Origin of the sequence: Aeromonas sp. YN13HZO-058, from assembly GCF_001921245.1 — a bacterium.
GTDB lineage: Bacteria > Pseudomonadota > Gammaproteobacteria > Enterobacterales > Aeromonadaceae > Aeromonas > Aeromonas allosaccharophila.
This window is the reverse complement of sequence record NZ_MQSY01000046.1, coordinates 1-42,325: the sequence shown is the minus strand read 5'-3', so window position 1 is coordinate 42,325 and position 42,325 is coordinate 1. Positions and strand designations below refer to the sequence as shown.

The 42,325-nt window shown below is 57.5% G+C and carries 35 protein-coding genes, 1 tRNA gene and 1 pseudogene; 31 read left to right on the top strand and 6 right to left on the bottom strand.

The window, feature by feature from the left end; all coding sequences use genetic code 11:
* Window positions 1-75: 75 nt before the first annotated feature.
* The 8 genes from BSP75_RS11865 to BSP75_RS21815 all read left to right on the top strand — a co-directional run bounded on the left by BSP75_RS11865 (window position 76) and on the right by BSP75_RS21815 (window position 7,314).
* Window positions 76-594, top strand: a complete 519-nt coding sequence (locus tag BSP75_RS11865; protein WP_083617145.1) for a DUF2252 family protein — start codon at window positions 76-78, stop codon at window positions 592-594.
* 409 nt (window positions 595-1,003) lie between these two features.
* Window positions 1,004-2,308, top strand: a complete 1,305-nt coding sequence (locus tag BSP75_RS11860; RefSeq protein WP_075113311.1) for a site-specific integrase — start codon at window positions 1,004-1,006, stop codon at window positions 2,306-2,308.
* Window positions 2,308-2,913 carry a hypothetical protein gene (locus BSP75_RS11855; RefSeq protein ID WP_075113310.1) on the top strand — a complete coding sequence of 202 codons (606 nt, stop codon included), beginning with the start codon at window positions 2,308-2,310 and terminating at the stop codon, window positions 2,911-2,913. Before BSP75_RS11860 ends, BSP75_RS11855 begins: the two co-directional genes overlap by 1 nt.
* A 119-nt stretch (window positions 2,914-3,032) precedes the next feature.
* Window positions 3,033-3,218, top strand: a complete 186-nt coding sequence (locus BSP75_RS22160; RefSeq protein ID WP_075113309.1) for an AlpA family phage regulatory protein — start codon at window positions 3,033-3,035, stop codon at window positions 3,216-3,218.
* Window positions 3,219-3,510: 292 nt separating this feature from the next.
* On the top strand, window positions 3,511-4,659 hold the full coding sequence (locus BSP75_RS11840; protein ID WP_075113308.1) for a hypothetical protein: 1,149 nt from the start codon (window positions 3,511-3,513) through the stop codon (window positions 4,657-4,659).
* Window positions 4,656-5,954: a virulence-associated E family protein gene (locus tag BSP75_RS11835; protein ID WP_253186630.1), complete on the top strand. Its 1,299-nt coding sequence runs from the start codon at window positions 4,656-4,658 to the stop codon at window positions 5,952-5,954. The genes BSP75_RS11840 and BSP75_RS11835 overlap by 4 nt, the downstream gene beginning before the upstream one ends.
* Window positions 5,955-6,577: 623 nt before the next feature.
* On the top strand, window positions 6,578-7,015 hold the full coding sequence (locus tag BSP75_RS11830) for a hypothetical protein (protein WP_075113307.1): 438 nt from the start codon (window positions 6,578-6,580) through the stop codon (window positions 7,013-7,015).
* 11 nt (window positions 7,016-7,026) lie between these two features.
* A complete protein-coding gene (locus BSP75_RS21815; RefSeq protein ID WP_075113306.1) occupies window positions 7,027-7,314 on the top strand; it encodes a hypothetical protein in 288 nt (95 codons plus the stop codon).
* A gap of 152 nt (window positions 7,315-7,466) precedes the next feature.
* Here BSP75_RS21815 and BSP75_RS11820 read toward each other — a convergent pair.
* Both BSP75_RS11820 and BSP75_RS11815 read right to left on the bottom strand, forming a co-directional pair.
* A tRNA-Thr gene (locus BSP75_RS11820) sits at window positions 7,467-7,542 on the bottom strand.
* 86 nt (window positions 7,543-7,628) lie between these two features.
* On the bottom strand, window positions 7,629-8,369 hold the full coding sequence (locus tag BSP75_RS11815; RefSeq protein WP_075113305.1) for a phosphatase: 741 nt from the start codon (window positions 8,367-8,369) through the stop codon (window positions 7,629-7,631).
* Window positions 8,370-8,840: 471 nt separating this feature from the next.
* On the opposite strand from BSP75_RS11815, the gene BSP75_RS11810 reads away from it, so the two are divergent.
* From BSP75_RS11810 to ruvC, 5 genes are all read left to right on the top strand, one after another.
* A complete protein-coding gene (locus BSP75_RS11810) occupies window positions 8,841-9,494 on the top strand; it encodes a TetR/AcrR family transcriptional regulator (protein WP_042020647.1) in 654 nt (217 codons plus the stop codon).
* Between the two features lie 48 nt (window positions 9,495-9,542).
* The gene (locus BSP75_RS11805; protein WP_075113304.1) at window positions 9,543-11,882 is read left to right on the top strand and encodes an acyl-CoA dehydrogenase; all 2,340 of its coding nucleotides are present in this window, start codon (window positions 9,543-9,545) and stop codon (window positions 11,880-11,882) included.
* A 167-nt stretch (window positions 11,883-12,049) separates the two neighbouring features.
* Window positions 12,050-15,112 carry an efflux RND transporter permease subunit gene (locus tag BSP75_RS11800; protein ID WP_075113303.1) on the top strand — a complete coding sequence of 1,021 codons (3,063 nt, stop codon included), beginning with the start codon at window positions 12,050-12,052 and terminating at the stop codon, window positions 15,110-15,112.
* A 15-nt stretch (window positions 15,113-15,127) separates the two neighbouring features.
* A complete protein-coding gene (locus tag BSP75_RS11795) occupies window positions 15,128-16,177 on the top strand; it encodes an efflux RND transporter periplasmic adaptor subunit (RefSeq protein WP_075113302.1) in 1,050 nt (349 codons plus the stop codon).
* Between the two features lie 115 nt (window positions 16,178-16,292).
* On the top strand, window positions 16,293-16,814 hold the full coding sequence (gene ruvC, locus BSP75_RS11790) for a crossover junction endodeoxyribonuclease RuvC (RefSeq protein ID WP_005334512.1): 522 nt from the start codon (window positions 16,293-16,295) through the stop codon (window positions 16,812-16,814).
* A gap of 146 nt (window positions 16,815-16,960) precedes the next feature.
* On the opposite strand, the gene BSP75_RS11785 is transcribed toward ruvC, so the two are convergent.
* Together BSP75_RS11785 and malX are read right to left on the bottom strand one after the other, a co-directional pair.
* Window positions 16,961-18,151 carry a MalY/PatB family protein gene (locus tag BSP75_RS11785; RefSeq protein ID WP_075113301.1) on the bottom strand — a complete coding sequence of 397 codons (1,191 nt, stop codon included), beginning with the start codon at window positions 18,149-18,151 and terminating at the stop codon, window positions 16,961-16,963.
* 87 nt (window positions 18,152-18,238) lie between these two features.
* On the bottom strand, window positions 18,239-19,810 hold the full coding sequence (gene malX, locus BSP75_RS11780) for a maltose/glucose-specific PTS transporter subunit IIBC (protein WP_075113300.1): 1,572 nt from the start codon (window positions 19,808-19,810) through the stop codon (window positions 18,239-18,241).
* Window positions 19,811-20,103: 293 nt separating this feature from the next.
* Here malX and BSP75_RS11775 point away from each other — a divergent pair, with 293 nt between their 5' ends.
* The 7 genes from BSP75_RS11775 to BSP75_RS11745 all read left to right on the top strand — a co-directional run bounded on the left by BSP75_RS11775 (window position 20,104) and on the right by BSP75_RS11745 (window position 25,799).
* Window positions 20,104-21,141 carry a Mal regulon transcriptional regulator MalI gene (locus BSP75_RS11775; RefSeq protein WP_075113299.1) on the top strand — a complete coding sequence of 346 codons (1,038 nt, stop codon included), beginning with the start codon at window positions 20,104-20,106 and terminating at the stop codon, window positions 21,139-21,141.
* A gap of 254 nt (window positions 21,142-21,395) precedes the next feature.
* Window positions 21,396-21,659 carry a hypothetical protein gene (locus BSP75_RS11770; RefSeq protein WP_042063671.1) on the top strand — a complete coding sequence of 88 codons (264 nt, stop codon included), beginning with the start codon at window positions 21,396-21,398 and terminating at the stop codon, window positions 21,657-21,659.
* A 319-nt stretch (window positions 21,660-21,978) separates the two neighbouring features.
* Window positions 21,979-22,695, top strand: coding sequence for an SIS domain-containing protein (locus BSP75_RS11765; RefSeq protein ID WP_075113298.1), 717 nt, complete (start codon window positions 21,979-21,981; stop codon window positions 22,693-22,695).
* A 128-nt stretch (window positions 22,696-22,823) separates the two neighbouring features.
* Complete coding sequence (locus BSP75_RS11760) at window positions 22,824-23,984, top strand: DUF2971 domain-containing protein (protein WP_075113297.1); 1,161 nt, start codon at window positions 22,824-22,826, stop codon at window positions 23,982-23,984.
* Window positions 23,985-24,136: 152 nt separating this feature from the next.
* A complete protein-coding gene (locus BSP75_RS21550) occupies window positions 24,137-24,661 on the top strand; it encodes a hypothetical protein (protein WP_148140699.1) in 525 nt (174 codons plus the stop codon).
* Window positions 24,662-24,710: 49 nt separating this feature from the next.
* Entirely contained in the window at window positions 24,711-25,502 is a 792-nt protein-coding gene (locus BSP75_RS11750) for a hypothetical protein (RefSeq protein ID WP_075113296.1), read from the top strand.
* Window positions 25,503-25,550: 48 nt separating this feature from the next.
* Entirely contained in the window at window positions 25,551-25,799 is a 249-nt protein-coding gene (locus BSP75_RS11745; RefSeq protein WP_075113295.1) for a hypothetical protein, read from the top strand.
* 65 nt (window positions 25,800-25,864) lie between these two features.
* Here the strand turns inward: BSP75_RS11745 and BSP75_RS11740 are convergent, their stop codons facing one another.
* On the bottom strand, window positions 25,865-27,889 hold the full coding sequence (locus tag BSP75_RS11740; protein WP_075113294.1) for a bifunctional 2',3'-cyclic-nucleotide 2'-phosphodiesterase/3'-nucleotidase: 2,025 nt from the start codon (window positions 27,887-27,889) through the stop codon (window positions 25,865-25,867).
* 757 nt (window positions 27,890-28,646) lie between these two features.
* Here BSP75_RS11740 and BSP75_RS11735 point away from each other — a divergent pair.
* On the top strand, window positions 28,647-30,554 hold the full coding sequence (locus tag BSP75_RS11735) for a fructose-specific PTS transporter subunit EIIC (protein ID WP_075113293.1): 1,908 nt from the start codon (window positions 28,647-28,649) through the stop codon (window positions 30,552-30,554).
* A gap of 104 nt (window positions 30,555-30,658) precedes the next feature.
* Here BSP75_RS11735 and BSP75_RS21270 read toward each other — a convergent pair.
* A pseudogene (locus tag BSP75_RS21270) lies at window positions 30,659-32,049 on the bottom strand (protein-tyrosine phosphatase family protein).
* A 197-nt stretch (window positions 32,050-32,246) separates the two neighbouring features.
* On the opposite strand from BSP75_RS21270, the gene BSP75_RS11720 reads away from it, so the two are divergent.
* From BSP75_RS11720 to BSP75_RS11675, 10 genes are all read left to right on the top strand, one after another.
* Entirely contained in the window at window positions 32,247-32,672 is a 426-nt protein-coding gene (locus BSP75_RS11720) for a CesT family type III secretion system chaperone (protein WP_082040814.1), read from the top strand.
* 430 nt (window positions 32,673-33,102) lie between these two features.
* Window positions 33,103-34,509 (top strand): hexose-6-phosphate:phosphate antiporter, encoded by a 1,407-nt coding sequence (gene uhpT / locus BSP75_RS11715; RefSeq protein ID WP_042656195.1) that lies wholly within the window; start codon window positions 33,103-33,105, stop codon window positions 34,507-34,509.
* A 217-nt stretch (window positions 34,510-34,726) separates the two neighbouring features.
* Window positions 34,727-35,032, top strand: coding sequence for a PTS fructose transporter subunit IIB (locus BSP75_RS11710; RefSeq protein ID WP_042656196.1), 306 nt, complete (start codon window positions 34,727-34,729; stop codon window positions 35,030-35,032).
* A complete protein-coding gene (locus BSP75_RS11705; protein WP_075113291.1) occupies window positions 35,032-35,799 on the top strand; it encodes a PTS sugar transporter subunit IIA in 768 nt (255 codons plus the stop codon). The genes BSP75_RS11710 and BSP75_RS11705 overlap by 1 nt, the downstream gene beginning before the upstream one ends.
* 147 nt (window positions 35,800-35,946) lie before the next feature.
* The gene (gene rluE / locus BSP75_RS11700; protein WP_075113290.1) at window positions 35,947-36,861 is read left to right on the top strand and encodes a 23S rRNA pseudouridine(2457) synthase RluE; all 915 of its coding nucleotides are present in this window, start codon (window positions 35,947-35,949) and stop codon (window positions 36,859-36,861) included.
* Window positions 36,861-37,352: an NUDIX hydrolase gene (locus BSP75_RS11695; protein ID WP_075113289.1), complete on the top strand. Its 492-nt coding sequence runs from the start codon at window positions 36,861-36,863 to the stop codon at window positions 37,350-37,352. The genes rluE and BSP75_RS11695 overlap by 1 nt, the downstream gene beginning before the upstream one ends.
* 157 nt (window positions 37,353-37,509) lie before the next feature.
* Complete coding sequence (mnmA, locus tag BSP75_RS11690; protein WP_043850388.1) at window positions 37,510-38,616, top strand: tRNA 2-thiouridine(34) synthase MnmA; 1,107 nt, start codon at window positions 37,510-37,512, stop codon at window positions 38,614-38,616.
* A 183-nt stretch (window positions 38,617-38,799) separates the two neighbouring features.
* The gene (hflD, locus tag BSP75_RS11685) at window positions 38,800-39,414 is read left to right on the top strand and encodes a high frequency lysogenization protein HflD (protein ID WP_005334622.1); all 615 of its coding nucleotides are present in this window, start codon (window positions 38,800-38,802) and stop codon (window positions 39,412-39,414) included.
* A gap of 130 nt (window positions 39,415-39,544) precedes the next feature.
* The gene (purB, locus tag BSP75_RS11680) at window positions 39,545-40,915 is read left to right on the top strand and encodes an adenylosuccinate lyase (RefSeq protein WP_075113288.1); all 1,371 of its coding nucleotides are present in this window, start codon (window positions 39,545-39,547) and stop codon (window positions 40,913-40,915) included.
* Between the two features lie 165 nt (window positions 40,916-41,080).
* Entirely contained in the window at window positions 41,081-42,211 is a 1,131-nt protein-coding gene (locus tag BSP75_RS11675) for a cupin domain-containing protein (RefSeq protein WP_075113287.1), read from the top strand.
* Window positions 42,212-42,325 lie beyond the last annotated feature (114 nt).

The window sequence follows — 42,325 nt, the reverse complement described above, 5'->3', positions numbered from 1 at the left end:
TGTTGGGCAACACGACGCTGGCGCAGGGTTAACTGGGGAAAGAGAGACAAGAGGTGTTGAAAGGCTGGGGTATCCATGATGCTAGACCTCAAGGTGATGGCCTACTTCAAGATTAGCCTTTCAACACGTAATTGGGACAGAGCCTTATTTTTGCAGGTCAAGGAGGCTCGTCCATCCGTCCTCGAACCTTATGCAGGAAAAAGCCAGCATGCCAACCATGGCGAGCGCATTGTCGCAGGGCAACGGCTCATGCAAGCGGCAACCGACATCTTTCTCGGTTGGACCCTTGCCCAAAATGGCCAGCACTTTTATTTCAGGCAGCTCAGGGATGTCAAAATCAGCGCGATTATTGAAGGGTGGGATGCCGAACTACTGTCGATTTACGGCACCTTGTGCGCCAGGGTACTGGCTCGCGCCCATGCACGTTCGGGAGATGCCGGATTGATAGCCGGCTACATGGGGAGCAGTCAGTCGTTTGATGAGTCAATTTGTGAATTTGCCGTTGAGTATGCCGATCAGGTTCGCCGGGATTACCGCGAGTTCGTCAAGGCAGTCCACCAGGGGCGACTGGAGGCTCTGCGCGATCCGGTGTAGCCAGTGGCACATCGGCAAGCAGCTGACGCCCCAAGGTGCAGGTTAAGTGAAACGGAGCAAAACGGGCGTCACCTTGCAGACAATTGGGATGTGGGCATCCAAAAGACACATGGGCGGGGCTTAAAAAGCAAAACGGGGTATGCAATACGCTTTAGCAAAATAAAACAATGGGTTAGCTTCACGAAGAAGCTAACCCATTGTTTTATATGGTGCCGATAAGGGGAATCGAACTCCTGACCTTCGCATTACGAATCCAGATTTAGTCGATTTCAGCCTGTTTCAGACAGTCTCACAATAACGATAGTTCACCTTTAAAATCAATTATTTGCCATCAATGTTCCGTATCAGGTTGTGTCGTGAAATATCACCCTATACCATAGCAAAAGAGGGGTATGAGGAGGGGTACGGAATGGCGATTACAACCGATGCCGAGATTGCGGCAATCAAACCAGAATCCGGCGTTATTGTGCGCCGTATGGCTATCCAGTCAAAGCATGGTGGCGGGCTCAAGCTGGAAGTGCGCACCAGTGGAATCAAGCGCTTTGTCTATCGCTACAAGATAGCGGGCAAAGCTGGGGAAATGCTGCTTGGCGGCTATCCCGCCATGACCCTAGCAAAAGCCAGACAGGCCCACGGTAAAGCGGCTGAATTGGTAAAGCAGGGAATTGATCCGCTTACTGTCACCAAGCAAGCCAAGGCGAAAAACATCGAGATGCCAACCCTTGGCGAGATTTACCGCGATTGGCTGGTGATGCGAGCCAAATCGAAACCGATAGGCCCGCGCACCCTGCGCGATTATGAGGGGACGTTCACCCGCCACATTGAATCGGCCATTGGCAATACCCGAGTATGCGATCTCTCCCGTGCCGTACTGTATGAGCATTTCCGCCGAGTAGAGACAGCCGAGGGCGCACGAAAAGGGCTGATAGTCCTGAACCAGTGTCTTGATCATGCGGTATTACAAGGTCACATCGAGATCAACCCTGCTCGCCTACTCAAACCCGCCATGTTTGGCGCATCTATGCCCCCACCCCGTGAACGCTGGTTGACCCGCGATGAATTGCGCCAGTTATGGGCAGCACTTGAACAAGCGACTGCTGGCGGCGGTTCTGTGGCTGCTGGTGGCCGTGGGATCGCGTCTAACGTAGTGCTATCGCTGGCGGTGGCAAACTGCTTGCGTTTAATAACCCTGACCGCTGTACGCCGTTCCGAGGCTGTAGGGATGCGCTGGGAGCAGATTAACGGCGACCGCTGGACAATCCCCGAAACCAAGAACGGACGCGCCCACGTTGTAACCCTGTGCCCGCTGGCGCTGGATATTATCGAGCAGCAAAAGGCGTTATCTAATGGCCCCTATGTGTTCGAGTCCACCAGCAAGACCGGACACCCGATCACGGGGGATGCTGTCACCAAGGCGCTAGAGCGTGTTCGCATCAAGTACCTTGCCGAGCTTGCGCCATTCAGCCCGCACGACCTGCGCCGCAGTATGGCAACGGGGGCCGCTGAATATCTGGATGCCCCCGAGCGCCTGATCGAGCTGATGCTAAACCACGTCCCCAAAGACAGGCTGATCCGCACCTATCAAGTGGGCGGCATGGCCGAGAAGTTGCGGGCGCTGTTTCTGCGCTGGGGAGATTTCATGGCAACCATAACGCAACCGGAGCAGGTCAAGCCAGATAACGTGGTTTCCGTCAACTTTGGGGAGCGTGGGTGATGCGGGTCACACAAGAATGGCTGCTGGATCATTGGACGCGTCTACATCTCCCCATTTACTCCGATGACGGTGAAAAAATCGCAATGGTCTCACCGATGGCTGAAGAAGTTAAGTTGGGTCTTATACGCAGAATTATTAACGTTTACGAAGATGTTGAGACGAGGCTTTTTCTCTATGGCGCACGAGGGGGAAAATCAATTGATGGTGAGTCTGTCATTATGCTGCTTGTCACTTTGGCCTCATGCCTGAATCCTGCCCTTTTTGCGGCAAAGGAAAACATGCGCCTCGGGCATAAATTGCGCTCAAAAACTGATCAGCAAAAAGAACTTGAGACTGTTCAGGCTTTTTTAGAGAGGGAGCTTTTGTGGGATGATGAGTCGGAACTAACTGCCGCGATGAGAAAGGTTTTGGCTGCGTGTAAGCATGCGCATTCTCGGATCCAGAGAGAGCGCGAAGCCCTTAATCTATACGCCAAGAGCGCACGGGGATTGCTTCAGGAATACGGATTGGCGGTTGACGATAAGGACGAGAGATGGAGGTCACTATTGGGGAAACTTTGGGGAGTGGAAGCTACCGATATCAGAGGAGCAGTTAGGAAAAAATAGAGCCCAACTAACCGATCCCCCAAAAATCAAAATGAATCTGGGGGGGCAGCCCTGCCGCAGCGGTACAGAATGAGCCTAGAAGCCAAGGCATCTACGCTGCTGGCAATGAGGGCAATCCCATGCTTATTTCAACCTCTCAATTATCAACCCGCCTAGGCGTTAGCCGCTCCACGGTGGAGCGCCTGCGCCGTAACCCCGCCGCCTGCTTTCCAAAGCCCATCCACATTGGCCCCAACTCGGTCAGGTATAACCTAGCCGAGATCGAGCAATGGCTAGAGTCTCGCCGTAAAGAGGGGGAAATCTGATGGCCCATTACCCACTAACAAACGCGAAAGCAGATCTGCGAGCGGCAGCCAGTGCAGCCGCAGCAAAATTCGAGCGCATAACAGTGAGATTCTGGCGAAGCAAGCCCAAGTATGAGGGGGAAAACGAAAGGCTCGCGTATGAGCGAGCGCTGGCGGTTCAAGAGGCATTTCCCGAAGAGGTGGCTTTACTGCTGAAAGAAAACGCCCCGACTAGCAAGGCCGAGGCGTAGGTTTAGCCGCTGGTGGGCGAACTTTCGACGCCAGCCCGCCAGCTAATTGAAGGTATATCGAGATGATCAATTTTACCACTATTCCCAATGTTTCAAATAACGAAACGTTCGGAGTTATTACGTGGCAAGATCTGCAACAAGCAGCCTGTATCCCTCACCGAAACCGCGCTCACACGCCGGACGCCGCAAAACGGACTGCCCCACTGGTGGCCGCCCACAATGGCAAGACTCGTCACAAGGCGCAAGCAGAGGCTAACGGACTGTTTGGAATGCTTCGCGCCGATTTGGACAACGCCAAGGGCCAGACGCCCAAGACCATAGCCGATGTTTTGCAGGAGCAAGGGCTGTGCTCGTTTATCATCTATTCAACCCTGAGCCACCAGCCCGACGCCCCCCGTTATCGGGTATTTGTGGAGCTGGCCGAGCCTGTGCCATTCACTATCTGGGCGGATCTGCAATTCGCGTTGGCCGAGTTGCTGGGATCTGATCCATGTGTTGGCCGCCCTGCTCAATTTATGATCCTGCCAACGGTTATCAAAAGCACTGCCGAGCATTATCAGCACATGATCGCCGAGGGGGCAGCGCTGAGCCCGTCCGCCCCCTTCTGGCTCAATGCTGCCGCGCTGGCGGAGCAGCACCAAGCAGCCGCAGCCAAAGTTAGCCAACGGTTTAAACAGGTAGCCCCCAAGCCATTCAATGAAAGATTGGTGGGTAGACAGGTGTCGATCATCGAGCGCGTGAATGCCAGCTACGAATGGCCGGAGCTGCTCGCCCATTATGCCTATAAGCGAAAGGGGCGAAACGCATGGATGGCACCAGAATCAACCAGTGGCACCGCTGGGGTTCATATTCTGACCAGTTCGACGGATGGCAAAGAGCGCATTTTCTCGCACCACCAAAGCGATCCCGCTGGTAATAGGCTGTGCGACAAGTTCGACCTGATCACCATTCGCAATTTCAGCGGGGATAGCGTCAAAGCCGTTCAAGAGATTGCCAGAGAGCACTTCCCCGATATTCACGCGCACAACCGCCGAGAGTGGGCATGGGCACAGCGCGACGAGCAACGCCAGCAATTCGAGGCGATGCGAGAGGGCACCAAGCCGTTAGCCGTTGCTAAGACCTCCGCAAAGGCTATTAGCCAGCCCACGCCGATTACGTTTCCATTACTGAGCACCGCTCAAATGGCCGAGATCATGGAGGCCGCGCTATGAAGCCGCTGCCGCCGCCAACCAATGTGATCCCGTTCGCGCCACCAGCCAGCCCCGAGCAGATCGAACCACCGTTATTTCTGCCGGACACTGACGAGAGGGGAAAGCCGCTAAAAACGTCCCTTAACCTGTGGGCCGTATTTAGGCATAAGGGATGGGTTTACCGCTATAACACCATGACAGCAACCCCTGAGCTCATGACAGCCGAGGGCCGTCGCCTTGGCAAAACTGATGAGGGGCAGCGTTCGGCTTTGGTGGACGCCTGCCAGCGTGCCGAGGTTCCCGATGCTGCGATAGACGAGCACTTGATCGCGCTGTGCCAGTTGAACAGTTATCACCCTGTCAGAGAGTGGCTAGAGGCTGGCCCAAAATGGGATGAAGTGCACCGAGTTGATGCTGTCTTGGCAACGCTCAACGCTGCTGAGCCCGATTATGCCGCCTCAGTCCTGCGCCCTTGGCTGGTGGGGTGTGTGGCAGCATTGTATGAACAGCGATGGCTATCAAAGCTCGTGCCTGTATTGGTGGGGGGGCAGTCATTCAAGAAATCGGCATGGGTTAACAGACTGGTCGCAGTAGTGACGGGCTCGACGTTGGATTGCTCGATTGACCCCAACAAGTCGGACGATGTACGCCGCGCTGTTTCGGCTTGGATTGTGGAACTGGCCGAGTTGGAAACGACAACAAGGCACGAAGCCGGAGCATTGAAGGCGTTCATTACCCGCGATGTGGATCGGTTCCGCATACCCTACGCAAAATCATTCACGGAGAAACCCCGACAGACGGGCTTTATTGCGACGGTAAACGGCACTGACTTTCTCAAAGACCAGACAGGGAACGCTCGTTTTGCTGTTATCGAGATGGCAGGTGCCGCAGATCTTGACCGCCTGAATGAATTATTGGGCTGGTGTTGGGACGCGGGCCGTCAAAGCCAAACCGCTCCCGAACTGTTGCGCCAGTTCTGGCTTGAAGTCAAAGCGGACTACGATGCGGGGGCAAGCTGGTATCTCGACGAGGCCACCAGCAAGCAGGCCACCACGGCGAACGACTCGCACACCGACAAGGGGCCGCATTACGAGACAATTGTTGACCGGCACTTGGCCCGCCCGATGCGATCCAATCGCTGGTTCACTGCTGCCGATCTTTGTGAATATCACCTTGAAAAGCCCGCGATGGCGGGCAGATATGGGAGGGCGTTAACAATGCTGGAAAAGGAAGGGCGCATAGAATCACGCCCAGCGAGATCGGGGCGCAAGGAATACCGTTTGCCGGTGAACGATTTGCCGCAGCCCCAAGAATAGCCGTTGCTGGTGGCACCCCCTTGAGCCCTGCCGATTTGGCGGGGCTTTTTTGTGGTGAAGCGGTGAGGTAGTCATGAGGTAGAAAACGGGCTACCTCACCAGCCGCTAACCCTTGCTGCTGCTGGCTTTCATTCATATTTGGTGAAGTGGTGAAGTAGATCTCTTTATAAAGTAATTACACATAGACAAGGGGAAGGGATTGACACACTGGGAGCTGCTCACGAACACAAGCAACGGCTATTGCTGAGGGGGTTTATAGGAAACTTACCTCACCAACTTCACCACTAACAAAAAACGCACCTGTAAGCCGCGCCAGCACTGGGGTTTTGCATGGTGAGGTACTGGCAACTGCTACCCCACCGCATCCAAACGACGGTGATAAAACGGTGAGAGCCCAACGGTAATAAAACGGTAATATCTGGTTAGTGATTGGCTAGCAATTGGCTAGTACCGAACGGACGCAAACCAAAATTGTGTGATCGTTAACATGCAAGAAACAGATTCCCACGGCTCAAATTGACGCCTGTAAGCTGGTATCATAACGGCTAGGTTACGGCTAGGTCATAGCTAGACGAGCGACACAATAGCGGCATGTTCGCCAGAACAACGGGAGTTTGGGGAAGATGAAGAGATTGATTTTAGGGGCAGTGTTGATAATGTTGGTAGGCCATGCTTGGGCTAAAAATGTAGTTTCTATAATGACGTTGCCGGAAAGCGTGTTGGTTACAGGCTTTTATCCAAATCTGTCTGATGAAGCCGCGAAGGACCTCTGTCAAACTAATGCCATGTTAGCAAGTTCCAATATGGAGTTGCGTATAAAAGGCACACTAAATAATGAAGCAGAAGCGTTAGAAAACCAAAAACAAGGAAGAGGTTTTTGGGATAAATTAGGGGTTCCAAAGGAGTTTCATGATGTTAACGCATTTCTCTTGAAATTGATGTTCGAGCACCCACTTCCTAAAGATATGTCAAAAAAAGATGAGTTATTGAAGTCGATTAGTAGAGATACGTTTAAGCTTTGTTTTGGTCAAAGAGAAGTCGACGATGTATCGCTAGGCTAAAGCTGTCTGAGATGTACCCAAACGGCAGCGACTATCGCTTGGGTAATGCTCACGACTGCAATCGTGTCTCGTCTTATGCTTTGGATGTGATGAAGAAGCGTCAAGAGCAGGGCGGCTTACTCTCGGATACACTAACCGCACTCTACAAGGGGGCAGATGAAGGTGCTACCGTTTGGTGGGGAATAGTGACCCGCCTAACAATAGAAGCATACAAGATGCCACAATGGCCTGATGAGGCGACAAGGCAGTATATGGCCGATCAGTTTGCCAATATGGCAATGGCGAAGTGTCTTGGCTAGAAGTCACCCCAAGAAGCCCACCCAAGCAGGATGGGCTTTTTTGTTACTCAACCGGAGGGGTAGCAAATCGCAAAAGAGGGGTACAAGGAGGGGTATGAAGCAAAAAATAACAAAGGGTTAGCTTCACTGCGAAGCTAACCCTTTGTTTTATATGGTGCCGATAAGGGGAATCGAACTCCTGACCTTCGCATTACGAATGCGCTGCTCTACCAACTGAGCTATACCGGCTGGTTGCTATCCAGATTCATGAAAAATGACCGGCGTGTCAATCGAGCCAACTCGATTTTATGAGGTGGCTCATGGTGTTAGCAGTCTTAGAGATCGACGAACTCGGGAATATGGGCGCGGCCACGGCTTTCGAGGAAATCGAGCAGGGCGCGGGGGGAGCGCACCAGGATCCGCTCTTGCGGGAAGCCCGCTTCGGTCACCAGACGGTGACAGTGGTCAAAATCGCCGAGGCTGAAGGCGACGTGGGAGTCGGATCCGAAGGTGAGGTAGGCGCCCAAATCTCGCGCAGCTTCGACGATGGCGCGGCAGTTGCCTTCACTGCCCGGGCGCGAGTGAATGAAGGAGGAGTTGTTGATCTCCAGCGCCACCCGATAGTCGGCCGCCGCCTTGACCACCGCCTGAATGTCGATGGGAAATGCGGGGTTACCCGGGTGGCTGATCATGTCGACCCGACCGCTCTTGATGGCGTTGATCATCGCCTGGGTGTGGGTTGCCTGATCGCAGGGAGGGAATACCTGCTCATGAAAGCCCGCCATGATCATGTCGAGGCGCGACTCGTAACGCTCTGGAAAGTCGATCTCCCCTTCCAGGTTTTTGATGTTGGCTTCGATACCCCGCAGGATCCCGACCCCATCCACCACTCTTGGCAGTATGGGCAAGTTGGCAAAGTGCCAGACATGAGGGGCATCGGCCATCTCGGGGCCGTGATCCGTGGTGGCAAACAGCTTGATCCCCTTGGCCCTGGCTATCGACAGATAGTCGTGGATGGTGCTGTAAGCGTGGGTGCTGGCAATGGTGTGAGTATGGGTATCGACCGGGTACTTCATCTTCTCTCCCCTTTAGATATTAAGGGAGCAGCATAACAAAGAGCGGCAGCTTGGGCCACGCCAGTGCTTGCCACACTTTGTCACAAAATACCGCGAAGCTGACATAGTCTGAGGGGCTCTGGCTGGCATACTGCCCCCGTCGATACATGCCTGAACTCGCATCGACAGTTTGCCGTCAGGATGACGCGAACTCACTTTCCCCACCGTCGCGCCCTGCGGCGGTTTTTTTTGCCTGCAAACCGCAAACCGGTAACAAACGCGCAAAAAAAAAGGCCCAACTAGCATGGTGCAGGTTGGGCGAGACTTAATGTTTAATTGCAGTGGCATAGATATAGAGTCCTGCTTTTTGACTAAGTTCCGCCCACTTTGCTTTTTTCATCGAAAAACATTCCGCTAACACTCATTCACATTCTCTTGACACTTCACGTTATGAAACGTACTTTTTAAACATTCGTTTAAGTGAGGTGTCCAGTGAGTAAAATCGATACCAAAAACCGTATTCTCGATGCCGCTGAAGTGCTGTTTGCCGAGCGGGGATTCGCCGATACCTCTTTGCGTCTGATCACCAGCGAGGCCGACGTCAATCTGGCTTCCGTGAACTATCACTTCGGCTCCAAGAAGGAGCTGATCCAGGCAGTACTCGACCGTTACCTGAGCCTGTTTATGCCCGATCTCGATGCCCGCCTGCGGGTACTGATGGAGCAGGAGCAGCTGACTCTGTTGCAACTGTTTGAAAGCTTCGTCGAGCCGCTGATGAAGCTCTCGGCGGTGCGGGCCAATGGCCCGGCCATCTTTATGCAGCTGCTGGGACGCGGTTATATCGACAGCCAGGGCCACCTGCGCCGCTTTATCACCGCCCACTACGGCCCCATTCTGATGCGGATCACCCAGGCGATCTCCAAGGCCAATCCGGCCCTGTCGCCAGCGGATCTCTTCTGGCGCCTGCACTTCACCCTGGGCACCGTCGTGTTCACCATGGCCTCCGCCGATGCCCTGCGCGACATCGCCCTGGCCGACTTTGGCCAGCAGCTCGATGTGGAAGGGCTGGTGCGCAACGTTATTCCTTATCTGGCGTCCGGAGTCGGGGCGCCCGTGGAGTCGACCAGGCTCTCCCTGGCCGTGTAACAACCAACAATAAATCAACGGAAACAGTGAAATAGAAGGAACTTCGGTATGATCACATTGCTTGTCCTGCTGGTGCTGGCGATAGCCGTTGTGCTCGGCGTGCCCTCCATCCGTAAAAAGGTGGTAACCCGTCCGGTGTTCGGCATCTTCAAAAAGATACTGCCGCCCTTGTCAGCTACCGAGCGGGAGGCCATGGAAGCCGGCTCCGTCTGGTGGGATGGCGAGTTGTTTCGCGGCAACCCCGACTGGAAAAAACTGCACGGTTACGGCAAGGCCGAACTGAGCGCCGAAGAGCAGGCCTTTATCGACAATCAGGTCGAAACCCTGCTCGCCATGGTTGATGACTTCAAGATCGTCAACGAAACCAAAGACCTGCCGGAGCCGGTCTGGGACTATCTGAAGAAGGAAGGCTTCTTCTCCCTGATCATCCCGAAATCCTACGGCGGCCGCGAGTTCTCGGCGATTGCCAACTCCACCATCGTCACCCGCATTGCCACCAAGAGCCTGAGCGTGGCGGTCACCGTCATGGTGCCGAACTCCCTTGGACCGGGCGAGCTACTGATGCACTACGGCACCCAGGCCCAGAAAGATTTCTGGCTGCCGGGGCTGGCCAATGGCAAAGAGGTGCCCTGCTTCGCCCTGACCGGGCCGGAAGCGGGCTCCGATGCGGGCGCCATCCCTGACAAGGGGATCGTCTGCAAGGGGATGCACAAGGGTGAAGAGGTCCTGGGTATTCGCCTCAACTGGAACAAGCGCTACATCACCCTGGCGCCGCGCGCCACCGTGCTGGGGCTGGCGTTCAAACTCTATGACCCGGAAAAACTGCTGGGTGACAAGGAAGAGCTCGGCATCACCTGCGCGCTCATCCCCACCAGCCACCCCGGCGTGCGCGTCGGCGATCGCCACTACCCCATGGGTCTGGCGTTCCTGAACGGCCCGACCTTCGGTAAGGATGTGTTCATTCCGCTCGACTGGATCATCGGTGGCCCGGATTACGCCGGTCGCGGCTGGCGCATGCTGGTGGAGTGCCTCTCCGCAGGTCGCGGCATCTCGCTGCCTGCCCTGGGCACCGCTTGCGGTCACATGGCGAGCCGCACCGTGGGCGCCTACTCCTACGTGCGCAAACAGTTCGGCATGTCCATCGGCAAGTTTGAAGGGGTGCAAGAGGCGCTGGCCCGCATCGGCGGCCTCACCTATCAGCTGGAAGGGGCCCGTCGTATGACCGCAGGTTCCTTGGACTTGGGTCAGGCTCCGGCCATCGTCACCGCGATTTCCAAGTACCACATGACCGAGATGGCGCGCCAGATCATGGATGACTCCATGGACATCCACGCCGGCCGTGCCATCCAGCTGGGCCCGAAAAACTACACCGGCTACGCCTACATGGGCATTCCGGTGGCCATCACGGTGGAAGGGGCCAACATCCTGACCCGCAACCTGATGATCTTCGGTCAGGGTGCCACCCGCTGCCACCCGTACGTGTTTGCCGAGCTGGAAGCGGCGGCCGATACCGACGTGGAGCGCGGTCTCGAGAAGTTTGACGCCCTGCTGATGAAGCACATCGCCTTCGGCGCCGGCAACTTCTTCGGTTCCCTGTTCCAGGGGCTGACCCTGGGTCAGTTCAACAGCGCGCCGGTAGCCGGTGAAACCGCTCGCTACTACAAGCAGCTCTCCCGCATGAGTAAAGGGCTGGCGCTGTGCGCCGACGTCTCCATGCTGATGCTGGGTGGCGATCTCAAGCGCAAGGAGATGATCTCCGCCCGTCTGGGTGACGTGCTGAGCCACCTCTACCTGGCCTCCGCCACCCTCAAACACTACGAGGATCAGGGCCGCATGGTCTCCGATCTGCCGTTCGTGCAGTACGCGGTGGAGCGCAACCTCTACCTGATTGGCAAGGCGTTCGAGGGCTTCTTCCAGAACTTCCCGAACAAGGTGGTGGGTGCCGTACTCAAGCGCGTGGTGTTCCCGTTCGGCGTTGGTTACAAGATGCCGGCCGACGACCGTTGCCACGCCATCTGTCTGGCCATGATGAAGCCGGGCGAGTTCCGCGACCGTCTGACCGCACTCTGTTATGTGGGCAAAGACGAGGCGGATCCGGTCGGCCTGATGGAGCGCGCCTTCCAGGCCATGGTCGCCGTGCAGCCCTACGAGAAGAAACTGGTGCAGGCCCAGAAAGAGGGCAAGCTGCCCCGCAAACTGGCCCTGCCGGAGCTGGTCGCCGCTGCGCTGGCCGGTTCCATCCTGAGCAAGGATGAAGCGGACAAACTGCTGGCCGCCGATGCCCTGCGCTACGAAGCGATTCAGGTAGACAACTTCGCCCCGGGCGAGCTGGAAGGCTTCTCCCAGCAACCAAACAAGCAGCCAAACAAGGTCGAGCACGCGGCCTGATCCCTTGGCAAACCTGCACCAAACCGGCCCTCGTGGCCGGTTTTTTTGTTTGTTAACCATGCATTTACAAGCTGGGAGAATTCCAGTTAAATGCTTGAGTCCCTGTTGCAGGGGCTTTGGAAGCAAGGCCAGCGGAATGGCCGATAACAACAACTCAGGAAGAGTGAATGAACCTCGCCAAAACGGCGATCGAACGCCCCATCTGGGTGGCGGTCTCGATCGTGCTGATTTTCCTGCTGGGCCTGCTCAGCATCCGGGGACTGCCGATCCAGCTGTTCCCCGACATCGACCGTCCACACCTCAACATCTCGGTGAGCTGGCGTTCAGCCTCGCCGCAAGAGATGGAGTCGGAGATCACCGACCCCATCGAGCAGGAGATGCAGGGGGTACAAGGGCTCAAGAGCCTCACCAGCGAGAGTTATCCCGGCTTTACCGAAATCGACATGGAGTTTGCCCTCGGCACCGACATGCAGCGCGCCCAACTCGATGTGATTTCGCGACTGAACCGGGTCTCGGGATTGCCGGACAAGATCGGCGGCCCCTACGTCAACAACTACATCAGCAACGATACCCTCACCTTCTTCTTCATCCAGCAACTGCCCGGCGCCAAAGGGGTGATCGATGATCATCAGGCGTTGATCGAGGCGCGGGTCAAACCCGAGCTGGAGCGCATCGAAGGGGTCTCGACGGTCACGATCGAGGGGATCAACGAGCGCCAGATCCAGATCCGCTTCGACCCCTACCGCGCCGCCGAGCTGGGGGTGGAGATCCCGGTGCTGGCCAGCCGGGCCACCACCGGCTGGGACGTGTCAGCTGGTACGCTAGACATCGGTCGCTGGGAGTACAAGCTGCGCTTCGCCGGTCGCTACGATGTCGAGACGCTGGGGGACAAGGTGGTGGACTGGCGCGATGGCCTGCCCATCTATCTGCGGGATGTGGCGGAGGTAAGGGTCGCCCGGGAGGAGAACCCGGTGCTGCGGATCCAGAACGGCAATACCGCCATCGCCGCCCAGATCTTCAAGGAGAGCGGCGCCAACGCCCTGGCATCCCTTGAGGCGATCAAGGCCCGGGTGAACGAGCTAAACCGCGAGGTGCTGGAGCCGGTCGGGCTGCACATGGAGCAGTCGTTTGATGCCTCCCTCTACATCAATCGCGCCGTCAGCATGGTCACCGCCAACCTGGGGCTCGGTGTGCTGCTCTCCTGCGCCATCCTCTGGCTCTTCCTGCGCCAGCTCAAGGCGACCCTGATGATTGCCCTCGCCATCCCCATCAGCATCATGCTCACCTTCTGCCTGCTCAAGGTGATGGATCGCACCCTCAACATCATCTCGCTGGCGGGCATCGCCTTTGCCGTCGGCATGGTGCTCGATGCCGCCATCGTGGTGCTGGAGAGCATCTACCGGCGCCACGAGCGGGGGGATTTGAGCAAGGCGGAGGCGGCGCTCGAAGGTACCCGTCAGGTGTGGACGGCGCTGGTCGCCTCCACCCTCACCACGGTCGCCATCTTCCTGCCGGTGCTGCTGCTCAACGATGTGGAGGGTCAACTGTTTGCCGATCTTGCGCTGACCATCGCCTGCGCCGTGACGGTCTCCATGCTGGTCGCCGTCACCGTGCTGCCCGCGGTGGCGGCGCGCTGGATGGGACATGAAACGCTGATCGATCCCTATGAGTCGCTGTGGCAGCGCACCACTCGTCATGTGATCCGCTGGACCTCGACCTCACGCCAGCGCTGGACGGTCATCACCCTGATGATGAGCCTGCCGGCACTGGCCACTTGGGCGCTGCTGCCCAAGATGGATTATCTGCCGGACGTAAAACGGGACGCGGTGGATGTCTGGATGAACTTCACCCCCGGGGTCAATCTCAAGGCCCAGCGCGAAGAGGTGATCGATACCCTGATCGCCCGCCTCGCCCCCTACATGAAGGGGGAGAAAGAGCCAGCCCTCAAGAACTACTACATCTTGCGCTACCCGGGGGGTGCCCAGATTGGCGTGCGCCCCAAGGACGAGACCCGCATCAAGGAGCTGGAGAGCCTGTTGATGAAACAGCTGCTGGTGGGCATTCCCGACACCCGGGTGTTCGGCGGTCAGGGTTCGCTGTTTGGCGGCTTTGACAGCGAGAACGGCGTCTCCCTGCTGCTGCAGGGGGGCAACCTGCCCGAGCTCTATCAGGCGGCCCGTGCCAGCATGGGGATCCTCAGCAAGGACCTGCCGGGAGCACAGATCCGGCCCGAACCGAGTCTCGACTTCACCGCCCCCGAGCTCAAACTGGTGCCGCAAGATCGGCGTCTCGCCGAAGTGGGTTGGGATCGCACGCCCTTGCCCACCATCATCCAGACCTTTGGCGACGGCTTGCGGGTCGGTGAATATTTCGATGGCGAGGATCGACTCGACATCATGCTGATGGGGCAAAGTTCCGCCAATCCGGACGAACTGAAGGCAGTGCCGCTGGCTACTCCCTCCGGGCGCATCGTCCCCCTTGGCGAGCTGTTGCGGGTAGAGCATGACATGGGCCCGGCCAGCATCTTCCGGGCCGATGGGCGGCGCAGCATCATCCTGCAGATAGCACCTCCGGCGGGCATGACCATGGAGCAGGTGATCGACACCCTGAAAAACCGCAGTTTTGCTGCCATCCGGCCCCTGCTACCCGCTGGCGGCGAGCTGCAGATCGCAGGCAACGCCGACAGCCTGCAACAGGCGCTCGACAATCTGGGGACCATCTTCCTGTTCGCCGTGGTGATCCTGCTGGTGCTGCTGTGGGGGGTGTTTGCCTCCCTCAAGGATGCGCTGCTGGTGCTGCTCACCCTGCCCCTTGCCTCGGTTGGCGGCGTGCTGGCGCTGCAACTGAGCGGGCTGCTGGTGCCGCTGCCGATGGATCTGCTCACCATCATCGGCTTTGTCATCCTGCTGGGACTGGTGGTCAACAACGCCATCCTGCTGGTGCACCAGACCCGCACCGCCGAGCGGGACGGCATGAGCCGCCAGCTGGCGGTGGCCGATGCCCTGCAAAGCCGGATGCGCCCCATCGCCATGACCAGCCTCACCAGCATCTTCGGCATGCTGCCGCTGATGCTGAGCCCAAGCGAAGGGAGCGAAATTTACCGCGGGCTCGCCACAGTCATTGTCGGCGGCATGAGCTGCAGCACCCTGTTTACCCTGATCCTGTTGCCTGCTTTCCTGCGTCTCGGCGAGCAGGTGGCGATCCCACAACCCCTGCGCCAGCGGGCCTGAGCAAGGAGCTCATCGATGACACATATGATTACCCGAATGTTGGCTGGCGCCGTGCTGATTGCAGGCAGTGCGCTACCGGTATTGGCCGATCAGGGCAAGATGGTGACACTGGCGGATGTGACCCGAGGGGATGCGGCCGCCAATATCTGGGTCAGCGGCACGGTGGCGAGTCGCCAGCAAGCTGCGCTCAGCGCAGAAGTGAGCGGCCGGGTGGAGTGGATCGCCGAATTTGGCAGCCGGGTCAAAAAAGGGGATGAGCTGCTGCGCCTCGACAGCGCGGCACTGCGCCTCTCGCTGGAGCAGGCTCGCGCCGAGCAGGCGAAATGGCAGAGCAACCTGCGTTTCGCCCGCGCCGAATCACAGCGGATCACCCGGCTGCACCAGCAAAAGAGCGCCTCCCAGAGCCAGTACGACAAGGCCAGTTACGATGTGGAGCAGGCCGCGCTGGCCGAGCGACTGGCCGCCATACAGGTGAACCAGATCGAGGAACAGCTGCGCCGCAGCCACATCTATGCACCGTTCGATGGCGTGGTGAACAACCACTTCATCCAGCCCGGCGAGCATGTGGACGCGGGCGAGCAGGCGCTGGAGCTGGTCAACCCGGATCAGCCGGATATCCGCCTGCAAGCCCCCATTCTCTGGGCCCAGCAGCTGGCGCCGAAAACCCGGCTGCGGGTGGAGGGGGAGCAGCTGAGCGGTCACGGCGTCTATTACCAGCGGGCCGCCAGCGCCGATCCCAAATCGCGGCTGATCGAGCTGCGCCTCAAACCGGAAGCAGGCACTTTCATCATCGGCTCACCGGTGCGGGTTGCCCTGCCACTGGGGGATCAGCAGAGCATGCTGCTACCACGGGATGCCCTGGTGCTCGGCACCGATGGCAGCGTGGTCTATCAGGTGGCGCGAAGCGGCAAGGCGCTCAAGGTGAATCGGGTGCCGGTCACCGTGCTGTTTGGCGACAGCCAGCAGGTGGCGGTGAGCGGCGCCCTCAAGCAGGGGGATCGGGTGGTGGTGCGCGGCGCGGGCAGCCTTCAGGATGGCGACACCATAGAGCTGTTCAAGGGGTAACCACGCCTGACGCAGGCTGGCCAATCTTTGCCCGCTTGACCCGGGACATACAGCCAAACGGGCCACAGTTTGCTATCTTGGCGGCCATCACTCGCGTTTAGAGCAATCAACACCCATGAGCATTATTTTGGGCATCGATCCGGGTTCGCGGATCACCGGATACGGGGTTATCCGGGTCGTGGGCGGCAAGGCCGAATACTTGGGCTCTGGCTGCATCCGCACCGATTGCGGCGAGCTGCCGGAGCGCCTCAAGCAGGTCTATGACGGGGTATGCGAGATCATCACCCAGTTCAAACCCACCGAGTTTGCCATCGAGCGGGTCTTTATGGCCCGCAACGCCGACTCGGCCCTGAAACTGGGACAGGCCCGGGGCAGCGCCATCGTCGCCGCAGTTAATGCCTATCTGCCGGTGAGCGAATACTCCGCCACCCAGATCAAGCAGGCGGTAGTCGGCACCGGCGGCGCCGCCAAGGAGCAGGTGCAGCACATGGTGACCCATCTGCTGAAACTCTCCGCCACCCCGCAGGCGGATGCGGCAGATGCCCTCGGCGTCGCGCTCTGCCACCTGCACACCCGCCAGAGTCTGATCAAGATGGCCGGCCGCGCCAGCAGCTCGGTACGCGGCCGCTATCGCTGAGCCCCAGCCCACCCACACGGCTCATCTCGGTATCGCTAAATAAAAAACCGCCCCGGATCTCCGGGGCGGTTTTTTTGCTATTCCCCCACCAAACAGGGCCATCACTGATGGCCCCGTTTTGTTTCTCATGTTGAATGGATTTGCCCCTACACCAGCACCCCCAGCGCACCGATCAGGGCGTCGAGTCCTTGATCTACTTTCGAGCGCGGGCAACCGACGTTGAGGCGGATATAGCCTTTGCCTTCCGGGCCATAGGTGTCGCCGCGCATGATGGCGACCCAGTATTTTTCCACCAGCAAGGTTTGCAACGCATCCATCCGTTCGGTGGTGTCTATGCCAAGGCCATTCAAGTCAATCCAGGCGAGATAGGTCCCCTCGGGCACCCGATAGTCGATGGCGGGGAAGGCTGCGTTGAGCCTCGCCGCCACATGGGCGAGGTTGCCGTGCAGATAACTTTTCAGCGCATCGAGCCACTCACCGCCGTTCCGATAGGCGCCGATATGGGCCAGCACCCCGAGAATGGGCGGCGATGAGAGGCCATGGGCCGCCTTGAGCCGCTGCAGATAGGCGGCCCGCGCCGCTGCGTTGGCGATAAAGGCGTAGGCGCCGCCAAGGGCGGGAATATTGAAGGATTTGGAGCCCGAGCTCACCAGCGCCCAGTGATCGTCCGGCGCCACCTCGCTCCACGGCAGATAGCGGGCAAAGCTCACATCCATATGGATGTCGTCCGAGATGACCTTGACCCCGTGGCGCTGGCAGATAGCAGCCATCCGGCCGAGTTCATCCCGCGTCCAGACTCGGCCGGTGGGGTTGTGGGGGCTGCAGAGCAGCAAAATCCGGCAATCGGGGCGGGCCGCCTGTTGCTCGAAACATTGCCAGTCGATCTGGTAACTCCCCCGCTCTTTTTTAAGCGGACAAGGCAGCAGCCCCCTGTCGTTGGCGGCCAGCATATTGCCGAAGGCGTCGTAGGCTGGGGTATGCACCAGTACGCCTTCGCCGGGCGCCGACCAGAGGCTCACCAGCTGGGCAATCACATAGATGACCGAGGGACCGTAGACCAGCGTCTCGGGGTCGAGGCTCGCCCCATAGCGGTTGGCAAACCAGTCGATCACCGCCCCCTTGAAGTCATCGTGATTCCAGCGGCTGTAGCCAAATACCCCGTGTTCGAGCCGCGTTGCCAGCGTCTGGCGAATGCAGGGGGCGGTCGCGAAATCCATATCGGAGATGGTAAAGGGGAGCAGATCGGCATGGCCAAAACGGTCGGCTACATAGTCCCACTGAGTGCAGTAGGTGCCGTGGCGGTCGACCACTCGGTCGAAGTCATAAATATCGTGCATGAAGTTTCTCCCTCCATAAACAGGAGACATATTGGGAGAGGCAAACAAGGGGGGCTTGCGCCCCCCGTTCGGATCTTATTGGCCGGTTCAGGCCCCCATCAGGCTCTGCAGCTGATTTTTCACCAGATGCACCTGCGGGCCGATCACCACCTGCAGGTTGTGCTCGTCGAGCTTGATCACCCCGATGGCGCCGTTCGCCTTCAGTACCTTGTCATCGACCCGGCTCATGTCCTGCACCGACATCCGCAGGCGGGTGATGCAGTTGTCCAGTGCCAGGATGTTATCAGCCCCGCCCAGGGCGTTGAGGATGATTTCACCGTTGTAACCGCTGTTGCCTACCTTCTTGCCCGCGGGCTGGGCAGCCTCGCTGGTCTCAATCTCGCGACCGGGGGTTTTCAGGTTAAAGCGCACGATGGCGAAGCGGAACACGCTGTAGTAGATGGCAAACCAGATGGCGGCCGCGACCGGCACCAGATACCACTTGGTGGCGGTGCCTTGCAGCACGCCGAACACCAGAAAATCGATCAGGTTGCCGTCGGTGTTGCCGATGGTGACGCCGAGCAGCCCCATGGTCATAAAGCCCAGACCCGTCAGGATGGCGTGAATGACGTAGAGCACCGGTGCCACGAACAGGAACAGGAACTCCAGCGGCTCGGTAATCCCGCCGATGACGCAGGCCACCACGCCGGAGACCAGCAACGCCTTGATCTTGCCGCGATTTTCCGGACGAGCGCAGTGATACATGGCGAGCGCCGCGCCCGGCAGGCCGCCCAGGAAGGCAGGCATCTTGCCCTGAGAGAGGAACGAAGTGGCAGAGACCGAGAAGCCGCTGGTGTCGGCGCAAGAGAGCTCGGCGTAGAAAATATTGAGCGCGCCGCTCACTTCGTTGCCGCACACCAGCGACGTGCCGCCCGCTTCGGTAAAGCGGATGAGCGCCACCAGAATGTGGTGCAGACCGAGCGGCAGCAGCAGACGCTCACCGGTACCAAACAGGAAGGGGCCGAAGGGACCGGCGTGGGAGATCAGCGCCCCGATACCATTAATGCCAGCGGCAAACCAGGGCCAGGCGAACGGCACGACCAAGCCGACAACCCCCAGCACCAGCACGGTGATGATGGGCACGAAGCGGGCACCGCCGAAGAAGGCCAGCGCATCGGGCATCTTGTAGGTGTAGAAACGGGCGTGCAACTTGGCGACGATCACCCCGACGATGATGGCCCCTAGAATCCCAGTGTCGATGGAGCTGATGCCGAGGATCGATTTCACCCCGTAGGCCTTCTCCACTGCCGCGTCACCGATGACGTTGGCCACGGTCAGGTAGAAGTTGATGGAGAGGTTGAGCGCCGCATAGCCGACGAAACCGGCAAAGGCCGCAACCCCCTTCTCTTCTCGCGCCAGCCCCAGCGGAATGGCCACCGCAAACATCACCGGCAGGTAGATAAAGGCCACCAGCCCTACCTTGGTCATCCAGAGGAACAGCAGTTGCAGCACGGTATTGTCGAGGAAGGGCATGCTCTGCTTGACCGCATCGCTGGTGAGCGAGCTGCCGACACCGAGCAGAATGCCCGAGAAGGCCAGCAAGGCGACCGGCAACATAAAGGTCTTGCCGAGGCTCTGCAGGAACTCCCAGATGGTGGATTTGGCTTGAGGCTTGGCCATGAAACGGCTCCTTGTGAATAAACAGCAATATCTGCGGCTGCCCTCCCCCGCTCGAGGCGATCTCGACGCAATCTCGAAGCAGAGGCGCGGGTCAGCATCAGGTTTTGCTGGATGATAAATCGTTTTATCAACTTGCAAGTGCCGACAAGATCACAGAATGAGGGGGCTGGCTGGCAGCAGGATCCAAATTTGTGAGCCGGATCGGCCAGATGGTGATGTAACGTTTCACTTGAGCATCTTAGCAGGTATGCTGGGGCCTCGCACTCAACCAGCCATCGCACCCCGTTCGCCCTATGCCGTCCAAACCGCTCGTCTCGAAAAACGTCAAGATCACCGATGTCGCCCAGCGGGCGGGAGTGTCGGTCACCACCGTCTCAATGGTGCTCAACGGCAAGGGGCGCATCTCGCCAGCCACCGCCGAGCGGGTGCAGCAGGCGATAAAAGAGCTCGACTATGTGCCCAACAGCGCCGCCGCCAACCTGCGCAGCCAGCAATCCAATCTGGTGGGGTTGATCCTGCGCGACATCACCGACCCCTTCTATACCGAAGTGACCGCCGGGGTGAGCGAGGTGCTGGAGCAGCAGGGCTATCTGCTATTTCTGACCCAATGCGGCCACAGCCCGGAGCGGTTGCAACAGAGCATCCAGTCCCTGTCACGGCAGGGAGTGGCGGGCATCATCTTCAATCCGGTGCGCGGCGCGGCGGCCAAGACACTGGAGACCCTGCTCGATTCCGAACTGCCGGTGGTGTGCGCCGCCCGCTCCTACTATCGCGATGACGTGGACTTTATCGGCCCCGACAATACCCACGCAGCCAAGCAAGCCACCACCTACCTTATCGAGCAGGGCCACCGCCATATCGCCTATGTCGGCGGGCGGGCCGACTCCCTCACCCGCGCCGAGCGGATCGGCGGCTACTGCGCCAGCCTGCTGCAATATGGCCTCCCCTTCAAACCGGAGTGGGTATTGGAGTGCGAACGCACCCAGCGCAGCGCCGCCGACACCATCGCCCAGCTGCTGCACCAGCATCCCAAGGTGACCGCTATTCTCTGCCACTACCCCGAGGTGGCGCTCGGTGGCATTTACGGGGTGGAGGCAAGCGGGCGCACCGTGGGCAAGGACAACTACATCGGCCAGCAGGTGGCCCTGCTCGGCTTTGACGATGTGGCGGAAGCTGAACTCACCACACCTGCCCTCACCTTTGTCAGCTCACCGGCGCGGGAGATTGGCCGTCAGGCGGCAAGGCGGCTGCTGACCCGGATGCAGCAACCCGAACTCGCCCCCAACCGCCATATCATCACCCCCAATCTGCAAAAGCGGGCATCGGCCTGAGTTGGCAAGGCTGGTCCGTCTGCAGCAGCCCGAGCTCGCCCCACCCGCCATATCATCACCGCTCACCAGCAAACCGCAGAAGCGGGCGTCTGCCTGAGTCGCTGCGGTTACGGTGCGCTGGCTGACGGCTGTCGAGGTCAAATAACAAAGAGGGCGGCGCAAAACGTGAGCCTGCTCACTGCGCCAGCAAGGAGAGATTGAGAGCCAAGTGGAGAGGAATATGATCGGCGTCCACTCTCTTCACGAGCCCCTTTATGAGCAACCCGCACGACCAGAATCCGCCGAGTGAAATCCACCGCTGTGACAAATGTGGTGAGCGTACCCGCCATATCGTGGTATTGGTGCCACGGGATCACAGTCAGGATGTGATGCCTAAAGACCCGCGCAAAGCCTTCTGGCAAGCCTTTCGCTCCAGCAGCCTGACCAATGCGGTATTCGGCCAGACCCTCGCCTATCAGGCCACCCATGTAAAACATCTGATCTGCGAACGCTGCGGGGAGAAGTTTCTGGAGTATTGATGGCTCCAGTCTGTCATCCGTCACACAACCAACCGAATCAAGTCCCGCCATCAAGCAAGTAGTTTGTTGATCCTTGGCAGGTTTTTACCTACTGCCGGTTTTGCATCGCCCCCACCTTGATTACCATGGCTCACTTGGCAACCGGGATTGGGAAGGGCGTTGCCGAGATCGTTCTGGCCACCATAGCGCCATCACCTCCCGCCACATCATCGGTTAACAGCAGCAGAGTGGAGGCTGTCGTCCAGGGGCGGTAGCGTGCCGCTTGGCCACACCTGGGCCACAACCCCCTCTCCAGTAATCCACAAGGATCCCCGCCGTTATGTTTGAGTACGTCGAAAAACTGCAAGTGCGCATCGCTACCATGGTCAGTCAGAACGAAGCCGGGATCCGGCAGGCGGCCCACTGGTTTAGCGAGGCCATCGTCCACAACAAGATGATCCATATGCTGGGCACCGGGCACTCCCATATGGTCGGGCTGGAGGGGTTTATCCGTGCTGGTGGCCTTGGCAATATCAACGCCGTGCTCGACTCCACCGTCACCACCGCCGATGGAGCCCTGCGCAGCTCGGCGCTGGAGAAGCTGCCGGGGCTTGCCGCCATCCTGTGGGAGGAGCAGCCGATTGCGCCGGGGGATCTGATGGTGGTCATCTCCAATTCGGGGCGCAACGCCCTGCCCATCGAGTGGGCCCAGCTTGCCAGAGCACGCGGCCACAAGGTGATCGCTATTACCTCAGTGGCGCAATCGGCGCAAAACCCGAGTCGTCACCCTTCTGGCCAAAAACTGATGGAGCTGGCCGATCTGGTACTGGATAACTGCGTGCCGCCGGGCGATGGCCTGTGCGAGGTCAATGATCGGGTCACCGGCGCCTTCTCCTCCATCTCCGGCATGGTGCTGATCAATACGCTGGTTGTCGAAGCACAGAAACTGGCACTGGCACAAGGAGTCACCCCGCTTATTTTCTCCAGCCAGAATGTGGATGGCTTTAATAACGATGATGTTTACCGCCATTTCCAAGGGCGATTGAAGTCGATGTAAGCAATTAAGATATTGTCGCAGTAAACTTTTGGCTTCACTTCGTTCAGCTCCAACCTACGATGTTTGGCCCAATATATGAGATACAACCTATTTTTTCCTTTTCTCATAAAATAAAAACAGGATAATCAATGCACGTATATAGATACCGTTCACCAGGTCTTTTATCTCAAAAAGAGCTTATTTATGATGAATGGTACTTTGCCTCCCGTGAAGAGCTAAACGACCCAATTGATATGCAATCAAGATTTGAGTTTCCTGGAAATAGTACAGAAATTTGGAAAAGAGTGCTCAGAGCGCTATGGAAAGATAGTGAATATATAGATTTTTTTGCCAATTACTTATCAAACATAAGCCCTATCTCTTACGAGAAAATTCTTTCTGAGTATGAACACCATGTAAAAAACTTAATATCTCATGCATACGAGAGCAATAATTTTAATTTGTTCAAACTAGAACAGTTAAATAGTCATATAAACCAGCTATCATCTCTACTGTCACTCTATGCACCAAATGCAGGCTATTCGGTCTCTCTTTCAAAATCAAATAGCGATATGTTAATGTGGTCCCATTATGCATCTAGCCACACCGGTTACTGCTTAATATATAGACCAATTAATAAAAAATTAAATCAATGCCCTCATAGAACAAAGGATTCATTAATCGTTAGTGATGGACATACCAGTCTGATAGGTTGTGATTTCCCTCTAGAAGAGATTCAATACAATAATCAATTAGAACCTATAAATGCATTCTATCTTCTTCCCAGTTTTAACACAGGACTTCAATTCAAATCAGATAGTGAGCGTTTGCTTTTTCATTCAAAAATAAAACAGCAACTACTAACAAAAAATGAATGCTGGGATTATGAAGAGGAAGTTAGATTGTTACTTCTACAGCCTAATCACTGGATATCAGGTCAGTCGGAATATAGTAGTTATCAACGCCTCTTTCATTATGATTTTGACCAAGTGGCTGGAATAGTATTTGGTGCAAGGATGAAAAAAAATGAAAAGGCAGCCCTAAAAGAAATTATAAATAAAAAACTAGAAGAGAGAATACGCATAGAGAACTGTAAGGGTGGTAGAAAATACATCTTCGATTTTCTTTACCAGCAAGCTGAAATTTGCAATTCATCTCGAACAGTAAAAATAATAGATAATGAATTGATATCTATGGGTTCAGTTATTGATGTAGGCACACCATATTATGAAAGACAGTTAAAACGATGGAAGGATTTTAAAGGTATGACTTGGGACTCAGAAATGTTCAACTATGACGACATACCATAGAAACGTCGGTTAGACGTGTGCAGCGTATTTAGACATTCATTTAATCACCTCGACCTTCCAGACGCCACAATTTTGTTACCAAATAAGCAGTGCAATTCACCTAGTTTATTACCCCTACGGTACCACAACTTTAAATATCAAAACAAAATATTATGAAATCATGCGTTATTTACTTATTGTTTTTCCTCGGGTTATCCAGCCAAATCTCATTTGCTAATGAAACCGGATCTCAAGTTCCACCTCGGACAGAAGACTACCCGGCACCACCTGTATATAGAGGTAAGCCAGCCAAACTTTCACTAGACTCTGAATTGGCCAGAACATTCCGAACCCGACTTACCGCGGCCTTGTCACAAAAGCCTGTATATGCTGGTGAATATGTACTGACAGGCTGGGGATGTGGTTCATCAGGTTGTTATGATCAAGTCCTTGTCAACAAACGCACGGGTAAGGTGCTGGATGCGGTATTTAATGCCTATAGCTCATATGATGTGAGTAATGATTCTGATATCCGTGTGGGAGAATGGATTGAATCGCCCCAAATTGATAGCCGCCTTCTCACAGCGGTTAAAGTTGAAAACAGTCAAGACGGAAAGTCTTTTATTTATTACACAAACTATTACATCGTTGATAAAAACCAGCTCACACTTATAAAAACTATCCAAGACAGTAAATAAAATACGAAAGCAACACTTTTCAAAAAATCACGCAAAAGAATAAATCACCATGAAATATCTTGTCATCATTACAGTTTTATTGCTGTGTTTCTCCGTCTCAGCAAAGACAAACTCATCTTATATGATTAGCGGAGTCAAAGTTGAAATACAAAAAGAAAATGACTGTTATTATTTATTGGCTACCGGAAAAGAGAAAGAAACACTGATATGTGTTGATGATGAACTGCAATCTGACATTATCATAAAAGATTTCAACTTTGACGGTTACAAAGATATCGCAATCTCTAGCTCTCTCGGTATGGTAAATACCGTCTTTTATGTATTCTTGTATAACCATATAAATGCAGCATTTAAAAAGCTAAAATTTGCGGACTATAAAATGCCCACCTCTGCCTGTGGGGATCTCTACAACCTTGCAGTTCGATCAGACGCTCTTTCTTTGGTTAGTTCTTGCCGCTCCGGCCCTGTATGGTATTACGACACTTACCAATATAATTCTCAGGGTGAGCTCTGGCTATATAAAACAACAGAGTATCAAATCCAAAACTCCGAGATTGAGACCTTCCCTCTTTACGAGCACACATTTAATAATAAGGGGGATAAACTGGACACCGTGGCGATTGACTTTGATGGCAAGAAAATTCTCTGGCCAGTCACATCTGAGAAAGTTTTTCTCTACTCATCACCTGAAAAAACATCAAAGACCAAGGCCTATCTAATTCATAATGACAAAGTTGAAATCCTTGAGCAGAAAGATGATTGGATTAAAATTCGTTTTGCCTCCAGAAAAGGCCCGCTTATCCGCTGGCTTTATCTTCCAGAGACAATCGCCAAAAATTAATGAACCCCCTGTTTTTAGTTTTATCACACATCACGCCAACATATAAAAATGACCCAACACAAACAGACTCCAAATCCTGACTATCTGTTTTTAAGAAAATTAATATCCTATCTGGCAATTACCGCACCTATCGGCCTGATCCCGGAGTTTATCCGGCAGGATTTTCATCTGGATTTGCTCTCATGGCAGAAGGGCGGCCGCCTCACGCGGATCATGATCGGCGTCGCGGCGGCAATGGCGGGAATTGACTGGCTCGTGCATCGCTATCGAGCCAAGCGCAGCAGCCAGAGTAGTTGACCGGCCCACAAGCTGTGTAATGGCATGAGCGGGGCAAAAAAAGGCGGCCCGCAGGCCGCCCGGCATTACTGACCTAACAGCTGGTAGACAGCATGATTGGCAAACTTGGGATCGTTGGCCACCACGCCTTCCACCCGTTTCAGAGCAGGGCCTGCCAGCTTCTCGACCTCGGGGTTTGGCGAGGAGTAGAAGTAGACCTTGGTCTTGGCGGGCAACGGCTTGAGATGCCAGTTGTCAGCGGCTTTGACTTCGAAACCTTCCGGCTTGTCCTTGGTCAGCTGCTTCACATAGGCGGAGAGCACTTCCCGTGTTTCCATCGGATCTTCGTGTACCAGTGCCTGACCATTGATGCCCGGGAAGCTGCCACCACCGCTGGCGCGGTAGTTGTTGGTGACCACGTAGAAGTTCTGCTTCGGATCGATCGCGTTGCCATTGTAGGTGAGCTGGCTAATGCGCTGGCTGTCGCTGACCTTCTTGCCATCCTGGTTATAGCGAGCAGGCTGGGTGACATCCACCTCGTAGCTCACCCCTTTGATCGCATCGAGGTTGTAGGGACGGAAATCGTCGACCACCAGCCACTGCGCCTGATCGGAGTTCGGGTCAATCTGACGATACTGGACGGCACTCTTCTCCAGCCACTCTTTCACGGTGGCGCCATCGACTTTCACCACCTGCAAGGTATTGGGGAAGACATAGAGATCCGCTACGTTGCGCCCGGAGATGTCGCCCGCCTGCACCCAGGTGTAGTCGTTGGGACCGTTACGCCCGCCACGGAACGGCGCCGCCGCCGACAGCACGGGCAGGTCTTCCTTGAGGCCGCAATTAAGGCCGTTCTGCTTCAGACAATCCGCTTTCACCTGCTCGACATGCCACTGCTGGGCATCGCTCACGATCTGGATGGAGGCATCATCCTGCGCGACCGAGAAGAAGCTATGAATAGGGGCGGTCAGCTTGCCGATGGGCAGGCTCAGCCACTCAATGGTCTCATCGTGGACGGTCTGGATCAGATTCACGACCCCCTGATCCTCTTCACCGCTTGGCAGCGCTTTGACCTTGCGCAGTTCAGAGTGACTATCCGCCACCTGCCAACGCCCATCCTGATAGGTCAACTTGAGATCGATGATGCCAAGATGGTTACCGGTCACGCCGGGCATAACGGCCGGAACGCCAGCAATCTTGCCCGTTTTGTTATCCACTTTTTCGATATCGGGATACTCGCCGGGGAAGGCTTTGTGGGCATGGCCCAGCAGCAGGGCATCCAACCCCTTCACCTGGGCAAGATAGATGGCGGCGTTCTCCATCAGAGGCTCTTGCGGGGTGCCGGTGATACCGGAGTGCGCCGCAATGATCACCAGATCGGCACCCTTGGCACGCATCTCGGGGATGTAGTGCTCGGCAGTCTCGACCATGTCAGCCACGACGACCTTGCCTTCAAGGTTGTGCTTGTCCCACTGGAGGATCTGGGGCGGGTTCATCCCCAGCACGCCCACCTTGATGGTCTGCGTCTTGCCGTTGGCATCTTTTACCTGACGATCCAGCAGCACATAGGGTTTGAAGTGTTGCGGCATGGCATCCCAGTCAACCTTGCCGTCACTGCCGCGCTTGAGGGTGTTGCCATCGAAGACGTTGGCATTCACGACCTGGTAGTTGGCCCCGGAGAGGGTTTTCGCCAGGAACTCGAGGCCGTAGTTGAATTCATGGTTGCCGAGGTTGCCCACGTCATATTTCAGCTCGTTGAGCACCTTGATGGCGGGGTGACCTGCCGACTTGGTCAGATAATCGGGATCGCCCTTGTATTGGGAAAAAACATAGTCAGAAAGGGGAGTGCCCTGGATCAGGTCACCGTTGTCGATCAACAGGTTGTTGCTGTTCTCGTCACGGGCCTGCTTGATCAGCAAGGCTGTACGGGCAAGGCCCAGCGAGTCATCTCGCTTGTTCTGGTAGTAGTCGAAGCTCAGCAGGTTGGAGTGAACGTCGGAGGTCTCCATCAATCGCAGATTGACATCGCCCGGGGTATTGTCGTCACTGCTTTGGCATCCGGAGAGGGCAAGCAGTACCGCCACCGCGCTCAGTTTGAGAGTGAAGTGCATTGTTATTTTTCTCGCTTATTGTTAGTGCCAGTCGAGGCATGCTACCTACTGCGGTAGGGTTTATCTGTGATCTACGTGGGTTTATAACCACAACAACCACATTAATATTCGAAATTTAAGGCATAGACAGTATTTTAAACTGACAGATGCAACATTCATTTCGTGCCTGCACTGTCATGGCCCGCTGGTGCGAATAGCGCAGCGTATTCGGACATTCGCGTCATCACCTCTATCTTTTCAGCCACTTCCTCTCTTGCCACCACACGCGCTTCCCAAACAGGCGGTGCCATTCGCTTCGTTCATTGCGCCCTACGTCTCCCATCCCCCTCTGCGCTCGCTCTGCCAATCCAATTGGCCTCCGCCATCAGGCGCATAAAAATCCTAATCCGCCCGGCGAAACCGCGACTTTTTGTGAGAGAGGTCACATCTCGCGACGCTGTTAAACCACATATAAATCCAGATCCTGCAGGTGATTAATTTATTGATATGGCGCATAACAAACCTTGCCGCGCGCCTGACACCAATTCATTTGTTTGTTTTTAAAGAAAAAATTAGAAATGACCTGAAAATGGCGAGTCCTGCCTGAAAACGGGATCTTCATCACATCGCGTTTTACTGCGCACAAAAATCCAGTGATTAGCACATTTGTCCGATAGGGAGGGGGCGGGCGAGCCGCGATAATGTTCAGGTCATTTTTATCCAGTACGTCGATACGTACTCACGCATAGCTTCCGTCACCGGAAGCGGGGAGAGCGCCATGATCACCACCTTGATCAATGAACACCTGATCAATCTCGATTTGAAAGCGACGCGTAAGGAAGAGGTCTTCACCGAGATGGCCCGCCTGCTGGCGTCGCAAGGCAAGGTCAGCGACGAGCAGGCCTTTATCAAGGATCTGTGGGCCCGCGAAGAGCTGGGCAACACCGGCTTTGAGGAGGGCGTGGCCCTGCCCCACGCCAAGAGTGCGGCGGTCTGCAACCCGGCGGTCGCCATCGGCATCAGCCGCAACGGCATCGAGTACGGCGCCGAAGATGGCAAGCCGTCCCACATTTTCTTTATGATCGCCTCCCCCGATGGCGGCGCCAATCACCATATCGAGGTGCTGGCCGAGCTCTCCGGCAAGCTGATCGAAGAGGGCTTTATCGCCAAGCTGCTGGCGGCCAAGAGCCCGGCCGACGCGCTGGCGCTGCTGCTGGCCAAGAAAGAGGAGCAGAACGCGGCCCCGGCCACCAGCAAGGGTTTCATCATCGGTGTCACCGGTTGCCCGGCCGGTATCGCCCACACCTATCTGGCGGCCGAGTCGCTGGAGCGCGCCGCCCGCGAGCTGGGTTATGAGGTGAAGGTGGAGACCAACGGCTCCATCGGCGTCAAGAACAGCCCTACCGCGGACGAGATTGCCCGCGCCACTGCCATCGTGGTTGCCTGTGACAAGCAGGTGGACATGGCCCGTTTCGCTGGTAAGCCGCTGATCAAGACCGGCGTCAAGGCCCCCATCAAGGATGGCAAGGGTCTCATTGAGCAGGCGCTGAAAGCCCCGGCCTATGTGGCTGGCAAAGAAGATAAAAAGGGTGACGAGAAGAGCGCAGGCGGCAGTTCCGATCTCTATCGCTACCTGATGAACGGCGTATCGCACATGATCCCGTTCGTGGTGACCGGCGGTCTGTTGATTGCGCTGGCGCTGGCCATCGGCGGCAACCCGACCCCGAGCGGCATGCAGATCCCGGAAGGGAGCATGTGGAACCAGATCCTCAACGTGGGCGTGGCCGCCTTCACCCTGATGATCCCCATTCTGGCGGGCTATATCGCCTACGCCATCGGTGATCGTCCGGCGCTGGCACCGGGCTTTATCGGCGGCTGGATCGCCAACAACGGCAGCTTCTACGGCGCTGACGCCGGAACCGGCTTTATCGGTGCCATCATCGCGGGCCTCTTGGTCGGCTATCTGGTGCGCTGGATTGCGACCCGTCAGTACCACAAGATGGTGCAACCGCTGGTGCCGATCCTGATCGCTCCGATCGTGGGTTCCCTGTTTATCGCTGCGGTATTCATCTTCATCATCGGCGCCCCGATTGCCGACATGATGACTGGCCTCAACGCCATGCTGCTCTCCATGAGCGGTGGCAGCCTGGTGCTGCTGGGTATCGTGCTCGGTGGTATGGCTGGCTTTGATATGGGTGGCCCGGTCAACAAGGTGGCGTTCCTGTTCTCCGTCGGCATGATTGCCTCCGGTCAGACCCAGTTTATGGGAGCCATGGCCTGCGCCATCCCGGCCGCGCCGCTCGGCATGTCGCTGGCTACCGTGCTCGGTCGCAAGCTGGGTATCTTCGATGCCTCTGAAATCGAAGCGGGCAAAGCCGCCGGTGCCATGGGTCTGGTGGGGATCTCCGAAGGGGCGATTCCGTTCGCCGCCCGTGACCCGCTGGCCGTTATTCCGGCCAACATTCTGGGCAGCATGACCGCTGCAGTGATGGCCTTCCTGTTTGGCATCACCAACAGCGTTGCCCACGGTGGCCCTATCGTCGCCCTGCTGGGTGCGGTCAACAAACCGCTGCTGGCGCTGCTCTGCATGGTCTGCGGCGCCATCGTCACCGGCGTGGTGGCGGTTGCCCTGAAAAAGCTGCGGGTCAAAAAGAGTGACGAGGTGACCCTGGCCAAGGCGGCCTGAGTTCCCCCTCGCCATCGAGGCTCGTAAAACATGACAAGAGGCCACCCCACGGGGTGGCCTCTTTGCGTTTGTCGAACAAACCCGCCAAGGGGATTTGCCTTCTGTTATGCCCGCAGTAATGGACGCTGCTGATGCTGAGCCAGGGTCATCAATACCTCCAGCTGCTCCGGTTTTTGCACCATAACGCCATTGCGGCTGGTGCGCATGCTGCTGACTACATCCTCCACGCTCAGCTGATTGTTGCGCGGCTCATGCATCGCCATGGCACCGATCACCTGAGCGGTACGTCCCACCCCGGCACGGCAATGAACCACCGGTAGCAATTTGTTCTCATCCCCCACCGCCGAACTGCCCGCCTTCTCATACATGGCGCGCTTCGCTTGCGCATTTTGCTCCAGCAGGGCTGACAGCCGTTCAGTCACCTCGGCACTGACGGCGGTTTTATCGGGCCAGTTGCTGACATGAACCACGGGCACCTGGATCCCCTTCTTGCCAGAGCCGGGCATGGTCAGTGCCATCTGATAAACATCGGCCTGAATGCCATCACCCAGGTCGACACTCATCTTGTGATCGGACTTTACCGATACCGCCCCATATTGGCCGCTCTGACGGAAATAGTCGGGCATCTTGAACTGGGGATTGGCGATTTCGTTGGCGGACGCCAGAACCGCCAGTACCGGCGTCCGGTTGTCGAACAGCATCTGCAGATGACTCTCCAGCTGACTGTCGAGCGGGTACTGGCAAGCAATGGAGCGATGGGTTCCGACCTGCACATAGTTGGCGTTGAGATCAGGGCGCACGGCGGTCATCTTGTTGGCGCGAATATCGTTGAAGCGGTTGAGCTGACTGCCATCGCGGCTTTGCAGATAACGATCAGGTTGCACCGAGGGTTGCAGCTGTTGCTGTAAACCGGCCAGCCTGCTGCTCAGTTCCCGCTTCGTCTGCACCCCGTAAGGATCAACCGCCGCAGGGGTCACCATTCTGGGCGCGGCACTCATCAGTCGTTCATGCTGCTGGGCCAGTCCGGGCCGGCATTGCGCGGAGGAAGGGCCGGAGCCTGACGTGGCGGCAATGGCGGCGCATCCTGACCTGCTGGCGCGCTCGCCCCGTGACGTTGTGCCCCCTGCTGACGCATGGCGGCATCCAGCAAGGTCTTGGCATCCCTGAGGGTCAGCTGGTCGCTGCGCAATCCCACCAGTTGGCTCTGGCCATGGCCGAGGCTGCGCAGCTCAAAGTTGTTCTGATTGAAACGCACTGTGCTCTTGTGCAGCTCAGCGACATCGTTCTGATTGAGGGCAATCTCCTGCACATGATGAAGCACTTCCCGGGCGAATGCTTTTTCTGTATCCCGGGCACCATTGGTGACGGTCAACCCCTGAAAACGTCCCTCCGTGTTGGCAGCCACGCCGCCTCTCAATTTGCCGGTCACCTCGCCATGTTGCTGCTCGACAAGTCGGGTTACCTGTTGGTGAAGAGAGTGAATCGCTAAGGTCATGTTTACCTCGAATGGCATGAGTGAGCCGCGAGTATAAAAAGTGCTATTCCCCTCTCCTTGCACTGCCGGTCGGAAATTTTTAGCCATATTGCAAAGTGACCGATAGCAACAAAATCGACACCCATAAATGACAAATGAAATGGTTGTTTTTCGATAGTTTGCCCACCTCTCTCCACCTCTGCTGCAGGCAGCCACACATGAACGAACAATTTGACGCCGCGTTAAACGCCCTGGGCCACCACCTCGGGATCCCGCTCACTACCACAGAGGGTGTTGCCAGCATCACACTGGACAATAGCCATACCATCCATCTGGCAGCGATCGGCGATAGCCAGCTTGCCCTCTTTATGCGCCTCTCTCCCCTCAAAGATGCAGAGCAGGCCATAGCGCTACTGCAACAAAATCTCTTCTCGGCCAATCCCGCCAGCCCGCGTATCGCACTCTCTCCGGATAATCATCTCATCCTCTGGAGCCAGCATCCCCTGAGCGCCATGGATGGCAGCACCCTCTATCAGGCCCTGACCACCCTGCATCACCATAGTCTGAGCCGATTATCGGCCTCCTCTGACATCAGTGAGGCAGACAGACATGACTACTCGCCATCCCCTCTGCTGAAGGTCTAGACAACCGAAAAACCAATACAAGGCCGCTTGCACCGGGCGGCCATGTCACCGGACTGTGACAGCCAAACCGTTCGCCAAGCTGGCCACTTCGTCATCAATCTGGCCTGCTCAATGTGATCCTCTTCACGCTTGGGGTCCAAATCGGACAAAACTAGGAAAATTTCCTAGCCCCACTAGGGATGGCTCTCAAGCCATTTATTTCACCCCTGATTAGAGTCACCTCACCTGATGTCGTGACCCGCACCACGACGGGCAATGTGCCCCGTCATCCCGTGCCGGGCCCGGGTTTATATGGATGGAGCGTCGAGCGCAGCAACGGCTGGCAGCCCCTGACTTTCCGTTCCCCCTTCCGTGGCGTGACCTCTTACAACCTATCTACAAATGAGGGGCGCGGCGGAAATACCGTCTATCTCGCAGAGGATGAACGAAGATGTTGAAATTTCTCCAACAGGTCCGGGTCCCCACCCTGGACCTGCCGGTCGAAGCCCGGCGCAAGCTCTGGTTCAAGCCGTTTATGCAATCTTATCTGGTTGTATTTATTGGCTATTTGACCATGTATCTGATCCGCAAGAACTTCAACATTGCGCAAAATGACATGATCCAGGAGTACGGTCTCTCCATGACCGAGCTCGGCATGATCGGCCTTGGCTTCTCCATCACCTACGGGGTGGGCAAGACCATCGTCTCCTACTACGCCGATGGCAAGAACACCAAGCAGTTCCTGCCGCTGATGCTGATCCTCTCCGCTCTGTGCATGCTGGGCTTCAGCGCCAGCATGGGCGGCACCGGTTTTAGCCTCTACTTCATGATCTTCTTCTACGCAGCCAGCGGTTTCTTCCAGAGCTGTGGCGGCTCGTGCAGCTACTCCACCATCACCAAGTGGACTCCGCGCAACAAGCGCGGCACCTATCTGGGTATGTGGAACCTCTCCCACAACGTGGGCGGTGCCGGTGCGGCCGGTGTGGCGCTGTTCGGTGCCAACTACCTGTTTGATGGCAACGTGCTCGGCATGTTTATCTTCCCGTCCATCATCGCGCTGGTCGTCGGCTTTATCGGCCTGCGTTTTGGTAGCGATTCACCGGAAGCCTATGGCCTGGGCAAGGTGGAAGAGCTGTTTGACGAAGTGGCGAGCGAAGAAGATATCGCCACCGAAGAGCAGAAGCTGACCAAGGGTCAGATCTTCGTGAAGTACGTGCTGCTGAACAAGGTGATCTGGCTGCTCTGCTTTGCCAACATCTTCCTCTACGTGGTGCGCATCGGTATCGACCAGTGGTCCACCGTCTACGCTCACCAGGTGCTGGGCTTCTCCAAAGAGATCGCCATTCAGGGCTTCACCTTCTTCGAAGTGGGCGCACTGGTCGGCACCCTGATGTGGGGTTACCTCTCCGATCTGGCCAACGGCCGTCGTGGTCTGGTGGCTTGCGTGGCGCTGGCGCTGATCATCGCCACCCTGGGTCTCTACCAGCATGCGACTACCCAGTTCATGTTCCTGGGTTCCCTGTTCACCTTGGGCTTCCTGGTGTTTGGTCCGCAACTGCTGATCGGCGTGGCCGCCGTGGGCTTCGTACCCAAGCAGGGCATCAGCGTGGCCGATGGCGTCAAGGGCACCTTTGCCTACCTCATCGGTGACAGCTTCGCCAAACTGGGTCTGGGCATGATCGCCGATGGCACCCCCATCTTCGGCCTGACCGGCTGGACCGGCACCTTCGCCGCGCTGGACATCGCCGCAGCCACCTGTCTGGTGCTGATGGCCTGCGTAGCCGTGGCCGAAGAGCGCAAGATCCGCCGCATCAAGCGCGAACTGAAAGCCACCGAGCTGGCTGCCCAGACCGCCTGATCCCCTCAAGATTGTCGCTGATTGTTCAGGGCCACCCACACGGGTGGCCCTGTTGTTTTGGGAAACCAGACACCCGACTGGCCCGACATCTGCCTGCACTGCCGCTCAAGGGGCAGGCATATCCCCATCAAGATCCCACTTTTCATATGGACTTTTGGTAAAAGCCCCCCGCTGGCGCTATCTTGTGGCTCCCCCTTGTCAGCATCACAGAGAGCAGATGAAGATCGTCGCCGTCACCGCTTGCCCGACCGGTATTGCCCATACCTATATGGCTGCCGATGCCCTGCAAAAAGCCGCCACTGCGCTGGGGCTCAAGATCAAGGTCGAAACACAGGGCGCCATGGGCATGGAGAACATGCTGACCGCCCGCGATATTGCCAGCGCCGATCTGGTGCTGATTGCCTCCGATATCGAGATTGAGCAGAAAGAGCGCTTCCTCGGCTGCCCCATCCATCAGGTGACACTGGAAACCGTGCTGCTGGATGCCAACGCCGTACTCAAGGCCCTGCCGATCCCGGCCTGATGCTGACCCGCGAAATCACCTTCTACTGCCAGCAGGGGTTGAGCATCACCCAGGCCAAGCAGTTGAACCGGCTGGCGGGGATGTTCAAATCCACCATCCGCTGCGCCAACCTCACCCGGCGCCAGACCGTTGCCGCCAGCAACCAGCTCTCCCTGCTCACCCTCGCCACCCAGCCCGGCGATCTCTGCCAGTTGCAGATCGAAGGGTGCGATGCCGAGCTGGCCCATATGGCATTTACCTGCTGGTGCGGGGAGCTGGGTCAACCGCTGGTGCGCCCGCGCACCGCCGCGCTGGCAGAGTTGCGACTGGCCAATGCCCTGCCCGACTACCATTTTGCCCTGCGCCAGTTGGCCCACAGCCCAGCGCCGCTGAGCAAGGCCGAGGCGCTCGAGCATCTGATCGATCTGCTGCCCGCCGAGCTGGTCACCGACCGCACCACCCTGACCGCCGCGGTAGAGCGGCGCGAGCAGGTCTCGGCCACCATCATCCGCCCGGGCCTTGCCATGCCCCATGTATTGAGCGAAGGAATAAGCCAGCCAGCGCTGACCCTGCTTAGCTGCAAAGAGCCCATCGAGTGGGGCTCCCAGATTGGGCCGGTAGAGACCATTATTCTGCTGGCGGTGCCGGTAGGCAGCGGACGGGAGACCCTGCGCCCCCTTACCCGACTGGCGCAGGCGATGATCGATGATGTGGTCAGCCACGCCCTGCTGCAGGCGGGCTCGGCCCCCGCCCGTCAGGCTATCGTGATCGAGAGCCTGCTGAGCTAAGCCTGCTGAGTTAAGCCTGCGACGTTAAACCCCCCGGCCCCATGTCATACGGGGCTCTTTGCACGCGTCTTGTCACGCAGCCATTCATCCTGCCCTCAGCACCCTGTGGTACACTCGCTGCCATCGTCTGTCTGAAGTGTGTATCCGATGAAATCTCCCCGTTCCCGTCTCTCTGTCAGCCGTTCGCCGCGCGATAACGCCCCGCGCTCGGCGGCCAAACCAGCCGCACCCCGTCATGCCGCCCCCCGCAAACCGGAGCTGGCGCCCGAAGATCGCAAGCTGTTGCTGTTGAACAAGCCCTACATGGTGCTCTGCCAGTTCACCGACGAGGCGGGCCGGGAGACCCTCAAGGATTACATCAAGGAACCCGGCATCTATGCCGCAGGGCGGCTCGATCGCGACAGCGAGGGATTGCTGCTGCTCACCAATGACGGCAAGCTGCAGGCGCGCCTCACCCAGCCGGGGGAGAAGACCCCCAAGACCTACTGGGTGCAGGTGGAAGGCATTCCGAGCGAAGATAAACTGGCTGCCCTGCGCGCTGGCGTCGAGCTCAATGACGGCATGACCCTGCCCGCCGGGGCGCGCATCATGGATGAACCTGCGGTGTGGCCGCGCAATCCGCCCATTCGCGAGCGCAAGGAGATCCCCACCAGCTGGCTGGAGATCACCATCATCGAGGGGCGCAACCGGCAGGTACGGCGGATGACTGCCCATATCGGCCACCCCACCCTGCGCCTTATTCGCTACGCCATCGGCGACTGGACGTTAGATGATCTGGCGCCGGGGACAAGCCGCAGCCTGCCCGCCCCCGAGCTGGCGCCGCTCTCCACCAGCCGCCCGCGTCCATCCTCCTTCCGTGCGGGGGCTCATACCGCCAAACCGGCAGGGGATGCACCACGGCGGGCCAGCCAGCCGGGACGGGACGAGCGTCCCCGCAGCACTCACGTAACCGAGCGTTCAACCTCAAGTCCGACCGGCGGCAAACCCCGCAGCAGCGGGCGAGGAACGGCACGTAGACCGGCCCGCGCAATCAATCCCAATAGCAGCGACAAGGAGTCATGATGAGCAATCAGGCAGAGCAATCGACCACCAGCCATGCCCGCATGGAGGCGCGCCTGACGGTCGCCGCTGTGGTGCAGTGGCAAGGCCGCTTTCTGGTGGTGGAAGAGGAGATTAAAGGCCAGCGCCGCTTCAACCAGCCCGCCGGTCATGTGGAGCCGGGGGAAAACCTGCTGGAAGCGGCCTGTCGCGAACTCAAAGAGGAGACGGGGCTGACCGCCACGCCGACCGCCTGGCTCGGCACCTATCTGTTCAAACCGGCCGACAGCGAGGCTACCTATGTGCGCACCGCCTTGATCTTCGACCTTGAAAAAGCGCCGGGTCAGCACCATCCAGAGGATCCTGACGGCGATGTGCTGGCGTGCCACTGGCTCACTCTGGAAGAAATAGCGGAATGCAAACCGGCCCTGAGAAGCCCGCTGGTATGGCAGTGCATTCAGGATTATCTGGCGGGGACACGGCTGCCGCTCTCGGCGCTCAAGGCCTTTATTTGAGGCCATTTGACACTATTTTAAGGCGGCGCAGGCCAACGATAGAAAAACGATTTCCTGCTATCAGGTTCCTGATGGGAACTGCGGCATGGATATGTGACCGGGGGCGCAAAACTCTGGTAGAATACGCCCCGTTTAAACGAACTGGTAACTTCGACTAATGACAGACAACAGCCAAATCAAGGTGATCGTCGGCATGTCCGGCGGCGTGGATTCTTCCGTCTCGGCCTACCTGCTCCAGCAGCAGGGCTATCAGGTCGAAGGCTTGTTCATGAAGAACTGGGAAGAAGACGACACGGACGAGTACTGCTCTGCCGCCCAGGATTTGGCTGATGCCAAGGCCGTCTGCGACAAGCTGGGGATGAAACTCCACACCATCAACTTCGCGGCCGAGTACTGGGACAACGTGTTCGAGCACTTCCTCGAAGAGTACAAGGCTGGCCGTACGCCGAACCCGGATATCCTGTGTAACAAGGAGATCAAATTCAAGGCGTTCCTCGAATTTGCCGCCGAAGAGCTGGGTGCCACCTACATCGCCACCGGCCACTATGTGCGCCGTGACGACAGCACCGGCCGCCCGCGCCTGCTGCGCGGTCTCGATACCAACAAGGATCAGAGCTACTTCCTCTATACCCTGAGCGAAAAGCAAGTGGGTCAGAGCCTGTTCCCGGTTGGCGATCTGGAGAAGCCCGAGGTGCGCCGCATCGCCGAGCAGCTGGATCTCATCACCGCCAAGAAGAAAGACTCCACCGGCATCTGCTTTATCGGTGAGCGCAAGTTCAAGGACTTCCTGGCCAAGTTCCTGCCCGCCCAGCCCGGCAACATCGAGACCGTGGATGGCAAGGTGATCGGTGAGCATCAGGGTCTGATGTATCACACCCTGGGCCAGCGCAAGGGGCTCGGTATAGGTGGTCGCAAAGATGCCACCGAAGAGGCCTGGTATGTGGTCGACAAAGAGGTCGAACGCAACGTGCTGGTGGTGGCGCAGGGCGAGCATCCCCGCCTCTACTCTGATGGCCTGATTGCCAGCCAACTGCACTGGGTAGATCGCACCCCGATCCGCGAGCCGCGTCGCTGCACCGTCAAGACCCGCTACCGCCAGCAGGATATTCCCTGCCTGATCCAGCCCATCGACGACGAGACCATCCGGGTCATCTTCGACGAGAAACAGGCTGCGGTGACCCCGGGCCAGTCCGCCGTCTTCTACGACGGGGAAGTGTGTCTGGGCGGTGGCATCATCGAACAACGTTTCAGTCATCCGGTTTGAATCCTTAACAGAAGGCAGCAGACGTGAGCGATACATTCCAAGGCCGGATCATGACCTGCTGCGGGCATCTGCCAGTGAATGAACAGAACAGGGCCGTGAAGATATGAGCGACACATTTCAAGGCCGGATCATGGCCTGCAGCGGATATCTGCCAGTGAATGAACAGAACAGGGCCGTGAAGATATGAGCGACAAATTCCAAGACAGAACAATGGCCTTTGCCGGCATCTGCCAGGCCGCGTATCTGGTGCAGAAGGTGGCCCGAGACGGCAGCTGTGACGAGGCGGCCCTGCGCGAGAGCCTCTCCAGCATTCTGGTGACCAACCCGAGCCAGCCGCTCGAGGTGTTCAACAACACCCATCTGGCCATTCGCGACGGCTACCGCGCGCTGGTCGAGCAGCTGGGAGCCGACGGCAGCCAGAAGAATGCCGAGCTGACCCGCTATGTGGTGAGCCTGATTGCACTGGAGCGCAAGCTGGCCAAGCGCAAGGACATTCTCAATATGCTGGGTGAGCGGATCAGCCAGATTGGCCGCCAGCAACAGCATTTCGATCTGCTCGACGAGCAGATCCTGGCCAACATGGCGAGCATCTACAGCGATCTTATCAGCCCGATCGGCCCCAGAATCCAGGTTGCGGGTACGCCGCTGTTCCTGCAGCAGCCGCTGGTGCAGCACAAGGTGCGCGCCCTGCTGCTGGCGGGCATTCGTGCCTGCGTGCTGTGGCGTCAGCTCGGTGGCAGCCGCACCCAGATCATCTTCGCTCGCAAGAAGATGGTGGAGCTGGCCAAACGTTACTAATCATCGGCTCGCGCGCGGGCAAGCGAGGTCGACATCAGGGTGAACAGCCGCACATCCGCCTTGATGACGACTCAGCCCCACGCGCGAGTGGATACGGATACCCCCACACAAATCATCAGGAGTTCACCCCATGGAGCTGTCCGCGCTGACTGCTGTTTCCCCGATTGACGGTCGTTATGGCGACAAGGCCGATGCCCTGCGCCCTATCTTCTCCGAATTCGGCCTGCTGCGTTTTCGCGTCGAAGTCGAGGTGCGCTGGTTGCAAAAACTGGCCAGCCACACCGGGATCCCGGAAGTCCCTGCCCTGAGCGCGGCCGCCAACGCCCTGCTCGATGGCATCGTCAGCAACTTCAACGAGAGTGACGCCGCCCGTATCAAACAGATCGAGCGCACCACCAACCATGATGTGAAAGCGGTGGAGTACTTCCTCAAAGAGAAAGTCGAAGTGAACCCGGAGCTGGCGGCTGTCAGCGAGTTCATCCACTTCGCCTGCACCTCGGAAGACATCAACAACAACTCCCACGGTCTGATGCTGAAAACCGCCCGCGAAGAGGTCATCAAGCCTTATTGCGAGAAGCTGATTTCCGAACTCAAGCGTCTGGCCCACGAATACCGTGACATGCCACTGCTCTCCCGCACCCACGGTCAGCCGGCCACCCCGAGCACCATGGGCAAGGAGATGGCCAACGTCGCCTATCGTCTGGAGCGCCAGTTCAAGCAGATCATGGCGGTGGAGATCCTCGGCAAGATCAACGGTGCGGTCGGCAACTACAACGCCCACATCAGCGCCTATCCGGATGTGGACTGGCACCAGTTCTCCGAGGAGTTTGTGACCTCCCTGGGCCTGACCTGGAACCCCTACACCACCCAGATCGAGCCGCACGACTACATCGCCGAGCTGTTCGATGCCATGGCCCGCTTCAACACCATCCTGATCGACTTCGACCGCGATGTGTGGGGCTACATCTCGCTGGGTCACTTCAAGCAGCGCACCATCGCCGGTGAAATCGGCTCCTCCACCATGCCGCACAAGGTCAACCCCATCGACTTCGAAAACTCCGAAGGCAATCTGGGTCTGGCCAATGCGGTGTTCCAGCATCTGGCGAGCAAGCTGCCCATCTCCCGCTGGCAGCGTGATCTGACCGACTCTACCGTGCTGCGCAACCTGGGTGTGGCGGTGGGTTACTCCCTGATTGCCTATCAGGCGACCCTCAAAGGCATCTCCAAGCTGGAAGCCAACAGTGCCGCCATGGCCGCCGATCTGGATGCCAACTGGGAAGTGCTGGCCGAGCCGATCCAGACCGTGATGCGCCGCTATGGTATCGAGAAGCCTTACGAGAAGCTCAAAGAGCTGACCCGTGGTCGCCGCGTCGATGCCGAAGGGATGCGTACCTTTATCGACACTCTGGAGTTGCCGGAAGCGGTGAAGGTGGAGCTCAAGAAGCTGACCCCGGCCAACTACATCGGTGACGCCCAGCGTCTGGTTGATCTGCTGAAATAAGCGGATAAGTAACACGACCGGGGCCCTGTGCATGATCTGCAACAGGGCCCCGGTTATTTTATGTGGCACCCTATACAGGGTTTGCAAGAGGGCTTGCCCGAGCTTGGCAGCCGCCTCTGGCAAGACCTCTCCTGACCTTTGTCGAACCCTTTGACGAGAAGATCTATGTACGAACTCAATCTGGATATCGCTCACTTCCTCGAGCACTACTGGCAGAAGCGCCCGCTCCTTATCAAGGGCGGCTTCACCGACTTTCAGGATCCCATCAGCCCAGACGAGCTGGCGGGTCTGGCCATGGAAGAGGTGGTCGAGTCCCGCCTCGTCACCCGTTTCGACGGCAAGTGGGATGCAGCCCACGGCCCCTTCGAATCCTATGACCATTTGGGCGAAGAGAACTGGACCATTCTGGTACAGGCTTGCAACCACTGGGCGCCCGAGGTGAACGAGCTGGCCGTGCCGTTCCAGTTTATCCCCGGCTGGCGACTGGACGACGTGATGGTGAGCTTCTCCACCCCCCACGCGGGTGTCGGCCCCCACATCGACCACTACGATGTATTCATCACCCAGGGCCAGGGCAAGCGTCACTGGCGTGTCGGCGATGCGCTGCCGCTCAACGAGTTTGCCGCCCACGCCGCGCTGCTGCACTGCGAGCCGTTCGAGGCGATCATCGACGTCATCATGGAGCCGGGCGATATCCTCTACATTCCGCCCGGATTCCCCCACGAAGGCTACGCCATCGAGCCCTCCATGAACTTCTCGGTCGGCTTCCGCGCACCGGATGCCAAGGCGCTGATCTCCTCCTTTGCCGATCACCTGATCGACAACGAGGTGCGTACCGAGCGTTACAGCGACCCGGATCTCAAGCCCCGTGCCCGTCACGGCGAGATCCAGCCCCACGAGCTGCACCGTCTGCGTGAGCTGATGCAGCAGGCGCTCGATGACGAGACCCTGTTCAAGGAGTGGTTCGGCACCATGATCTCCGAGGCCAAGCACGATCTGGATGTCAATCCGGTGGAACCGGACTACAGCGCCGAAGAGGTTGCCGACCTGCTGACCCAGGGCGAGCCCGCCATCAAGGTACCGGGCCTGCGATCGGTCTGGTTTAGCGGTGATAGCCAGCAGTGCTATATCGACGGCGAAGCCTGGACCCTGCAAAGCGAAGATGCGGCGGCCATTTCGCTGCTGTGTGACAAAGACATCATCACTCAGGCCGACATGGTTGAACTGGCCGATCAGGCCGGTTTCCTGCAACTGCTGACCCGTCTGGTCAACCGCGGTTACTGGTTCTTCAACTGATCCAGCGGTAACTGAAGGATAAAAAGGCGCCTTATGGCGTAATGCCAGTCAGTTAAGCCTGACTGGCATTGTTTTTATTGGCTTTTTTCACACTATACCTCTGTGGCCTTGGCT

Coding starts and splice junctions, on each gene's coding strand:
- BSP75_RS11800 (WP_075113303.1), top strand. CDS start 12,050: ATGAACCTCGCCAAAACGGCGATCGAACGCCCCATCTGGGTGGCGGTC.
- BSP75_RS22160 (WP_075113309.1), top strand. CDS start 3,033: ATGCTTATTTCAACCTCTCAATTATCAACCCGCCTAGGCGTTAGCCGC.
- purB (WP_075113288.1), top strand. CDS start 39,545: ATGGAGCTGTCCGCGCTGACTGCTGTTTCCCCGATTGACGGTCGTTAT.
- BSP75_RS11710 (WP_042656196.1), top strand. CDS start 34,727: ATGAAGATCGTCGCCGTCACCGCTTGCCCGACCGGTATTGCCCATACC.
- BSP75_RS11765 (WP_075113298.1), top strand. CDS start 21,979: ATGTTTGAGTACGTCGAAAAACTGCAAGTGCGCATCGCTACCATGGTC.
- BSP75_RS11740 (WP_075113294.1), bottom strand. CDS start 27,889: ATGCACTTCACTCTCAAACTGAGCGCGGTGGCGGTACTGCTTGCCCTC.
- BSP75_RS11760 (WP_075113297.1), top strand. CDS start 22,824: ATGCACGTATATAGATACCGTTCACCAGGTCTTTTATCTCAAAAAGAG.
- BSP75_RS11865 (WP_083617145.1), top strand. CDS start 76: ATGATGCTAGACCTCAAGGTGATGGCCTACTTCAAGATTAGCCTTTCA.
- mnmA (WP_043850388.1), top strand. CDS start 37,510: ATGACAGACAACAGCCAAATCAAGGTGATCGTCGGCATGTCCGGCGGC.
- BSP75_RS11830 (WP_075113307.1), top strand. CDS start 6,578: ATGAAGAGATTGATTTTAGGGGCAGTGTTGATAATGTTGGTAGGCCAT.
- BSP75_RS11795 (WP_075113302.1), top strand. CDS start 15,128: ATGACACATATGATTACCCGAATGTTGGCTGGCGCCGTGCTGATTGCA.
- BSP75_RS21550 (WP_148140699.1), top strand. CDS start 24,137: ATGAAATCATGCGTTATTTACTTATTGTTTTTCCTCGGGTTATCCAGC.
- malX (WP_075113300.1), bottom strand. CDS start 19,810: ATGGCCAAGCCTCAAGCCAAATCCACCATCTGGGAGTTCCTGCAGAGC.
- BSP75_RS11835 (WP_253186630.1), top strand. CDS start 4,656: ATGAAGCCGCTGCCGCCGCCAACCAATGTGATCCCGTTCGCGCCACCA.
- BSP75_RS11675 (WP_075113287.1), top strand. CDS start 41,081: ATGTACGAACTCAATCTGGATATCGCTCACTTCCTCGAGCACTACTGG.
- BSP75_RS11805 (WP_075113304.1), top strand. CDS start 9,543: ATGATCACATTGCTTGTCCTGCTGGTGCTGGCGATAGCCGTTGTGCTC.
- BSP75_RS11855 (WP_075113310.1), top strand. CDS start 2,308: ATGCGGGTCACACAAGAATGGCTGCTGGATCATTGGACGCGTCTACAT.
- BSP75_RS11735 (WP_075113293.1), top strand. CDS start 28,647: ATGATCACCACCTTGATCAATGAACACCTGATCAATCTCGATTTGAAA.
- BSP75_RS11770 (WP_042063671.1), top strand. CDS start 21,396: ATGAGCAACCCGCACGACCAGAATCCGCCGAGTGAAATCCACCGCTGT.
- BSP75_RS11775 (WP_075113299.1), top strand. CDS start 20,104: ATGCCGTCCAAACCGCTCGTCTCGAAAAACGTCAAGATCACCGATGTC.
- hflD (WP_005334622.1), top strand. CDS start 38,800: ATGAGCGACAAATTCCAAGACAGAACAATGGCCTTTGCCGGCATCTGC.
- uhpT (WP_042656195.1), top strand. CDS start 33,103: ATGTTGAAATTTCTCCAACAGGTCCGGGTCCCCACCCTGGACCTGCCG.
- BSP75_RS11860 (WP_075113311.1), top strand. CDS start 1,004: ATGGCGATTACAACCGATGCCGAGATTGCGGCAATCAAACCAGAATCC.
- BSP75_RS11785 (WP_075113301.1), bottom strand. CDS start 18,151: ATGCACGATATTTATGACTTCGACCGAGTGGTCGACCGCCACGGCACC.
- BSP75_RS21815 (WP_075113306.1), top strand. CDS start 7,027: ATGTACCCAAACGGCAGCGACTATCGCTTGGGTAATGCTCACGACTGC.
- BSP75_RS11720 (WP_082040814.1), top strand. CDS start 32,247: ATGAACGAACAATTTGACGCCGCGTTAAACGCCCTGGGCCACCACCTC.
- BSP75_RS11745 (WP_075113295.1), top strand. CDS start 25,551: ATGACCCAACACAAACAGACTCCAAATCCTGACTATCTGTTTTTAAGA.
- BSP75_RS11750 (WP_075113296.1), top strand. CDS start 24,711: ATGAAATATCTTGTCATCATTACAGTTTTATTGCTGTGTTTCTCCGTC.
- BSP75_RS11840 (WP_075113308.1), top strand. CDS start 3,511: ATGATCAATTTTACCACTATTCCCAATGTTTCAAATAACGAAACGTTC.
- ruvC (WP_005334512.1), top strand. CDS start 16,293: ATGAGCATTATTTTGGGCATCGATCCGGGTTCGCGGATCACCGGATAC.
- rluE (WP_075113290.1), top strand. CDS start 35,947: ATGAAATCTCCCCGTTCCCGTCTCTCTGTCAGCCGTTCGCCGCGCGAT.
- BSP75_RS11815 (WP_075113305.1), bottom strand. CDS start 8,369: ATGAAGTACCCGGTCGATACCCATACTCACACCATTGCCAGCACCCAC.
- BSP75_RS11705 (WP_075113291.1), top strand. CDS start 35,032: ATGCTGACCCGCGAAATCACCTTCTACTGCCAGCAGGGGTTGAGCATC.
- BSP75_RS11695 (WP_075113289.1), top strand. CDS start 36,861: ATGAGCAATCAGGCAGAGCAATCGACCACCAGCCATGCCCGCATGGAG.